40 protein-coding genes and 2 pseudogenes (1 of these 42 only partly in view) are annotated in these 52962 nt (G+C 71.7%); 19 read left to right on the top strand and 23 right to left on the bottom strand.

The window, feature by feature from the left end; translation table 11 throughout:
• The first annotated feature begins 485 nt into the window (after positions 1–485).
• Both ACIA8N_RS23250 and ACIA8N_RS23245 read left to right on the top strand, forming a co-directional pair.
• Entirely contained in the window at positions 486–1934 is a 1449-nt protein-coding gene (locus ACIA8N_RS23250; RefSeq protein ID WP_399416768.1) for an RICIN domain-containing protein, read from the top strand.
• 230 nt (positions 1935–2164) lie between these two features.
• Positions 2165–3688 carry an alkaline phosphatase family protein gene (locus ACIA8N_RS23245; RefSeq protein WP_365779194.1) on the top strand — a complete coding sequence of 508 codons (1524 nt, stop codon included), beginning with the start codon at positions 2165–2167 and terminating at the stop codon, positions 3686–3688.
• Positions 3689–4543: 855 nt separating this feature from the next.
• On the opposite strand, the gene ACIA8N_RS23240 is transcribed toward ACIA8N_RS23245, so the two are convergent.
• From ACIA8N_RS23240 to ACIA8N_RS23230, 3 genes and pseudogenes are all read right to left on the bottom strand, one after another.
• Positions 4544–4777 (bottom strand): hypothetical protein, encoded by a 234-nt coding sequence (locus tag ACIA8N_RS23240; RefSeq protein ID WP_365779192.1) that lies wholly within the window; start codon positions 4775–4777, stop codon positions 4544–4546.
• A pseudogene (locus tag ACIA8N_RS23235) lies at positions 4746–4955 on the bottom strand (IS5/IS1182 family transposase); the annotation flags it as partial. The gene ACIA8N_RS23240 and the pseudogene ACIA8N_RS23235, both read right to left, overlap by 32 nt.
• A gap of 12 nt (positions 4956–4967) precedes the next feature.
• On the bottom strand, positions 4968–6485 hold the full coding sequence (locus tag ACIA8N_RS23230) for an alkaline phosphatase family protein (RefSeq protein ID WP_365779189.1): 1518 nt from the start codon (positions 6483–6485) through the stop codon (positions 4968–4970).
• 843 nt (positions 6486–7328) lie between these two features.
• Between ACIA8N_RS23230 and ACIA8N_RS23225 the strand changes: the two genes are divergently transcribed.
• Both ACIA8N_RS23225 and ACIA8N_RS23220 read left to right on the top strand, forming a co-directional pair.
• Positions 7329–8303, top strand: a complete 975-nt coding sequence (locus tag ACIA8N_RS23225; RefSeq protein WP_365779187.1) for a LacI family DNA-binding transcriptional regulator — start codon at positions 7329–7331, stop codon at positions 8301–8303.
• A gap of 310 nt (positions 8304–8613) precedes the next feature.
• Positions 8614–9678, top strand: a complete 1065-nt coding sequence (locus ACIA8N_RS23220; protein ID WP_365779185.1) for a Gfo/Idh/MocA family oxidoreductase — start codon at positions 8614–8616, stop codon at positions 9676–9678.
• 584 nt (positions 9679–10262) lie between these two features.
• On the opposite strand, the gene ACIA8N_RS23215 is transcribed toward ACIA8N_RS23220, so the two are convergent.
• The gene (locus ACIA8N_RS23215) at positions 10263–10565 is read right to left on the bottom strand and encodes a hypothetical protein (RefSeq protein ID WP_365779183.1); all 303 of its coding nucleotides are present in this window, start codon (positions 10563–10565) and stop codon (positions 10263–10265) included.
• 137 nt (positions 10566–10702) lie between these two features.
• Between ACIA8N_RS23215 and ACIA8N_RS23210 the strand changes: the two genes are divergently transcribed.
• Positions 10703–10948, top strand: coding sequence for an ABC-2 family transporter protein (locus ACIA8N_RS23210; protein ID WP_365779181.1), 246 nt, complete (start codon positions 10703–10705; stop codon positions 10946–10948).
• A gap of 255 nt (positions 10949–11203) precedes the next feature.
• A pseudogene (locus ACIA8N_RS23205) lies at positions 11204–12289 on the top strand (hypothetical protein); the annotation flags it as partial.
• Between the two features lie 61 nt (positions 12290–12350).
• Here the strand turns inward: ACIA8N_RS23205 and ACIA8N_RS23200 are convergent.
• The 3 genes from ACIA8N_RS23200 to ACIA8N_RS23190 form a co-directional block, all read right to left on the bottom strand.
• Entirely contained in the window at positions 12351–13148 is a 798-nt protein-coding gene (locus ACIA8N_RS23200) for a VOC family protein (protein WP_365779179.1), read from the bottom strand.
• 112 nt (positions 13149–13260) lie between these two features.
• Positions 13261–14217, bottom strand: a complete 957-nt coding sequence (locus tag ACIA8N_RS23195) for a universal stress protein (protein ID WP_365779177.1) — start codon at positions 14215–14217, stop codon at positions 13261–13263.
• A gap of 90 nt (positions 14218–14307) precedes the next feature.
• Positions 14308–14706, bottom strand: a complete 399-nt coding sequence (locus tag ACIA8N_RS23190) for a DUF5997 family protein (RefSeq protein ID WP_365779175.1) — start codon at positions 14704–14706, stop codon at positions 14308–14310.
• Positions 14707–14821: 115 nt separating this feature from the next.
• On the opposite strand from ACIA8N_RS23190, the gene ACIA8N_RS23185 reads away from it, so the two are divergent.
• Both ACIA8N_RS23185 and ACIA8N_RS23180 read left to right on the top strand, forming a co-directional pair.
• Positions 14822–15610: a LysR family substrate-binding domain-containing protein gene (locus ACIA8N_RS23185; RefSeq protein WP_365779173.1), complete on the top strand. Its 789-nt coding sequence runs from the start codon at positions 14822–14824 to the stop codon at positions 15608–15610.
• Positions 15611–15716: 106 nt separating this feature from the next.
• Entirely contained in the window at positions 15717–16301 is a 585-nt protein-coding gene (locus ACIA8N_RS23180; RefSeq protein WP_365779171.1) for a Type-2Aa cytolytic delta-endotoxin, read from the top strand.
• Between the two features lie 60 nt (positions 16302–16361).
• Here the strand turns inward: ACIA8N_RS23180 and ACIA8N_RS23175 are convergent, their stop codons facing one another.
• The 3 genes from ACIA8N_RS23175 to ACIA8N_RS23165 all read right to left on the bottom strand — a co-directional run bounded on the left by ACIA8N_RS23175 (position 16362) and on the right by ACIA8N_RS23165 (position 20971).
• Positions 16362–18020 (bottom strand): FAD-dependent oxidoreductase, encoded by a 1659-nt coding sequence (locus tag ACIA8N_RS23175; protein WP_365779169.1) that lies wholly within the window; start codon positions 18018–18020, stop codon positions 16362–16364.
• A gap of 63 nt (positions 18021–18083) precedes the next feature.
• The gene (locus ACIA8N_RS23170; RefSeq protein WP_365779167.1) at positions 18084–18983 is read right to left on the bottom strand and encodes a diiron oxygenase; all 900 of its coding nucleotides are present in this window, start codon (positions 18981–18983) and stop codon (positions 18084–18086) included.
• Positions 18984–19192: 209 nt separating this feature from the next.
• On the bottom strand, positions 19193–20971 hold the full coding sequence (locus ACIA8N_RS23165; RefSeq protein WP_399416774.1) for a S8 family serine peptidase: 1779 nt from the start codon (positions 20969–20971) through the stop codon (positions 19193–19195).
• Positions 20972–21286: 315 nt separating this feature from the next.
• On the opposite strand from ACIA8N_RS23165, the gene ACIA8N_RS23160 reads away from it, so the two are divergent.
• Together ACIA8N_RS23160 and ACIA8N_RS23155 are read left to right on the top strand one after the other, a co-directional pair.
• Positions 21287–21649, top strand: coding sequence for a DUF1304 domain-containing protein (locus ACIA8N_RS23160; protein WP_365779231.1), 363 nt, complete (start codon positions 21287–21289; stop codon positions 21647–21649).
• Entirely contained in the window at positions 21646–22233 is a 588-nt protein-coding gene (locus ACIA8N_RS23155; protein WP_365779163.1) for a TetR/AcrR family transcriptional regulator, read from the top strand. Before ACIA8N_RS23160 ends, ACIA8N_RS23155 begins: the two co-directional genes overlap by 4 nt.
• A 58-nt stretch (positions 22234–22291) precedes the next feature.
• On the opposite strand, the gene ACIA8N_RS23150 is transcribed toward ACIA8N_RS23155, so the two are convergent.
• Complete coding sequence (locus tag ACIA8N_RS23150; protein WP_365779161.1) at positions 22292–25270, bottom strand: carbohydrate binding domain-containing protein; 2979 nt, start codon at positions 25268–25270, stop codon at positions 22292–22294.
• 203 nt (positions 25271–25473) lie between these two features.
• Between ACIA8N_RS23150 and ACIA8N_RS23145 the strand changes: the two genes are divergently transcribed.
• Positions 25474–25845, top strand: a complete 372-nt coding sequence (locus ACIA8N_RS23145) for a YrdB family protein (protein ID WP_365779159.1) — start codon at positions 25474–25476, stop codon at positions 25843–25845.
• A gap of 34 nt (positions 25846–25879) precedes the next feature.
• Here the strand turns inward: ACIA8N_RS23145 and ACIA8N_RS23140 are convergent, their stop codons facing one another.
• Positions 25880–26347, bottom strand: a complete 468-nt coding sequence (locus tag ACIA8N_RS23140) for a MarR family transcriptional regulator (protein ID WP_365779157.1) — start codon at positions 26345–26347, stop codon at positions 25880–25882.
• Positions 26348–26470: 123 nt separating this feature from the next.
• Here ACIA8N_RS23140 and ACIA8N_RS23135 point away from each other — a divergent pair, with 123 nt between their 5' ends.
• Positions 26471–27937, top strand: a complete 1467-nt coding sequence (locus tag ACIA8N_RS23135; RefSeq protein ID WP_365779155.1) for an MFS transporter — start codon at positions 26471–26473, stop codon at positions 27935–27937.
• An 83-nt stretch (positions 27938–28020) separates the two neighbouring features.
• Here the strand turns inward: ACIA8N_RS23135 and ACIA8N_RS23130 are convergent, their stop codons facing one another.
• The gene (locus ACIA8N_RS23130; RefSeq protein WP_365779153.1) at positions 28021–28878 is read right to left on the bottom strand and encodes a VOC family protein; all 858 of its coding nucleotides are present in this window, start codon (positions 28876–28878) and stop codon (positions 28021–28023) included.
• Between the two features lie 61 nt (positions 28879–28939).
• Positions 28940–29890, bottom strand: coding sequence for a MerR family transcriptional regulator (locus tag ACIA8N_RS23125; RefSeq protein WP_399416773.1), 951 nt, complete (start codon positions 29888–29890; stop codon positions 28940–28942).
• A 146-nt stretch (positions 29891–30036) separates the two neighbouring features.
• Between ACIA8N_RS23125 and ACIA8N_RS23120 the strand changes: the two genes are divergently transcribed.
• Positions 30037–31557 carry an alpha/beta fold hydrolase gene (locus ACIA8N_RS23120; RefSeq protein WP_365779148.1) on the top strand — a complete coding sequence of 507 codons (1521 nt, stop codon included), beginning with the start codon at positions 30037–30039 and terminating at the stop codon, positions 31555–31557.
• Positions 31558–31707: 150 nt separating this feature from the next.
• On the opposite strand, the gene ACIA8N_RS23115 is transcribed toward ACIA8N_RS23120, so the two are convergent.
• Positions 31708–32565 carry a glycoside hydrolase family 32 protein gene (locus tag ACIA8N_RS23115; protein ID WP_365779146.1) on the bottom strand — a complete coding sequence of 286 codons (858 nt, stop codon included), beginning with the start codon at positions 32563–32565 and terminating at the stop codon, positions 31708–31710.
• Between ACIA8N_RS23115 and ACIA8N_RS23110 the strand changes: the two genes are divergently transcribed.
• The gene (locus ACIA8N_RS23110) at positions 32543–32893 is read left to right on the top strand and encodes a hypothetical protein (protein WP_365779144.1); all 351 of its coding nucleotides are present in this window, start codon (positions 32543–32545) and stop codon (positions 32891–32893) included. The two genes, ACIA8N_RS23115 and ACIA8N_RS23110, sit on opposite strands and share 23 nt — an antisense overlap.
• Before the next feature lie 189 nt (positions 32894–33082).
• Here the strand turns inward: ACIA8N_RS23110 and ACIA8N_RS23105 are convergent, their stop codons facing one another.
• A complete protein-coding gene (locus ACIA8N_RS23105; protein WP_365779142.1) occupies positions 33083–33748 on the bottom strand; it encodes a GPP34 family phosphoprotein in 666 nt (221 codons plus the stop codon).
• Between the two features lie 213 nt (positions 33749–33961).
• Here ACIA8N_RS23105 and ACIA8N_RS23100 point away from each other — a divergent pair, with 213 nt between their 5' ends.
• Both ACIA8N_RS23100 and ACIA8N_RS23095 read left to right on the top strand, forming a co-directional pair.
• Positions 33962–34909 carry a LysR family transcriptional regulator gene (locus tag ACIA8N_RS23100; protein WP_365779140.1) on the top strand — a complete coding sequence of 316 codons (948 nt, stop codon included), beginning with the start codon at positions 33962–33964 and terminating at the stop codon, positions 34907–34909.
• Positions 34910–35026: 117 nt separating this feature from the next.
• Positions 35027–36397: a carbohydrate-binding protein gene (locus ACIA8N_RS23095; protein ID WP_365779138.1), complete on the top strand. Its 1371-nt coding sequence runs from the start codon at positions 35027–35029 to the stop codon at positions 36395–36397.
• Positions 36398–36505: 108 nt separating this feature from the next.
• On the opposite strand, the gene ACIA8N_RS23090 is transcribed toward ACIA8N_RS23095, so the two are convergent.
• Entirely contained in the window at positions 36506–37246 is a 741-nt protein-coding gene (locus ACIA8N_RS23090; protein WP_365779136.1) for a TioE family transcriptional regulator, read from the bottom strand.
• Positions 37247–37304: 58 nt separating this feature from the next.
• Between ACIA8N_RS23090 and ACIA8N_RS23085 the strand changes: the two genes are divergently transcribed.
• Positions 37305–38549 carry an erythromycin esterase family protein gene (locus ACIA8N_RS23085; protein WP_365779134.1) on the top strand — a complete coding sequence of 415 codons (1245 nt, stop codon included), beginning with the start codon at positions 37305–37307 and terminating at the stop codon, positions 38547–38549.
• On the opposite strand, the gene ACIA8N_RS23080 is transcribed toward ACIA8N_RS23085, so the two are convergent.
• From ACIA8N_RS23080 to ACIA8N_RS23065, 4 genes are all read right to left on the bottom strand, one after another.
• Positions 38546–39952: a GH1 family beta-glucosidase gene (locus tag ACIA8N_RS23080; protein ID WP_365779132.1), complete on the bottom strand. Its 1407-nt coding sequence runs from the start codon at positions 39950–39952 to the stop codon at positions 38546–38548. The genes ACIA8N_RS23085 and ACIA8N_RS23080 overlap by 4 nt on opposite strands.
• An 86-nt stretch (positions 39953–40038) precedes the next feature.
• Complete coding sequence (locus tag ACIA8N_RS23075; RefSeq protein ID WP_365779130.1) at positions 40039–40977, bottom strand: carbohydrate ABC transporter permease; 939 nt, start codon at positions 40975–40977, stop codon at positions 40039–40041.
• Positions 40974–41939, bottom strand: a complete 966-nt coding sequence (locus ACIA8N_RS23070) for a carbohydrate ABC transporter permease (protein ID WP_397792885.1) — start codon at positions 41937–41939, stop codon at positions 40974–40976. The genes ACIA8N_RS23075 and ACIA8N_RS23070 overlap by 4 nt, the downstream gene beginning before the upstream one ends.
• Before the next feature lie 179 nt (positions 41940–42118).
• Positions 42119–43435, bottom strand: a complete 1317-nt coding sequence (locus ACIA8N_RS23065; protein ID WP_365779128.1) for an extracellular solute-binding protein — start codon at positions 43433–43435, stop codon at positions 42119–42121.
• 225 nt (positions 43436–43660) lie between these two features.
• Between ACIA8N_RS23065 and ACIA8N_RS23060 the strand changes: the two genes are divergently transcribed.
• On the top strand, positions 43661–46438 hold the full coding sequence (locus ACIA8N_RS23060) for a glycosyl hydrolase (RefSeq protein WP_365779126.1): 2778 nt from the start codon (positions 43661–43663) through the stop codon (positions 46436–46438).
• Between the two features lie 87 nt (positions 46439–46525).
• Here ACIA8N_RS23060 and ACIA8N_RS23055 read toward each other — a convergent pair whose 3' ends face one another.
• Positions 46526–47551 (bottom strand): LacI family DNA-binding transcriptional regulator, encoded by a 1026-nt coding sequence (locus tag ACIA8N_RS23055; protein ID WP_365779124.1) that lies wholly within the window; start codon positions 47549–47551, stop codon positions 46526–46528.
• Positions 47552–47796: 245 nt separating this feature from the next.
• Here ACIA8N_RS23055 and ACIA8N_RS23050 point away from each other — a divergent pair, with 245 nt between their 5' ends.
• On the top strand, positions 47797–52716 hold the full coding sequence (locus ACIA8N_RS23050; RefSeq protein WP_365779122.1) for a hypothetical protein: 4920 nt from the start codon (positions 47797–47799) through the stop codon (positions 52714–52716).
• Positions 52717–52809: 93 nt separating this feature from the next.
• Here the strand turns inward: ACIA8N_RS23050 and ACIA8N_RS23045 are convergent, their stop codons facing one another.
• Positions 52810–52962, bottom strand: the 3' end of a protein-coding gene (locus ACIA8N_RS23045) for an iron chelate uptake ABC transporter family permease subunit (protein WP_365779120.1). Its footprint extends 960 nt past the window's final position; only the last 153 of its 1113 coding nucleotides appear in the window; its start codon lies beyond the right edge, outside the window; it ends in the stop codon at positions 52810–52812.

The following is a 52962-nucleotide window of genomic DNA, read 5'->3' as shown; positions in this document are numbered from 1 at the left end:
AGGCCATCGACGGGTGAACGGCGGCAGAACCGGACCGGATTCGTCGAGGTCGCGCGGGGAAGCGGGAACATCGGCCGAGGCGGGAAAGTGGGCTTTGACCATGGATTGCCATGCAGGTCAGGGGGCCGACCAACGGTAACGGCGCCAGGGGCGGAGAGGGCGGGAAGTCTCCTTCGTCCGTCGGCGCGGATGTTACCAGCGGGTCTCTTGACAGGCCACCGTTGTGCTCACAGACTCTCTCAACACCCCGCATTAACGCAAACATTAAAGGCGACACGCAGCCGTAACACGGCAGCCACCTCCCTCCGCACACGGGCTGCGTTGCCCCGACCGCCACTTCCGCACACGCCGGGCCGGTCGGCCGTCGCCTTTCGCGTACGCCTCCTCTGTACGCATCCACACCCCCACCCCGCACGGGCCCGTCTGGGTCGCCGCGACAGTGCGACCCAGACGCGCCGGTTCCGCACAGCACGAGGTAAGTGATCATGGCGCGTAGAAGAAATGGCGCAACGGCGGTCATCGCCGGTCTGTCCGCCCTCCTCCTGTCCCTCGGGGCCACGGGCACTGCCCACGCGGCCTCGGTGAGCGTCAACAACGCCACCCAGTTCACCGACCCGGCGGGCAACCCCGTCCACGCCCACGGCGGCGGGGTCGTCAAGGTCGGCGCGTACTACTACTGGTTCGGCGAGGACCGCAACGCCGACAACAGCTTCCGGTACGTCTCCGTATACCGTTCGACGGACCTGAAGACGTGGGAGTTCCGCAACCACGTCCTCAAGCAGGAGACCGACCCGGAGCTCCAGGGCGCCAACATCGAGCGGCCCAAGGTCATGTACAACGCCTCGACCGGCCAGTTCGTGATGTGGATGCACAAGGAGGGCAGCGCCACCGACTACAGCGAGGCCCGCGCCGCCGTCGCCGTGTCGGACACCGTGGACGGCGACTACACCTGGAAGGGCAGCTTCCGTCCGCTCGGCCACATGTCCCGTGACATCACGACCTTCGTGGACACCGACGGCACCGGCTACATGATCTCGGCGGCCAACGAGAACGCCGACCTGCACGTCTACCGCCTCACCGCCGACTACACCGGCATCGACACCCAGGTGAAGAAGCTGTGGGCCGGCTCGATGCGAGAAGCCCCCGCGATGTTCAAGCGCAACGGCATCTACTTCCTGCTCACCTCCGGCGCCACGGGCTGGGCCCCCAACCAGCAGAAGTACGCCACCGCCACCAGCATCGCCGGCGCGTGGAGCGGTCTGAAGGACATCGGCAACTGGAACACTTACCGCACCCAGACGGCCTACGTCCTCCCGGTGCAGGGCACCAACGCGACGAGCTACATGTACATGGGTGACCGGTGGGGCAACTCCATGGGCGGCATGGTCCAGGACTCCCAGTACGTCTGGCTTCCGCTGAAGTTCCCCACCAAGACCACCATGACCATGGACTACTCGCCCAACGTCACGATCGACGCCGCGGCCGGCAAGGTCACCGGCATGAACGTGATGTGGGAGACGCTGTCGGTCCGCAGCAGCGGCAAGTGTGCCGACGTCTCCAACTTCGACTCCGCCAGCGGGGCTCCGATCGTCCAGTGGGGCTGCAGTGGAGACATCAACCAGCAGTACTACTTCAAGAAGCTGGGAACCAGCGGCTATGTCCAGATCATGGCCCGCAACAGCGGCAAGTGCCTTGAGGTAAGCGGAGCTTCTACCGAGGACGGTGCCAAGATCGTCCAGAACGCCTGCGGCACCGCGAAGTCGCAGCAGTGGAAGATCGAGCCGACGGGCGATGCCGGCTACAACCAGCTGGTCGCCCGGCACAGCGGCAGGTGCCTCGACGTCGCCGACTACTCGTACTCCGACGGTGCCGTGCTCGACCAGTGGACCTGCAACAGCGGCCAGAACCAGCAGTGGGAGCAGGCCATCGCCTGATGGCGATGCCTCCCTCCGGGTGCCCCTCCATCCTCGTGGTGGAGGGGCACCGCCGCGTTCGGGCCGCCTCGTCGCATCACGAGCGCATAACGGGTCTGAACCAGCCGTCGCCCTCTGTTCACCGGCGGGGACTTCTGTGTAAATCTGTTGCTCCTTGGTCGGGTTCAGGCTCATCGACATCCGGCCATGACGGCCGTGCGCCAACCCACCGGTCCTCCCAAGGAGCTGCCGTGCACCTGTCCCGTTCCCTTCGCGCCGCCATCGCGGTACCCGTGGCGGCAGCCGTGCTCCCGCTCGCCGCGGCGGCCCACGCCGACGCCGCGGGCAAGAAGGAGGAGTCGTCCTCCGCCACCGCCGCCGCCGCCGTCAAGCGACCCAAGTCGCTGGTGATCGGCATCGACGGCGCGACCTTCGCCAAGTTCGAGAAGGCGAAGATGCCGAGGGTCAAGGGCCTCATGGCTGGTGGCATGACCGCCACCAGCAACCTCTACGCGAACCCGATGGCGCCCACCTCCTCGGGCCCGGGCTGGTCGACCATCGCCACCGGCACCTGGCCCGACAAGCACAAGGTCATCGACAACGGCTTCAGCGGCGCCCGGTACGACCTGTACCCCGACTACGTCACCCGCCTGGAGGGCGCCAACTCCGCGCTCAACACCGTGGTCGTAGGCACTTGGAGCCCGATCCGTGACACCGTCTTCGGCCCCGCCGCCGACACCCGCCTCGGAGGCGTCAACGACGTCGACACCACGACGACCGCCGTCTCCAAGCTCAAGACCACCGACGCAGACGCCTCCTTCGTCCACCTCGACGAGGTCGACGGTGCCGGCCACTACTACGGCACCGAGCACCGGGCCTACCTGACGGCCCTCGCCACCGCCGACTCCCAGATCGGCCAGATCCTGGACGCCGTCACCTCCCGCTCCACGTACGCCGACGAGGACTGGCAGATCGTCGTCACCGCCGACCACGGCCACCTGCCCGGCGGCGGCCACGGCGGCAACTCCGCGAGCGAGCGCCAGACGTTCGTCATCGCCAAGGGCACCGGCTTCAACCCGGGTTCGGTCCGCAACGACGTCGAGATCACCGACATCGCCCCGACTGTCCTCTCCCACTTCGGGGTCAGCGCCGACCCGGCGTGGCAGCTCGACGGCAAGTCGATCGGCACCATCACGCCCGACGCCTTCGACGTCCTCCGCCCCTCCCTGAACACCCGGGTCGACGAACTTGCCCTGCCCTCCACCCTCAAGGGCTGGACGACCACCGCGCCCACCGGCTGGACCATCGACAACTCGGCTATGCCCACCGGCGGTGTGACCGAGTGGCGCGGCTGGTCCTTCGCGACCGACGAGTTCTGGACCAACACCGACCTGGGCCAAGGCCGCGAGACCAGCGTCCGGGCGCGCAACGTCTTCGCCGTCGCCGACTCCGACGAGTGGGACGACAAGGCCCACGGCGCGGGGCAGTTCGACTCCACCCTCGTCAGCCCGGCCTTCGCCGTGACCGGCGGCGCGACGGCGACCGTCTCGTACGCGACGAACTACCGGGTGGACGGCCCGCAGACCGGCGACGTCTACATCTCCTTCGACGGCGGCGCCCCGCAGCTCCTGCAGTCCTACCGCGCGGACCGCAACGCCTTCGAGAAGCTCACCGTCGCGGTCCCGGCCGGCGCCACCACCGCCAAGTTGTCCTTCCGTTGCACGGGCACCAACAGCTCCTTCTGGACGATCGACCAGGTCGCCCTCACCTCCTGATACGGCGGAAGCCGGGAGTGAGCCACGGCCGCTCCCAGCCCCGTCCGAGTAGGGAGCTCCCCAGGGGGGGGAGGAGCATTCCCCGGCAGGGGTGAGGGGACGATCAGTGTCTCGGCCCCTCACCCCTGCCGCTCGTTCATGCGGCTAAGACTTGTCCCGTAACGATCTTCGAGTCAGTGGGGCCGTGATCGGCTGCTGTGCGCTCTGGTCGCCTTTCGGCCGAGGACGAGGTTGTGTAGGCGGGCGCGTTGCGGTTGCTGGGCAGCGGTCGCCGCATCGTCAAGTTGGTGCGCCAGCACGGGCACTCGCTCTTCGGCTCCACCCGCCGACCGCACGCTCAGGTAACCCACCATCAGCACCCGCACACAGAACAAGGCTCAGCTGGCTAGTGTCTCGAAGCCGGCGTCTGCGCAGTACTTGAAGGCGCGAATCTCCGCCTCGGTGCCCGTCCTTGATCACCAGACGCTCTGACAGCCAAGCGCTTCACTCCACCGCACCACGAAGAAAAGGACCGGCGGCTTCTCGCTCAGAAGCTGCCGGTGAATCTCCCTGAGTGGCCCGTGCGCCGAGCCCAGGCCACTCGACGGGCCGACGGCCGGTGAGGGCGGATCGTCGTCAGGCGGTCACGCTCCCTCCGGGGCTCCTCCGATCTCCTTGGGCTCTGGCCACCGTCGCGACGCAACAGGAAAGTAGCGGGCGGAACGTCATCGCAGACTGTTCAGTAATGCGGGATTCCGGGTAGATCTGGCTCAGGCTCAGGCTCCAAGGTCTGTCGAGGCATTACCGCGACGCTTCACGAGATCGACGACAGGGACTACTCATGACGGACACGCCTGCAAGGATCGGACTCGTCGGCTAGGGCTTCGGCGGCAGGTACTTCCACGCGCCGCTGCTCGCCTCGACCCCGGACCGTGACTTTCTCGGGGTGGTCACCACCTTCCCGAGCGTCGCAATCAGATCGCCGACGAGCTCGACCGGCCGGCCGACGTACGACTCCTTGGAGGAACTACCCCGGGCCGGAGCCGAGGCGGGCGCGATCTCCAGCCCCGGGCCCGGCTTTGCGCTGTGCGACGGTGTCTTCCTCTTCATCGGGCAGGAGGGCTTGTCCTGGGCGTTTGCGGTGTGGGACGACAAGCCCGGTGTTGATGTAGGCCCCGTCGGCCAGCACGGTCACGTTGCCGCACGTCTGGGTCAGGCCGGGGTCCCGCCACGCCTCCGCGTCCGCGGCGCTGCCGGGCACCGGGCGGGCCACGGCGATCACCAGTTGACGTGCATGGGGTCAGCGAGTGACCGCGAGCTGGTCGACGGTCCAGAAGGCGCTGTTGGTGCCTGTGTAGTGGAATCGCAGTCGGGCGGAGGTCGACCCCGCCGGGACGTCTACGGTGAGTCTCTCGACGGTGTTGAGGTCTTCACGGTAGGAGGTGAGCAGTTGGGGGGTGCCGTCATCGAAGGAGATGTAGACGTCTCCGGTCTGAGGGCCGTCGGTCTTGTAGTTCGTGGCGTAGGAGACGGTCGCCTGCGCGCCACCGATCACGGGGAAGGCGGGGCTGATGAGGGTGGAGTCGAACTGTCCGTCGCCATGTGCGTTGTCGTCCCACTCGTCGGAGTCGGCGACGGCGAAGACGTTACGGGCGCGTACGTTGGTCTCGCGGCTCTGGCCGAGGTCGGTGCTGGTCCAGAACTCGTCGGTGGCGAAGGACCAGCCGCGCCATTCGGTGACCCCTCCGGCGGGCATGGCGGAGTTGTCGATGCTCCAGCCGGCCGGTGTGGTGGTCCTCCATCCCTTGAGGGTCGACGGCAGACCGGTTTCGTCGATCGCGGTCTGCAGGGAGGGACGCAGTGCGTCGAAGGCGTCAGGGACGAGAGTCTTGATCGGCTTGCCGTCCAGTTGCCAGGTCGGGTCGTTGGCGATGCCGAAGTGGGAGAGGACGGTAGGAGCGATGTCGGTGATCTTGACGTCGTAGCGGACCGATCCCGGTGTGAAGCCGGTGCCCTTGGCGATGACGAACGTCTGGCGTTCGGCGGGGGTGTTTCCGCCGTGGCCTCCGCTGGGCGTGTGGCCGTGGTCGGCGGTAATGATGATCTGCCAGTCCTCGTTGGCGTAGCTTGTCCTGGATTTCACCGCCTGGATGATCTGTCCCACCCTGGCGTCGGCGGCCTTCAGGGCGTTGAGGTATTCCGTGCTGTCGGTGCCATGGGCGTGGCCGGCCTCGTCGACGTTGTCGAGGTGGACGAAGGTGGCGTCGGCATCGGTGCTGGAGAGCTTGGCGACGGCCGTCGTGGTGGTGTCCGTGTCGCTGACACCGCCGAGACGAAGGTCTGTGGCCGAGCCGAAGACCGTGGTGGGGATGGCGGACCAGGTGCCGACGACCAGCGTGTTCAGCGATGAGTCGGCAGTCTCCAGGCGGGTGACGTAGTCGGGATGGAGGTCGAAGCGGGCGCCGTTGAAGCTGTTGTCGACGACCTTGTGCTTGTCGGGCCAGGTGCCGGTGGCGATCGTGGACCATCCCGGTCCCGAGTAGGTCGGAGCCATCGGAGAAGCGTAGAGGTTGCTGGTGGCGGTCATACCACCGGTCATCAGACTTTTGACGTTGGGCATTCTCGCCTTGCTGAATTTGGCGAACGTCGCGCCGTCGATGCCGATCACCAAGGACTTGGGGCGCTTGGTGGCAGCGGCCGTCTGGGCGGTGGCGCTCTTGCTTGAGGCGTCGGCATGAGTGGCTGCGGCGAGCGGGAGCGCCGCGGCAGCGGCGAGCGTGACGGCGACAGCCGTCCGCAGGGAACGGGACAGATGCATGGAATCTCCTTGGAAGCCCTGGGCGCAGGCCACGAGCAGGGGGCAGTGCGAGTTGTGGTGCGCAGATGCCGCTGCGGCGGCCGGGACATGGCCGTGCGGATGACAATCCCTGCCCCGCCGACGGCCACCCTGCCAGGACGGCGCCCGGTCGCATCGGTCGCGGTCGGCAGGAAGAGGAATGCGCTCGGCTGTTCTCTCCACCCGGCCTGTGCGCAGACCTGGTGATCACCGAGGACTGGCGCCAGGCCCTCACCGTGGTTGCGTTAACAAGTGCGGTGAGGTGAGTCTGAGAGCAGCCTCCGAGCGTGTCAAGAGATCTCGCACGAGAATGTGTCGGCCATCAGCAGGGAGAGTTCGTCCGAGGCGATGGTCCACGTCCAGCGGGTGCAGCGGGAACGGAAATCGGATGGCGAGGACCTGAGCCGTCGGTTCGACGCCCTCTGCGCGCGGAGAGTCCCGCCGCCGCCCGGTGTTGTTCCCGACGAGATCCAGCTCGGCCGCAGACAGGGTCCGGGGTGGTCACGCGGGATGCCTCCGGCGCGTCGATCAGCTTCCTACGGCGCGCCGCCAGAGGCCAACGGTCATCCGTTCCTGGCGGCCCGAGCCATTGGCCCGCACCTGGGCGATCCTGGCTCCATCGCTCGTGGAGCCGTTCTGCACCACCGCGTACGTCTCGCCCGGGCCGCCCGCTTGCGCTGGGTGACGCGCCTGCCGTCGCCCGTCGTGGATGTGCAATCGTTTGCGGCATGCGTAGGCTGTAACGCCGCCGCGGCGTCCGGCGGGGGCCTGTGGTGTCCGGCCCACAGAGGGAGAAGGTCGAAGATGCAGCACCAGCCTGTGACGATGAGCGATGTCGCCCGTGCCGCAGGGGTGTCGGTGACCACCGTCTCCTACGTGCTGAGCGGCAAGCGCCCGGTGGCTCCCGAGAAGCGAGAAGCGGTGCAGGCGGCCATCGCCGAGCTGGGGTTCCGGCTGAACACCGTGGCGCAGAGCCTGCGCACGGGGCGGTCCCGCACCGTGGCGCTGGTCATCCCGGACATCGCCAACCCGTTCTACGCCCAGCTGGCCCGCGGGCTGCAGGACACCTTGCGCCCGGGGCAGTACCACGTCGTCGTCTGCAACACGAACGCGGAGCGCGCGGAAGAGCTGCACTACCTCGACGACGTGGTCAAGCGCTGCCTCGACGGAGTCGTGATCACCCCGTCGTGGCTGACCCCGGAGGACTTCGACGCCATCCGGACAGCGGGCATTCCGGTCGTCATCAGCTCCGACAGCGAGTGGAGCGGCCTGGACCATGTGCGCGCCGATTCCCGCGAGGCCGTCGACGAGGCGGTCGAGCGACTCGCCCGGCAGGGGCACGAGCGACTGGGCATGCTGGTCGGGCCGGCGGGCACACCGGGCGGCGACCCTCGCCTCGAGCTGTTCCGCGCCGCCGCCCGGCGTCACGGGCTGGATCTGCCGGCCGGTCTGGTCGTGCGCGGGAAGCACACCCGTGAAGCCGGCGCCGAGGGCATGCGCCGACTGATGAGCCGCAAGAAGCCGCCGACCGCGGTCGCCTGCGTCAACGACCGCACCGCCATCGGAGCCCTTGAAGCGGCGGAGCAGCTGGGCCTCGCGGTCCCGTCCGACGTGGCGCTGATCGGCCACGACGACATCGAGCTCGCCTCCCTCGTACGCCCCCGGCTCTCCACGATCCGCTACCCCGCCTACGAGGTGGGAGCGACCTGCGGGCGCCTGCTTCTGGAACGTCTGGAAGGCCGCGTCAGCCCGTCTCAGGTCGCTCTGCGCACGCGGTTCGTCCTGCGCGAGTCCGTCTGATCCTCTTCGGGACCGCGCCCCCCGGCACTCGGCCGTCGGGCTTGACAGCCTGCGGCGCTCCCGACGTATCGTTGCGCAATCGATTGCGCGAGATGATGTACCAGCTACCCCGGCTACCTCCCCAGACCGCCTCCCCCCCGACGACGAAGCAAGGCCGCCCCCACTGCTGCACGCCGTTTGCTCAGCGTTCCGCTGTGGCGGACGCCGGGTTTCCGCCCCAGGTAGCACGAGGACAGGCGCGCTGCGAGACCCGGGCAGCGTCGCCGTTCCCACGTGTACCGCATTCGTACCAGAGCCGAGAAGGAACCCCATGACGCAGGACCAGCCAGGCAACATCCACGAGGCGGCACGCATGGCGCTGCCCGCACCCCGGACGCCTTCTCCTCGTGACGCACCGGCTCTGAACTGGGGGGTGATAGCCCCGGGCTGGATCGCGGCCTACTTCGTCGAGGCGCTGCAGACGTACACCGAGCAGAAGGTGGTGGCGGTCGGCTCGCGTGACGCCGGGCGGGCCCGCGCGTTCGCCGACCGGTTCGGCATCCCGGCGGCTTACGGCAGTTACGCCGAACTCGTCGCGGACGACGCGGTGGACATCGTCTACGTCGCGTCGCCGCACTCGGGCCATTTCGAGCAGGCCCTGCAGGCGATCGAGGCCGGCCGACACGTCCTCGTGGAGAAGGCGTTCACCCGCAACGCCCGTGAGGCCGAGCAGCTGATCGAAGCGGCCCGGGAGCGGGAAGTGTTCCTCATGGAGGCGATGTGGATGCGCTTCCTGCCCCACATCGACGTGGTCCGCCAGGTGCTCGATGCCGGGCTGCTCGGCGAGGTGCACACCGTGATCGCCGATCACGGCCAGCCGATGACTCCCGAGGTGCAGCACCGTCACTTCGCACCCGAACTGGCGGGCGGAGCCCTCCTGGACCTCGGCATCTACCCGGTTTCCTTCGCCTCGATGGTGCTGGGGCCGTTCACCTCGGTCAAGGCGGTGGGCACGAAGACGTCCACCGGTGTCGACGGCCAGGCGTCGATCCTCGTCACCGCCGAGTCCGGAGCCCACGGCATCCTGAACACGACCCTCTTCGGCCGCACTCCGACCACGGCCTCGATCGCCGGAACCCAGGGACGCCTGGAGATCGACGGCTCCTTCTACGGACCCGCCGCGGTCCGGCTCATCGGCCGGGACAACGAGCTGCTCGACACCTTCGTCTCCCCGCAACTCGACGGTGGGCTGTGCTACGAGGCCGCCGAAGCGGCCCGCTGCATCAGCGCCGGGCGGCTGGAATCCGACCTGATGCCGCTCGCCGAGACACTGAGCATCATGCACGTCCTGGACGGCATCCGTCGCGACATCGACGTCGCTTTCCCCGGAGAGTGACCGACCCCCTGGGGTACCCGATCAGTGCCCCAGGGGCACTCCCAGTAGATCACGGAGGATGCCGACGGTTGCGGGCCGAACGGGGCCGACCTGCTCACGGCCGCCGAGGCCGTCCGTGCATGGGCGCAGGATGCGGCATAGTGCCAGACCACCCGACTGATCCCATTCGGCACGCGCGAGTCGAGGCCATGCCTCCGGTCCACACCGGAAGCGCAGCCGAAGCATGGATCAATGGGAAAGCGGCCACCGCGAAGCCGCCTCGACCCGCTGAACAAGACACGCCCGGCCGGCCCGGCTCCACGAATCGCGACCAGCCCTTCCTCGAGCTCTGAAGCCCTACGTCCCTGATGTGGCACTCACGCGGGACCCCATCGAATGGCACGGAAGACCAGCACCGGTATGCGAGTGAGCGGAGTCGGCGACTCGGTTGCTGATCCCCGCCCCTTCAGGACGCTCGCCTCCACGCGAATGAGCGCTCCGCGCGGCGTCGACTAGTGTCGTGCGGCGGCTGTCCGGCAACCAGCACCTGGTTCACCGCCGGAGTAGTCACGAGCCGTCGCACAATCGCCATGCACGGGGAAGGATCACTTCCGCCGAGGGTGGCCCGGATGGAACCTGGCAGGGCGCAGCCGGATCCCGTTCTTGAGGAGGGCAAGGCGCACGGTGGCGAGGCTGGTTCGTTCGCGATCGGCGATGTCCTGGAGCGACATATGGTCCTGTTCGTACCAGGGCCGCCACTGTTCCAGGCGGGTGGCGGTGTGCTGGGTACGCCGGAATCGGAGCGGGCTCCAGTCGACAGGGTGCTGAGACAGCAGGCAGATGACGTGGGCAGGGGTGGTGTTCAGGGTGCGGGCGAGCTGGGCGATGGAGAAGTCGCCGTCGGGCACGGCCTGATGGAGCCGGGCGACTGGTGGCCGCGTTGATCGGAGGGGCATTGATGGAGGCGGCTGTCTTCACGACGCTCTCCTGCCTGCACTTCAGGTTCCCGGCGGCGGTGCAGTGGAGCTAATGGACCGCGGAGTTGATGAGCACGTTCGGCAACTACCCCTTGAAGGTGCTGTCGACAGCGGTCGCCCAGGCGTTCACGTCCTTCCTGCCGCTGGCCTTCATCGCGTACTTCCCGACGGCCGTACTGACGGGCAACACCGAGGGTCTGGGCGTCCCGATCGCCCTCGCGGACGCCGCACCCGCGCTCGGCGGACCGGCCTACCTCTGCTCGCGGCTTCTGTGGAACAGGGCCGCGCGCGGATACACCGGCGTCAACGGATGAGGCTGACTGAACGCGGCTTGTCACCGCATCAGGAGGTCGTGCAGGGAGAGCGGACGTGTGGCTCCGCTCGGAAGCCAAGGTCACTGTCCGTGATCGACGACGGGGGCGGCAAGGGCGACCGGCGAGATGTCGAGTCGGGATAGGGATGGGGCGAAGCCGCAGCCGCAGGAGCTGTGTCGTCAGTCAATTCTCCCCAGCGCCCGCAGAGGCGGCAAAAGCCCTGTTCAGGGCCCTGCGGGAGAGGGCGAGGAGACCTTCAAGGACACCTCGGGCGGCGCCTACTTCTACCTCGACCACCGCGACCGGGTCGTCCTCGCCGACTCCCGGCAGCACATCCAGCGCATCGCCCACCACCAGAAGAGCGACGGCACCTGGGAGTTCACCGTCGAGAACGACTGGGACCTCACCCCCCTCGTCCCGCACGACTGCGTCACCTGGACCAACCTCTTCCCCAGCGGCGTCTGCGACCCCGTCACCTCGGTCATGCCCGACTGGGACGGCCGCATCTGGTGGGTGACCCGCCTCGGCCGCGTCGGCACCGTCGATCCCGCGACGGGCACGCTGCGCGCGATCCGCCTCGAAGGGGAGGAGATCCAGAACTCCTTCTCCGTCGCCGAGGACGGCGTCTCCCTCGTCACGGACCACGCCCTGTACAGCTTCCACGCCGACGCCGACGGCGTCCCCCGGGTACGGTGGCGCGAGGCGTACGACCGGGGCACCGGCACCAAGCCCGGCTCCGTGAACCAGGGTTCGGGCACCACCCCCGACCTCTTCGGCGCCCGGGACGAGTACGTCGCCATCACCGACAACGCCGACGACCGCATGAACGTCCTCGTCTACCGCAGGGGCGCCGACGTCCCCGCCGCCGAACGCCTCGTCTGCAAGGTGCCGGTCTTCGGGTCCGGGGCCTCCACCACCGACAACTCCCTGATCAACTGGGGCGACAGCCTCGTCGTCGAGAACAACTACGGCTACGAGAACCCCAGTACGCTCACCTTCGGCCGCAGCGTCGTCGGCGGTGCGACCCGGATCGACGTCCGCGCCGACGGCAGCGGCTGCGACACCGTCTGGGAGAGCGACGTCCGCTCGCCCTCGACCGTCCCGAAGCTGTCCACCGCCAACGGACTGCTCTACTTCTACGAGAAGCGCCCCCACGCCTGGGGCATCGATGCCTGGTACCTCACCGCCGTCGACTTCCGCACCGGCCAGCGGGCCTTCAGCCGCTTCACCGGCACCGGCCTCACGTACGACAACAACTGGGCGCCGATCACCCTCGGCCCCGACGGCACCGCGTACGTCGGCGTCTTCAACGGCATCGTCGCCGTCCGCGACAGCGCCTGACAGACGCCGAACCGCCCCGGGACAGGTTCCGGGGCGGTTCCGGGGCGGTCTTCCGTAACGGTCAGCTCATCTCGGGCATCTCGCCGACGGCGGTCCTGACGTCGATCACGGTGAAGGCGGCACCCTGCGGGTCCATGATCGCGGCGAAGCGCCCGAAGGGGCTGTCCATCGGCCCGAACACCTTCTGCCCGCGCAGCCGTTGGGCCGCCTCGACGGCCTTGTCGCAGTTGTCCACGGCGAAGTAGACCTGGATGTACGAGGGGATCTCCGGCGGGAACTGGTCCGCCGTCATCACCATCCGTCCGAGCAGGGGGTCCCCACCGAGGTCGAAGACCCGGTAGTCCATCTCCCCGTCCGGCATCGTCTTGGAGTTGTAGCCGAAGACGGCGGTGAAGAAGTCGTCGGACTTCGCGGGCTCCCGGGTGAACACCTCGGCCCACACGAACGAGCCGCTCTCGCCCTCCAGCTCGAAGCCCTCGTGGACGCCGGCCTGCCAGACGCCGAACGTCACACCCGAGGGGTCCTGCGCGAGGCACATCGAGCCGAAGTCACCGACCTGCATCGGCTCCATCAGGACCGTGCCGCCCGCACTGCGGATCCTCTCCGCCGTGGCGGCGACGTCCGGGGAGGCGAAGTACAGACACCAGGCCGACGGCTGATCCCCGTCCTGCCCCGGCATCGGCGGGACGACGGCCGCGACCGCCTTCCCGTTCTTGTACGCCTGCGTGTAGTTGCCGAATTCCGAGGAAGACTCTCCGAAGGTCCAGCCGAGCACATCGCCGTAGAACGTCTTGGCGCCCTCGACGTCGGTGAACATCGCGTCGGTCCAGACCGGCGTGCCTTCAGGTCGTACGGCCATGACGGTGACTCTCGCTTCCGATTCGATGACGTGTTCCTGTGAGCCACGCTAGTCACGCTCGCCCCGCCCCGCTCGGTGACGCGGCGTGACCGTCCCCCGCCGGACACGGGGGCTATCGGCCCGTCGGTGGAACCACCGCGACCGGGCAGTGCGCGTGGTGGAGGACCGCGTGGGCGACCGAGCCGACGAGCAGCGATCCGAGGCGATGACGGTGGTGGCGGCCCACCACCAGCAGACCCGCGTCCCGCGAACCCTCCACCAGCAGGCCCGCCGCGTCCCCCGGCATCACCACGGGAACGAGCTCGACCCCGGGCCTGCGCTCGGCGAAGGGCCGCAGCCGCTCCTCCTGCTCCCGCCTCCCCTCCCGTACGAGCTGCTCCTCCATGTCGTCCGCGAGCGGCAGCGGCGGCGGCACCTGGAGCGCCGGGGACGGCGCGACGACGAGCGCGCCGGGCTGGGGAGGCAGCCGGAACGCCGTCATGACCTCCAGCGGTACGCCCCGGTGCAGCGCCGCCTCGAACGCGAAGTCCAGCACCTCGTCCGGAGTCTCCTCCGGGTGCAGGCCGAGCAGCACCCGGCCCGCCCCGGCACCGCCCTCCAGGGCAGCCGTACGCGCCTCGTGCGGGACGACGACGAGCGGGCAGGGAGCCGTCGCGGCGAGCGTGCGGCTGGTCGATCCGAGGAGCAGGCTCGCGAAGCCGCCGTGCCCACGGGAGCCGGTCACCAGGAGCCGCGCGCCCCGCGCGGCGGCCGGGAGGGCGTCGGTCACGGACCCGTCGAGGGACGCGTACCGCACGGGAAGGGTGTGGCCGCGCGCCTCGACGACGTTCCGCACGGCCGTCATCACCGTGTCGGGCAGCTCGGGCGACGGGCCGAGGGAGGCGATGCGGGCGGCGCCGAGCTGGAGGGCGTCGGAACGCACATGTGCCACGACCAGCGGTGATCCCAGGTGCTCCGCGGCGCCCAGCGCCCATTCGAGGGCGCGGAGACTGTGCTCCGAGCCGTCCACGCCGACGACGACCGGCGGCTCGGACGCGATGCTGAGGTCACTGGTGGGGGAAGCGCTCATGGGGGAATGACTCCCGCGCACGGCGCCGCGCCACACCCGTCGGGGTGCGGCGCGGTGGAAGTGGAGACGATCAGGCGTGGCGGAGAACGATCAGGCCTCGTCGTCGCGGCGCGCACGCTCCGCGTCGCGCTCCTTGATGCGGACGGTCTCCTTGCGGACCTCCGCCTGGGTGGCCCGCTCCTTCTGGAGCCACTCGGGCAGCTCCTGCTTGATCGCCTCGATCTGCTCGGTGGTGAGCGGCTCGGTGATGCCGCCGCGCGCGAGACCGGCGATGGAGACGCCGAGCTTCTGGGCGACCACCGGGCGGGGGTGCGGGCCGTTCTTCCGGAGCTCCTGGAGCCAGGCGGGCGGGTTCGACTGGAGCTCGTTCAGTTCGGTGCGCGAGACGACACCCTCCTGGAACTCTGCGGGGGTGGCCTCGAGGTACACACCCAGCTTCTTCGCCGCGGTGGCGGGCTTCATCGTCTGGGTGCTCTGGTGCGACGTCATGGTGTCAAGAGTATCGAGCGTGCGGGCGAGTTCCGACCACGGCAGCTACCGGTAACCTGGCGGAGTGACAGGCTCGGACGCTTCCCCCTCGGACACCACGGCGGATTCCCCCGCGGTGTCCCCCTCTGACCTCCCCTCCGGCACCCCCGCCTTCCGGCTGGCGTACGTGCCCGGAGTGACGCCCTCGAAGTGGGTCGGGGTCTGGAAGGAGCGCCTGCCCGACGTTCCCCTGACCCTCCTCGCCGTGACGCCCGCCGAGGCCTTCGGCGCGCTCCGGGAGGGTACGGCCGACGCCGGTCTGGTCCGGCTGCCCGTCGACCGGGACGACCTGAGCGCCATCCCGCTCTACACGGAGACGACGGTCGTCGTCGTCCCCAAGGACCACCTGTTCGCGGCGGCCGAGGAGGTGTCGGCCGAGGACCTCGCCGAGGAGCTCGTCCTGCACCCGCTCGACGACACCCTCGGCTGGGAACGGCCGCCGGGCCGCGCGGCGGACGAGCGCCCGGAGACGACCGCCGACGCGATCGAGCTGGTCGCGGCGGGCGTCGGCGTGCTCGCCGTGCCGCAGTCCCTCGCCCGGCTGCACCACCGCAAGGACCTCACCTACCGGACCCTGACCGACGTCCCGCAGTCGCGCGTCGCCCTGTCGTGGCAGGCGGCCGACGAGGCCCCCGACCTGGTGGAGGAGTTCATCGGCATCGTGCGCGGGCGCACGGTGAACAGCACCCGGGGCCGGCGCGCGGAGGCCCAGAAGGGCCAGAAGCAGCCGAAGAAGGAGCAGAAGCTCTCCAGGTCCGCCAAGCCGGGCGGCGGCTCCCGTACGTCGGGGAAGCCGGCGGCCCGCAAGGGAGCCGGCGGCTCCGGCCGTGGCCGTACAAGCGGAAAGCCCCGCAAGAGGTCCTGAGCGGCTCCCCGTCCGTACGGCGGACTCGCCCGCCGCCCCGGGCGGACGCTCGACATACTGACGCCTCCTGATCATCGAGAGCACACGAGATCACACAGGAGGAGCTTTGGCCGCCAGTTTCAGGACCGTCGTCGAGGTGGGACCGGACCATCTCGAACGGGCCCGGTCGATCGACCGGGTGTTCCAGGAGGCGATCGCGCCCGCGACCGTCGACTTCGACTTCGAGGCGATACGGGCGGCGGCCGCGGCCGTCCCCGGCACCACCGTCGTGCGGATGGTCCGGGGCTGGGGGCTCCAGGAGCACGCCCCCGTCCTGGTGATGGTGCTCTCCCTGAAGGAGGCCGTCCGGCAGGCCCTTCCGCCCGAGTACACGGAGGCGGCGTTCTGGGGGACCGTCGAGCGGGAGCTCGTCGAGGCCTTCACCGGGCTCGCAGGGCAGGAGGGACGGCCCGGACTCTCCTTCTACGAGGAGTCCGAGCACCGCACCCGCTTCTACCGGGACCTGTTCTTCGCCCTCCAGGACGAGGAAACGGGGCAGGACATCTACGCCCTCGCCTTCTGCGCCGACGTGACCGTCGAGCTGCCGAAGGCGAAGGCCACCACCCTGGAACTGACGGACGTCGTCCCCTTCGCCGTCCGGCTCAACGCGATCGTGGTCCGCCAGACGGCCGCCGTGGACGCCGCTGTCTGAGTCGTACCGGCCCGCCGTCCCGGGCCGGACATCCCCTGACGATCACCCCTTCCGGCGCGATCACCCCTGTCGGCGCCACCGGCCGCCCTTGGCCGCCGCGACGAGCTCCGGCACCGTGGCCAGCTTGACCCGGGGACGCCCCGAGTCCCTGCCCCTGGCCCGCTCGGTCCGGTCGATGGCCGCGAGACCGCGCGCGTCGACGAGGTGCCGGCTGCGGCTCCTGGCCAGCCGGCGGAAGTCCTGGGCCGTGCCCGTCGGAGCCGGCAGCGAACCGGCGACCGCGTCCGCGAGCAGGGTCCCGACCGTCTCCTCGGCGCAGGCCCGGTTGGCGCCGATGCCCCCGGAGGGCCCGCGCTTGATCCAGCCGACGACGTACCCGCCGGGCAGCCCCGTCACCCGACCCGCCTCGTGCGGCACCGTGCCGGTGGCCTCGTCGAAGGGCAGCCCCGCCAGCGGAACGCCCCGGTAGCCGATCGCCCGGACGAGGAGCCCCGCCCCGATCTCCGTACCGGCGGGTGATCCCTCCTCCGTCACCCGGACCGCCCGTACGCCGTCGGTGCCGAGCGCCTCGACGGGGGCGGAGTGGAAGCGGAGCACGATCCGGCGCCGGTCCGACGGGGGAGGCGCCGTCCAGTCCACCGTCTCCCGGGGAACGTCCCGCAGCAGCGCGGCCTTCTCCCCGGCCGCCGCCGAGTCGACGGCCGCGCCGGTACGCGGATCCCGGTCGTCGACGACCAGGTCCACGCCCGGCAGGTGCTTCAGGGCGAGCAGTTCCGAGGCCGTGTACGCCGCGTCCTCGGGGCCCCGGCGGCCGAGCAGCACCACCTCGCGGACCCCGCTGTCGCGCAGGGCCGCGAGGGCGTGGTCGGCGATGTCCGTGCCGGCGAGTTCGGCCGGGTCCATGGCGAGGACGCGGGCGACGTCGAGGGCGACGTTGCCGTTGCCGACGACGACGACCCGTTCGGCGGAGAGCCGGACGGCGTCCGCGCCGGTCTCGGGATGCGCGTTGTACCAGGAGACGACCGAGGTCGCCGAGACGCTGCCGGGCAGTTCCTCGCCGGGGATGCCGAGCCGCCGGTCGGCGGGCGCGCCCACGGCGTAGATCACCGCGTCGTGGTGCGCGGCGAGTTCCCCGACGGTGACGTCCTCGCCGATCTCCACGCCGAGCCGCATGCGGACCCGGGGGTGGGAGTGGAAGCGCGCGAAGGTCTCGCCGGCGCCCTTGGTCGCGGGGTGGTCGGGTGCCACGCCGTACCGGAGGAGCCCGCCGGCCACCGGCAGCCGGTCGATCAGCGTCACCTCGGCGCCGGTGTGCAGGAGCAGGTCCTCGGCGGCGTACATCCCGGCGGGTCCTGTGCCGACGACCGCGATCCGCAGCGGCGCGAAGTCGGCGGGCAGCGAACGGGGGAACGAAGGCTCGCCCCACGGGTGGAAGTTGGGCGAGGCCAGGACCGGTGCCGGGGCGCGGTCGGCGTAGTACTCCGCGTTGATCGCCTCGTACTCCCGCAGCCGCCCGGTGAGGCGGTCGGCGGGGAAGATCGCGTCGACGGGGCAGGCGTCGGCGCAGGCGCCGCAGTCGATACAGGTCTTCGGGTCGATGTACAGCATCTCCGTGGTCCCGAAGTCCGGTTCACCGGGCGCCGGGTGGATGCAGTTGACCGGACAGACGGCGACGCAGGTGGCGTCGTTGCAGCAGGTCTGGGTGATCGCGTAGGTCATGTCGTCGGCTCTGCTCTGCTCTTCTCGGAGGGGCTCTTCTCGGAGGGGCTCGGCCCGGAGGGGTCAGACGAGGTGGGCGCGCTGGTAGAAGAAGAGCGCGGGCCGGGTCAGCATCCCGACGTCCGCCAGGAACTCCATGAGCCCGGAGCAACTCGCCCGCAGCTGTGCCTTGTAGTGCTCGTTGGCGGCGGCCTCGCGGCGGGCGCGCTCGGGGTCGAGCCCGGCCCGGACGTACACCTCGGGGTTCACCAGACTGGTGATGATGTAGTACGCGGCGATGGCGACCACGAGGGCCTGGAAGTGACGGCGGGGCCTGCTCGCGCGGGCGAGGTGGCGGCGCGTCTCGTCCCGGGCGAACTTCATGTGCCGCGATTCCTCGACGACATGGATGTTGTTGATGGTGCGCACGAAGGGGGCCACCCGCTCGTCGCGCATCCAGTCGCGCTGCATGACGTCGAGGACCTCCTCGGCGACGAGGATGCCGGCGTACGCGGCCTCGCCGAAGCCGACGGTCTTCATGAAGCGCCCGAGTTCGAGGACGGCCCGCTTGGGCCGGTACGCGGGCGCGCCGAGCTTCTGGGAGCCGCGGGCGAACATGATCGAGTGCCGGCACTCGTCGGCGATCTCGGTGAGGGCCCACTGGAACCGGGGATCGGTGTGGTCCATGAGGTAGATGTCGCGGAGCACCATCTGCTGGAGGATCATCTCGAACCAGATGCCGGTGCTGGCGACCGAAGCGGACTCCTGCCGGGTCAGCTCCTTGCGCTGCTCCTCGGTCATCTCGTTCCAGTACGCCGTGCCGTAGAGGGAGTTCCACTCGGGGCTCTGCCCGTGGAAGTCCTTGTCGAGGGGGGTGTCCCAGTCGACCTCGACGGCGGGGTCGTACGACAGCTTGGCGGCCGACCGGAGCAGCCGCTCGGCGACGTCTCCGTCTTCGTGGTCCCGGCGAACGGTGCGTGCCATGGTGCGGCTCCTTGGGTCGCGATCGGCTCGTGAGCTTGTGGACGCGGTGTCTAACAAGCTTGTTAGACGGAACGTATAGCAAGGGGGCGGGGTGGGCCTACCCCTTGGCAGGGACTTTCTTCCCCTGGAGTTACCGCGGGTACGCGAACGGGGCCGGAGCCATGTCGGCTCCGGCCCCGCCCTCGGGTCGGTCGGTGGGTCAGGTGGTGCTAGAAGGTCAGGCTCCAGGCGTCGATCCGGCCCGTGTCCTGGCTGGCGTTGTCGTTCACGCGAAGCTTCCAGACGCCGTTCGCGACCTCCGCCGAAGCGTTGACCGTGAACGTCTGCGCGATGTTGTCCGTGCCGCTGCCGGTCCGGTTGTGGACCGTGTACACGGTGCCGTCCGGGGCCACCAGGTCGACCTTCAGGTCACCGATGTAGGTGTGCTTGATGTCCACGCCCACCTTCAGCGTCGCCGGGGCGTTGCCCGTCACGCCGCTGACCGTGATCGGGCTCTCGACCGTGGCGTTGTCGGCGATCGCGACGTCCGCGACGTTCTCGAAGTACGCGCCGGGCGGCGGGGTGGTGCCCCCGACGGCCTTCAGGGCGTCGACCGCGCCCTCACCGAAGAAGCCGTTCTTGGTCGTGGTGCCCGTGCAGCGGGTGTCCGAGGGGCAGGCCCTGTCGGTGGCCTGGACGCCGAGCTGGTCGCGGATCTGCGCGGGGGTGAACGCCGGGTTGACGCTCGCGATCAGCGCCGCGACGCCCGCCACGTGCGGGGAGGCCATCGACGTGCCGTTCATGTTGCCGTACTTGCCGCCCGGGAGCGTCGAGTAGACACCGGAGGCGCCGTCGCCGCCGGGGGCCGCGATGTCGATGACGCCGTTGCCGAAGTTCGAGTACGAGGCCTTGGCGCCGCCGTTGCCCTGCGCGGCGACCGTCACGACGCCCGGAAGCTCCGTCGGGATGTCGATGCAGGCGTTGGTGATCGTCCGGGTGACCGGGGTCGAGTCGTTGGGGGACTCGGAGTCGGTCGTCTTGTTCGCCAGGTCGTAGTTGGAGTTGCCGGCGGCGGCCACCTGGAGCGAACCCTTGCCCTCGGCGTACGCCTGCGCCCTGCGGACACCCTCGATGATGGCGGCCTGGTCCACGTTGTCCGGGCAGTTGAACGCCCACGGGTCCGTGTAGTAGCTGTTGTTGGTGACCTTGAAGCCGTGGTCACCGGCCCACATGAAGCCGCAGATCGTGTTCTCCGCGAAGAACAGGCTGCTGGTCGGCTCCGCGATGCGGACGGAGGAGATCTTCACGCTCGGCGCGACGCCGATGACGCCCTTGCCGTTCTTGGCGGCCGCGATCGTGCCGGCGACGTGCGTGCCGTGCGTGCCGACGTCACGCCAGGCACCCGCGCGCGTGTCCGCCTTGCCGTAGGCGCAGGAGGCCGAGTCGGCGGCGTTGAAGTTGGGCGCGATGTCCTGGTGCTGGTCGTCCACGCCGGTGTCGAGGACGCCGACCTTCACCGTCGCGGAACCGGTGGTGACCGCCCAGGCCTGGTCGGCCTTGATCTGCGTCATGTCCCAGCGGTTCGACTCCGTCAGCGTCGTCGCCGACTGCGACGGGTTCGCCGGGAGCTTGGGGTTGTAGGCGTCGGCGGGGACGTCGGAGGTACGGGTCGCCCCGACCTGTTGGACACCGCTGACCGTACGCATCGACGAGGCGAACGACGCGGACGCCGAGTGCGCCACGATCACGCCGATCGCGTCGTAAGTGGCGAAGACCGAACCGCCGTTCGTCGCCACGGCACCGCTCACGGCCGAGGTGCCGCCGGGGGCCGTGATCACCAGGTACGCGCGGGTGCCCGCGGCCCAGGCCGCCGACGTCGCCGCGGCCGTGGCGGCCGTCGTCGCCCCCGCCGAACGGGCCGCGACGGGCGCGGTGTCCGACGGTGCTGCCTGGGCGAATCCGGCGGGAGCGGCGAGCGCCACGGTGGTACCGAGGGCCGCGACGGCGATGGCCGACGTTCTCAACCGGCTGGATATGAGGGAAAACAATGCGTCCTCCGATAACCCGGTGGCGCGGGTGGCGCCTGCCGGGCTTTGTGATGTGTGGGGTGGACGCAAGATCCCAGACTCGTGCGGCGGAGGGAAGTGTTCTGTCCGAGAAGTGTGTTCGCGTTACGCACTGTTGACCGAACGGCGCCGGGAAGGTGTCGGTATGGGCGTCTTCGAGCCCTTGGTTCTCCCTCTCGGGGTGGCAGGCAGTTCTTGGACAGGTGTCCAGGTATGCTGGACATCTATCCAAGAAGTGCGACGGTGGGAGAAGACCTGATGGAGACGACGGCGAACGTCCTGGTGGCCCTGGTGGCCGCCCTGCACGCGTACATCCTGGTGCTCGAGATGTTCCTGTGGGAGCGGAAGCCGGGCCGCTCGCTCTCCGGCTTCGACGCCGCCATGGCCCGCGCGACAGCGCCGCTCGCCGCGAACCAGGGCCTCTACAACGGCTTCCTGGCCGCCGGCCTCGTGTGGGGTCTGATCGCCGACGACCCGACGGGGTACCGGGTCACCCTCTTCTTCCTCGGCTGCGTGGTCGTCGCGGGCCTGTACGGCGGTGCCACCGCCAATCGCCGCATCCTCGTGGCCCAGGCGCTGCCCGGCGCGCTGGCCCTCGCCGCCGTGCTCCTGAGCCGTTGACCACGCCGCAGGGAGCGCCGCCCGCCGACCCCCGGGCGGCCAGGACACGGGCCAGGCTGCGCGCGGCCCTCCTCGACGAGTGCGCGCAGCGCCCGCTGGCGGAGGTCACCATCGCCGCCCTCGTCCGCAGGGCCGGGGTCGGGCGGGCCACCTTCTACGTGCACTACGCCGACCTGGAGGCGCTGGCCGTCGACGCCTGCGCCGACGTGGTCCGTGACGCGGTGGACGCGCTGCACGCCTGGCGGGGCGTCCCCGACCCGGCGTCCCCGCCGCCCGCGCTCGTCGACTTCTTCGACGGACTCGCCCCGCACGCCCCGCTCTACCGGACGCTGTTGAGCCCCGGGGGCGGCGGTCCGCTCGGCCACGTCCTCCACCGGGACCTGCGCGCCCGCAGCCTCGCCGAACGCAGCCTGGTCGGCGCCCCGGAGCCCGAGCTGATCGCCTCCGCCGTCGCGGCCACCTTCGCGGGAGTGCTGGCCGACTGGCTGCACGGCCTGGTGGAGGGGACGCCCGCCCACGTCTCGGCGCGGATCTGGCTCCTTCTCGTCACCCTGCACCGCACACCGCTGCGGGACGCCCCGTAAGACCTGTCGGCGGGACGCGTACGGGGCGGGGTGTGACCCCCGCCCCGTACGCCGGCCGCTACTTCAGGTACGGGCCGGAGGCGCCGATCTTGCCCGGGCCGTTCAGGACGTACACCCGCAGGTTTCCCTTGCCGGGTGCGGCGACCGACAGGGTGCCGTTGGTGACGGTCCGCACGTCGCCGGTGACGGCGTCGGTGTACGTGCCGTTCGGGATGCCCGAGTAGGTCGCGCCGCCCGAGACCGTGACGAGCGCGAAGCTGTCCGTACCGCCGCCGGTGTAGCGGCGCTTGAACGCCATGCCGCCCGAGATGCCCTCGGTGGAGTACTGCCCCATCTGCAGCGCGGGGATCGCGCGGCGGATCTGGTTGAGCCGCTGCACGTGCTGCACCAGGGGCTGCTGGAGCGTGGTGGCGACCGCCCCGGAGGCCGCGGAGACCCGGGAGAAGTCGGACGCCGTGACGGAGCCGGCGACGTGGTCGCCGAAGTAGGCGCGACCGGTCGTGGCGAGCGGGCAGGTCGGCCCGCAGTCGATCTTCTGCCCCTTCTGGAACTCGATCTCGGATCCGTAGTACAGCGTCGGGATGCCGCGGAACGTCCACATCAGGGACATGTTCTCCGCCCAGGCGTCGGTGCCGCCCGTGTACCGCTCGCTCGACTTGTTCGGACCGTAGTCGTGGCTGTCGACGTAGACGACGTTGTACGTGGCGTCGTTGTAACTGTCGTCCGAGTCCTTGCCGTTGGAGAAGGCGTTGTACGCGTCACCGAAGTTCATGTGCATGCGCATGTCGATGACGTTCATGCCGGAGAAGCGGCTGTGGTCGGGCGTGTGGTAGCTGTTGCCGTTCAGGAAGGCGTTGGTGGAGGTGGGCTGGCTGCCCGTGCCCTGCTGCTGCTCGTAGTCGTACATCTCCAGGGCGGCCTTGGCGTCGTCGGCGTCGTACTCCTTGCGCTCCTTCCAGGTGAAGAACTGCGCCGAGTGGTTCACCGAGCCGCGGTTCCACTTGTCGTTGACGAAGGCGGCCACCTCACCGAAGACGAAGAAGTTCTTCGCCGCCTCGGCCCCGTGGCTCTGTGTCACCCGCTCCTGGATGGCGGGCAGGAAGCGGCGGTTCCAGGTGGTGCGCGGAATGTGTACGGCCGTGTCGACGCGGAAGCCGTCGACGCCCATGTCGATGTACTTGTTGTAGGCGCCGATCAGGTAGTTCTGCACGGCCGGGTTCTCGGTGTCGAAGTCGGCCAGGTCCTCGTGCAGCCAGCAGGAACGCGAGTCCTCACCCTCCCAGTTGCCGATCCAGCACTGGTGGAACAGCGCCTTCGGGAACATGCCGGACGTCGGGCTCGGCCACTGGCAGTTGTAGACGGTGTAGCCCTCGGCGCTCTTGCCTCCCGTCGGCTTCCCCCAGTTGAGGCAGGTGTTGCCGGTCGGCTCCGCCGTCGACCACTGGTCGCCGTTGTAGTACGACTTCCCGGTCTTCGGGTCGATCGTCAGGCCGTCGTACTCGAAGCCCGGCTGCTTCTCGTCGTAGTACCAGCTCCACTGGCTGTCCCGCACGCCGTACACGGTGGGCGTGAACAGGCCCTTGGCGCCCCAGCGGGAGGAGTGGTTGTAGACGACGTCCTGGTAGATCTTCATGCCCTTGGCGTGGGCCGCGTCGATCAGGTCCTGGTAGGAGGCGCCGGCCGACTCCAGGCGCGGGTCGACCTTGTAGAAGTCCCAGCCGTGGTAGCCGTGGTGGTCGTAGTCGGATCGGTTGAGGACCACCGGCGTGACCCATATCGCCGAGAATCCGAGGCCCTTGACGTAGTCCAGCTTCTGGATGAGGCCCTTGAAGTCGCCCCGGAACATGGGGTCGTCGTTGGCCGCGTTGCCGGACTTGACGTGCTGGCTGCCGCCCCGGTTGTTCGACGGGTCGCCGTCGTTGAAGCGGGCGGTGAGGACGAAGTAGATCGGGTCCTTGCGCGGGTCGGTGCCGAGCGGCTTCCCGGTGGCCGGGTTCGCCGGCCTGTCGCCGGTGGTGGCGGTCGCGGCGGCCGAGGCGGCGGAGACGTTGCCCGCGGCGTCGACGGCCTTCACCGTGTAGGTGTAGGCGGTCCGTTCGGCGAGCCCGGTGTCGGAGAAGACCGTGGAGCCGACGTCGGTCACGACCGTGCCGCCGCTGCCGCCGGTCCGTGTGACCTGGTACTTCGTCACGCCCCTGTCGTCCGTGGCGGGGTCCCAGGTGAGCAGCACCGAGACTCCGTCGGCGGCGGCGGTGACCCGGCCGGGGGCCGTCGGCGTCTGGGTGTCGGGGGTCGCGGCGGCGCACGGATCGGTCGCGTTCGCCGTCACCACGTTGTTCCGTACGGTGCTGACGCCGGTCCCGAGCGTGTAGTCGGAGCCCCGGTTGTTGTCCCAGGTGCCGTTGCCGTTGTTGAAGGCCGCCTTGAGGGAGGAGGCCGTCCCGAGGTCGACCTCCCGCTTCCACCAGCCGGCGCAGGCGGCCTGCATGCCGACACCGGGAGCGGCGGTCCAGGCGCCACCGGCCGGCTGGTAGTGCAGGTTGACGGTGGACCAGCCGAGCGCCTCGGTCGAGTAGTAGACGGTGGCCTTGGCGCCCGGGGTCGGGGTGGTGCCCGCGCAGGGGTCGGAGTGGGCGACGACCCCGTCCTTGACGGTGATGGCACCGGTGCCGAGGGCGTAGTTCTTGCCGCCGTTGTTGTCCCAGGTGCCGCTGCCGTTGTTGAAGGTGGCCTGGAGCCCGGTGGCCGCGCCGAGGGGGACGGTCTTCTTGACCCAGTCGGTACAGGCGGCCTCCATGGCCACCCCCGGAACGGTGGTCCAGGAACCGCCGTCGGGCGCGTAATGCAGGTTGTAGGAAGCCCAGTTCTTCGTCTTGGTCCAGTAGAAGACCGTCGCCGTGCTGTCCGCGACGGCCGCGACCGGGGTGGTACGGGGCGAGGGGCCCTCGGGCGGGGCGGTGAGCAGGCCGAGCAGGCCGGCGGCGACGGCCAGGACGGCCACCGCTCGTCCTGGCGGCCGCAGGGGGGTGCGGGTCATCTCAACTCCAGGCGGGGAGCGCGGTTCCGTACGGGCTGGCTGGAGCGGGGATCGGCACCGTTGGAAACGCTGTCGGAAACTTTCTGAAACATCTTGCGTCGGCGGGAAGTTACCGCCGCCGGGACCGGAGGTAAAGACTTCTGTCAGAAGTGGCGTCTAGGCTCGGGCGGCCCGCACGCGTGATCGCCGTTCGAGAGGCTCCGATGAAACTGCCCACGCCACTGCACGTGTTCAACGAAGGCCTGGCGTTCCTGCTGGAGCTCGCGGCCCTGGCCGTGCTGGCCTGGTGGGGATGGGAGAGTGCGGAGAACCTGGCTCTCCGGTGGGTCCTCGCGGTCGCCGCGCCCGCCGTCGCGGCCGTCGTGTGGGGCCTGTTCGCCGCGCCCAAGGCCCGGATACGGCTGCCGATCGCGGGCGTCCTGGTCGTGAAGGCCCTGGTGTTCGGGGCGGCGGCGGTCGCGCTGCACGACCTCGGCCGGCCGGTGTGGGCCGTCGTCTTCGCTTCCGTGACGCTCGTCAACACCGCCCTGGCGACGGCGGACCGGCGGGCCGCGATGCGACGGGCCGACGTCTGAGCGGGGGCGGTGCGGAGCCGTGCGGAGTCGCGCCTCAGGGGCGCGGCCAGGGGCGGCCCTCCAGACGCTCGATGTCCCGGTTGAAGCGTTCGAGGTAGGCCGCGAAGCGGGCCACGTCCTCGGGTGACCAGTGCTCCATCACGCGCTCGAGGCCGTCGATGTTCGAGGCCCGGTCGGCCTCCAGGCGCCGCTCGCCCTCCTCCGTGATGCGGAACTTGCGGGCGATCCCGCCGTCCGGGTCGGGGATGCGTTCCACCACGCCGGCGCGCAGCATCGCGGCGGTCTGCCGGTTGAGGGTGGAGGCGTCGAGGCCGAAGGCCTCGCTGAGCTGGCCGATGGACATGGGTCCGTGCATCCGGATGCGGCTCAGGACGACGTAAGCGCTGCGGTCGAGCTGTCCGCCGGAGGCCCGGGAGCGCGGCGCGTACAGCAGGGAGTGCCGGCCGAGCAGCATGGTCTCGAACTCGACCAGGTGAGTGGGCTTGTCCACGGGCTTGTCCATGGGCTCATTCTCTCCTGAGCGAATCGGATATGCATCCTACATAATTTGTGTATCAAGCAAGTGATGTGCATGATGCACACTCGACCCTCGGACCGGCTGGGGGAGACCGAGGGAGAACATCACGTGGACGGCTCCACGCCCGACACCCGGCCCGGACGCGTCGTCGGCGTACTCGCGCTCGCCGGAATCGTCGCCGCACTCATGCAGACCCTGGTGGTGCCGCTCATCGGCGACCTCCCGGAACTCCTCGACACCAGCGCGTCCAACGCCTCCTGGGTGATCACCGCCACCCTGCTCGCCGGCGCCGTCGCCACCCCCGTCGCGGGCCGGCTCGGCGACACCCTCGGCAAGCGGCGGGTCCTGCTCGTCTCCGTGATCCCCCTGATCGTCGGCTCGGTCGTCTGCGCGCTCGCCTCCTCCGTCGTCCCGATGATCGTCGGACGCGGCCTCCAGGGCCTCGGCATGGGTGTCGTCCCGCTCGGCATCAGCCTGCTCCGCGACATCCTCCCGGCCGAGAAGCTCGGCGGCTCCATCGCCCTGATGAGCGCCTCCATGGGCGTCGGCGGCGCCCTCGGCCTGCCGTTCTCCGCCGCCGTCGCCGAGAACGCCAGCTGGCGCGTGCTCTTCTGGGTCGCCGCCGCCCTGAGCGTCGTCGTGGGCGTCCTGATCTGGCGCGTCGCCCCCGCCGGCCGCCGCGCCACCGGCCCCGGACGCTTCGACGTGCCCGGCGCGCTGGGACTCGGCGTCGGCCTCGTCGCCCTGCTGCTCGCCGTCTCCAAGGGCGCCACCTGGGGCTGGGGCAGCGGCACCACCCTCGGCCTCTTCGCCGTCGCGGCCGTCGTCCTGCTCGCCTGGGGCCGGTGGGAGCTGCGTACCCCCGACCCCCTCGTCGACCTGCGGGTCACCGCCCGCCCCGTCGTCCTGCTGACCAACGCGGCGTCGATCCTCGTCGGCTTCGCCATGTACGCGCAGTCCCTCGTCGTCCCGCAGCTGTTCCAGCTCCCCGAGGCCACCGGCTACGGACTCGGCCAGTCGATGATGGCGATGGGCCTGTGGATGGCCCCGGCGGGCCTGATGATGATGATCCTGGCGCCCCTCGGCGCCAAGCTGTCGGCCGCCCGCGGCCCCAAGGTCACGCTCTCCGTCGGCGCCCTGGTCATCGCCGCCGGATACGGCTCCTCGCTCGCCCTGATGGGCTCCACCTGGGGCCTGCTCGTCGTGACGCTCATCTGCAACACCGGCGTCGGACTCGCCTACGGGGCCATGCCCGCCCTCATCATGGGCGCCGTCCCGCAGGAGGAGACCGCCTCGGCCAACAGCTTCAACACCCTGATGCGCTCCATCGGCACCTCCGTCTCGGCCGCCGTGATCGGCGTCGTCCTGGCCCAGATGACCACCACCCTGGGCGGCCACGCGCTGCCGTCCGAGGAGGGCTTCCGCGTCGCGATGCTCATCGGCTGCGGCGTCGGCCTGGTGGCCGCTGTCGTCGCCGCCTTCATCCCCGCCCGGGCCGCGGCAGCCCCCTCCGGGGACCCGGCGGGCACCGAGCCGGACGCCGTACCGCGCGCCCCCTCCGGGGTCACCGCCTAGGTCGACCCAGGCCGAGAGCCCGCGTCGCCCGGGTGTCGGCCGGTGCGGGCACGGGGACGACCCGCGCCCGCGCCGGCCGACGCTCAGCTCTTGCCCTCCTCGGCGCCCTCAAGCGTGAAGAGCGCCCCGTCAGGGTCCCGTACCACCACCGCCCTGCGCCCCTCGGCCTCCTCGGGGCCGCGTACCCCGCCCCAGTCCCCGCCCGGCACCACCGAGCCGCCGTGCGCCAGGACCGCCGCCGTCGCCGCCTCCGGATCGGGCACCCGGAAGCGCACCAGCCAGCGCGGACGCAGCTGCGGCCGGGCTGAACCGGACTCGACGGGGCCGCTGTTCAGCCGGGCCACCGCCTCGCCCTCGCGCCGCAGCACCACCTTGTCCTGCTCGTACGACACCTCGTAGCGGCCCGTGCCCTCGTCCGCCCAGCGGAGTACCTCGCCGTAGAACACCGCCGCCTCGAACGCGTCCCGCGTGTGCAGTTCGAGCCAGGCGGGCGCCGAGTGCTCGCCGATGTGCCACTGCGACTCCGTCCGCCCCTGCCACACGCCGAACGCCGCACCCTCCAGATCGGTCGCGAGCGCCGCACGACCCTCGGGCGGGTAGGCGACCGGCCCCACCCCCACGGTGCCGCCCCGCTCCCTGATCCGGGCCACCGCCGCGTCGGCGTCGTCCACGGCGAAGAACGCCGTCCAGGACACCGGTACGGACAGCTCGGCCGCGACCGCCGCGATCCCGGCCACGGGCACCTCGCCCAGCTCACCCACCGCGTACTTGCGCTCCTCGCCGCCCCGCCGGAACGTCCAGCCCAGCACGGCCCCGTAGAAGCGCTCCGCCGCGTCCAGATCGCGCGCGTTCAGACTCAGCCAGCACGGTGCTCCCACCTCCTCTCCGGTTGTCGGCCCCGACACCGGCACCACCTCCTCGTCGTCCTGCGTGCAGCGCACGTCGTGCGCCCCTTCCCCGCTCCGCCGCACCACATGCGCGCGTTCACCCACGTGCCGCCGATCACCACCCGCCCGGGTGCGTCGGCGGCGGAACGACGGCCTCCTCCCCGACCTGCCGGCCGAGCGCGACCGAGAGGTGGTGGTGGAGGGCGCCCGGGACCGGCTCCCCGGGCGCGAACAGGCCGGCGGCGAGCTTCCAGTAGCGGATGATCACCGGGCCCGCGCTCCCGGCGAGCAGCGGGACGAGCCCGCGCCGGAACTCCGGCGAGTCCACCGCCCCGCGCGCGCGTGCGTAGGCGCCGACGAAGCAGTCCAGGGCGCCGCCGTCCTGCGGGGCGCGCCCGGCCCGCACCTCTGCCGCGGCCAGCGCGTACGCCTCCGCGAGACCTTCGTACAGCACCGCGGGACGGTACTCCCCGGCGGGCAGCGGCGGCGCCGGCCGGGACCCCGGACGGTCGAGGCGCGGATCGGACACGAGCGCGTGCAGTCTGGCGAAGTCGAGGACCTGAGCGGGCGTCGGCTCCTCGGGGAGCGCCGGCACCACCGAGTCGAGGACCGTCGCCACCACCCGGCCCGGCAGCCGGACCGGCAGGATCCGCCGCCAGAACCGGGCGAGGGCGTCCGTGTCCGGCGGTACGGACACCGCGCCGAGCAGCCGCAGCCGGTCGGCACGCTCCCCGGCCGGGCAGTCCTTGAGCAGGAGCAGCGAGGCCTCGCGCCAGCGCAGTGCGGCCAGTCGGGTACCCAGCTCGCGCAACTGGCCCGCCACGACCTCCTCCAGGGCCTCGTCCCGTGCGAGCACCCGCTCCACCTCGGGGACGGGCAGGTCGAGGGCGCGCAGCGAGCGGATCAGCCGGAGCCGGCCGAGCGCCTCCTGCCCGTACCGCCGATGCCCTCCCGCGCTGCGACCGGCCTCGGGCAGCAGCCCGCGGTCGGTGTAGTAGCGCACCGTCTTCACGGTGGCACCCGCCCGCGCGGCGAGCTCCCCGATGCTCCACAGTCCCTCGGACACCACGGTGTGAGCCTCCCTCCGGCCGACTCCAGTGTGGTGTACGGCCCGTGCGCGATGGCTTTCGGCCCGTCGCCGTCCTTGAACCTCCCGCAGGGGGAGTTCCTAGCGTGGCGGCGGGAGTTCACCCGACGGGCGAGGAGACGATCATGACGGCGTTCGTACTGGTTCCGGGCGCGTTCACCGGCGGCTGGGTGTGGGAGGAGGTGGCCGCACGACTGCGGGACGCGGGAGCGGAGGCGTATCCGGCGACCCTGACCGGCATGGGGGAGCGGCGGGACGAGGCGGGACCCGGCACCGGCCTGGAGACCCATGTCGAGGACCTGCTGCGGCTGATCGACGGCATCCGTACGCCCCGGGTGGTGCTCGTCGGACACGGGTACGGGCTCCACCCCGTCCTCGCCGCCGCCGACCGGCGACCGGGACGCGTCACCCGGATCGTCTCCCTGGACACGGCCCTGCCCCAGGACGGCGAGACCGCGCTGGGGTCCGTACCCGATCCCGGGGTACGGGCGCGGGCGACGGACGGCGACCCGCACGCCGAGGACGACGGGTGGATCCCGCCGCCGCGGCCGGGCACCTGGTCCCGCTGGGGCAGCACCGACGGGGTGCCCGCCGAGGCTCTGGAGCGCCTCGAACGTCTGGCCGCGCCGCAGCCGGCGGGCACCTTCACCGAGCCGCTCCGGCTCTCCGGCGCGGCCGCCGCACCGCCGACCACGGGCGTGCTCTGCACCGCCAACGGCTCCAGCGTCGACCTGGTGCGGATGCTGGTGGAATCGGGTCCACCGCAGTTCCGCGCGCTCGCCGACGACCGGTTCCGCTTCCTCGACCTCGGCACAGGACACTGGCCGATGCTCTCCGCGCCCGGTGAACTGGCCGAGGTGCTGCTCAAGGCGGCGGCCGGTGAAGGTCACCGCGTCACCGCGCCCGAGCGCGACCCGGAGCACGAACGGCCGCCGCATCTCCAGCCCTTCCTCCTCGACGTACCCGAGGTGCCGCGCGAGCGGCGCGGGCGCGTCGACCTCCACCTGCCGGAGACCGGTCGGCCGAGGCCCGCGATCGTGTTCGTCCACGGCGGCCCTGTCTCCGCGGACCAGCGCCCCACCCCGAGGGACACGCCGTTCCTCCTCGGGTACGGCAGGTACGCGGCGGGCCTCGGCGCCGTCGGCGTCACCCTGGACCACCGGCTGCACGGCATCGCCGACTACCCGCGCGCCGCGGACGACCTCGCCGAGGCCGTCGCGCTCGTCCGCGCCGACCCCCGCGTCGACGAGGACCGGATCGCACTCTGGTTCTTCTCCACCGGCGGACTCCTGACGGCTGACTGGCTCGCCGCACCCCCGCCCTGGCTGCGGTGCGTGGCAGCCAACTACCCGGCCCTGGCACCGCTGCCCGGCTGGCGGTCCGTGGACTCCCGCTTCCGCCCCGTCGCCGCTGTCGGGACGGCGGACGGGCCGCCGATCGTGCTCACCCGGGCGGGGCGCGAGCATCCGGCCTTCGCGGCGACGGTCGAGGAGTTCCTGACCGCCGCGGAAAGGAGGGGCGCCGACGTCGAGGTCGTCGACGTTCCGGACGGCCGCCACAGCTTCGAACTGGTCGACCCCACCGACGAGTCGCGCGCGGCGGTGGAACGGGCCATGCGTTCCGTCCTCACACATCTGAGGAGCTGAGGCCGTCCCCGGGAGAGGGGCCGCTCAGCGTTAGCGGAACGTGAGTGAGACGTGAGTGGCGGGAGGGACAGTGGTGACCGCCGCACAGACCGGACTCGGGGCGGGCCGTGGGGGCCCGCCCCGAATCCTTTCAGCCGTCGGCCGGCCGGATCAGCCGTCGACGTCGCTCATCCTCCAGACGGTCATGGACTTGACGACACTGCCGTCTCCGAAGAGGCGCAGGCCGAGGCTGTCCTGCCGGAAGGGGTAGGCGCGGGTGGTGATCGACTTGTGCGCGTTCGCGTACGCCTCGATCATCGAGCGGTCGAGGAACACGTCGAGTGTCAGGTCGCCGCCGGAGAGCGCCAGCGGTCCCTTGTGGATGCCGAAGTTCGGCTCGGCGCTGGAGTTGTTCCCGGACCGTGTCCTGTCGACGCCCAGCTGTCCCGCGGGAGCGTCGTAGAACAGGCGGGTCCGCTCCTCGTCGCCGGGGCTGCGCAGCACGTCGAGTCCGAACGTGCCGGCGCTGCCTCGCTCCATCGTCAGCTTGATGTGGAGCATGTCTCCCTTGATGCCGGCCAGTCGGTCGTTGGCGTCGGCGAGGGAGGTGGGGGCGGTGATGTCCAGGAGCGGTGCGCCGGTGTGGAGGCGGGAGACCTCCTCCACGGGACGGAATCCGAGGTCTCCGTCGGGCCGCATGGACAGTTCGACGGGGAGCCCGGCGTTGTGGGCCCAGCCCGCGTCGTAGTGGGCGCGCTCGGTGCGCCGGTCCTGCGCGATGGTGAAGACGAGGGAGCGTCCCTTGTCGTCCACCGTGCCGCTGGGGCCGGTGAAGTGGTCGCCGTAGTCCATGAGCCGGGGTTCGGTGGTGTCGGGGGTCCAGCGGCGGGCCTGGGAGTCCCAGGTGCCGACCCAGTAGTAGACGAACTTGCTGCTGTACTCGCCGGGGCCGGCCGGGAAGGCCGGGTTGATGAGCAGCGCCCGGCGCGCCTCCTGGCAGTGGGCGATGAGCTCCACCTGCTCGGACAAGGCCGGCGCACAGGAGTGGCTCAAGTTCTCCCGCCAGACCAAGTACTTCGTCGACTACGCCAAGGCCACCAGCACGATCCCCGCCACCGACGCAGCCGCCGTGCAGATCGCGGACTACCACCCGGGCGGCAAGTTCGAGGTGCTCGTGGGCTTCGCCCGCACGTACGCGACGGTGCGTCCGGTCACCCCGGCCTACCCCTACATCTCCACCGAGTTCCAGAAGACGGCCCAGGACATGCTGGCCGGTGCCGACCCCAAGGGCGCACTCGGGCAGGCCGCGAAGAACATCGACAACAACCTGAAGACGAACAACGACTACTCAGGCTGACCTGACCGCCCCGGTCCGGTTCGGGCCCCGCCCGCGCCGCCCGAACCGGACCGGCTCCCTGGAGATACCGTGACCACCAAGATCGCAGCCCCCGAAGGGCTGCGCCCGCGGCGGCGGCCTCTTCGCCGTGGCCGCGACGGGCCGGCCGGCGACGGCCTCGACGGGCCGGCCGGTAACGGCCCCGACGGGTCAGCCGGCGACGGTCGCGATGGTGGCGGCCGTGACCACGACCATCGCGGCCTGCATGTCCCGGATCGCCCGGCGCACGCCCTCCGCCGCCCACTCACCGGCCGTGATCTCCTCCAGACGCGCCGCGATCTCCTTGCGCGGCGTGTCGGGGAAGGCGAGGCGGTGCAGCTTGGCGCCGTGGATCAGGGCGAGGAGGCCCGTGGTGCGGGCATGGTGGGTGGCGCCCTCGACGACCACCGCGCCCAGCCTGGCCCGCAGCTCCCGCTCGACCGAACCGTCCGCCTCCGGATAGCGGGAGACGGGGAAGAGCCCCAGCACCCGGTGCTTCTCCTCGTGCACCAGGCCCCGCTCGCACAGGCTGGCGACCGTGGCCTTCACGGCCTTGGCCTGGTCCTTCGTCAGCCACTCGGTGACCTTCGGGGCCCTGCTCTTCTTCCCGCACCAGGCGGCGAGCTGCCCGAGGCGCTCGTCGAGAAGCGGCACCTCGGTGGGCGTCGTGTCCAGCACCCTCAGCCGCCCGTCGTCGACCGACATGCGTCCGGCCAGGACGAGATCGAGCAGGATTCCTCCCGCGACGGCCCACGCGGCGGACTGCCGTTCCTTCGCCGCCCCGGACTCGTCGTCCAGCGACAGCAGCATGATCTCCTCCGCGAGCGTGACCGCCACCCGACATCCCTTGCCTTCCGCACGAACGCGTCCCCGGGGCCGGACGGCTTCCGGCGCCCCTCGCCCCTGAGGACGACCGGAGCGCGCCGTCGGTTCCCTCGCCGGCGACGTCGCCCCTCGTGACCTGGGGCGTTCCGTCCGGCCGGGGAACGCCGAAGGAGGCGTGACGGCTTTGGTCTGGACCGCTGGGGGCAGGGGCGTCAAGCTCTCGGTATGGACTTGGAGTTGAGGCACCTGAAGACGATCCGGGCCATCGCGGACGCGGGGAGCCTCACGCGTGCCGCGACCGCGCTCGGCCTCGCGCAGCCCGCGCTCAGTGCACAGCTCAAACGGATCGAACGAGCCCTGGGCGGCGCCCTGTTCGAGCGCGGACGGGAGGGCGTGCGGGCCACGGCCCTCGGCGACCTGGTCCTCGACCGGGCCCGGGTGGTGCTTCCCGCCGTCTGCGAGCTGCAGGAGGAGGCGGTGCGCTTCGCGCGCGACGGAGCGGAGGGCTACCGGCTCGGAGGGACGCACGGACCGCTGCTCGGCGGCCTGGTCGACCGGATCGCGCGCACCGACCCCGGGGCGCCGGTGACCACGTACACCTCGTGGTCGGAGCGGGACGTCGCCGGCGGGGTCGCCGACGGGCGGCTCGACTTCGCCCTGGTCGGCGTCTGCGGGGAGAGCGGTCCGCCCGAGGCGGGACGGCTCGCGTGGACGGAGGTCGCCCGCGACCCGGTGTACGTGATGCTGGCCGCCGACCATCCGCTGGCGCCCCGTACCGAGATCGACCTCGCCGAACTGGCGGCGGAGGCCTGGACCGACGTGCCGGGCGACGGCTGCTTCGGCGACTGCTTCGCCGCCGCCTGCGTGCGCGCGGGGTTCACCCCGGCCTGCGTGTACGAGACGGACACCGCGTCCTGTGTGCACCTGGTGCGGGTGGGGCGGGCCGTCGGCCTCTGCCGGGCCACCTTCCCCGCCACCCCCGGGCTCGTCACCCGCCCCCTCGCCGGCGCCCCGCTCGTGTGGCGGCACCTCCTCGGCTGGCATCCCGAGGGGCGGGCGGCCGGGCGGGCCGCCGCCGTGCTCGGTCACACCAGAGCCGCCCACGCGGAGGCGCTCACGACCAGCGCCGGCCGGACACCGGCTCAGGGGCCGCGGGAGGGGAGCCCGCGGTGACGCGACATCAGCCCCCCGGCATAACGCGATGACAGGGGCCGGCTGACAGCTGCCGCCCGCATCCCGTCCTCCCTACGGTTCCAGCAGATCCCCACCCATGAACCGAGGAGACACCCCATGCTCCGACGACACGCCCGTACGGCGTGTACCGCCCTCGTCGCCGCCGGACTGGCGCTGGCCGGGCTCCAGGCAGGTTCCGCCGCCGCGGCCCCGCACGCCCCCGACCCGCACCGCGCGCCGACCGCCAGGACCGCCGCCCAGGCCCTGGGCGCCGACTCCGCCGCCCCCGAGCTGCTCGACGCCATGCGGCGCGACCTGGGGCTCACCCGCTCCCAGGCGCTGACCCGGCTCGCCAACGAGGCCGAGGCGGGCGCCACCGCCGCCCGCCTCCGCCAGGGTCTGGGCGGTGCCTTCGCCGGCGCGTGGCTGGACGGCGCCGAGGCCGGGACCCTGACCGTCGCCACCACCCGGGCCGCCGACACGGCCGCGATACGGGCCTCGGGAGCGTCCGCCCGGCTCGTGACGCGCAGTCTGACCAGCCTGGAGCGGGCCAAGGAGACCCTGGACCGGTCCGCCTCCGTCGACGTACCCGTCCGTTACGTCGACGTACGCGCCAACGTCCTGGTCGTCGAGGAGACCAGGGCCGGTGCGGGGGAGCGGCTCGTGGCGGCCGCCGGAGTCCCGCGCGAGCTGGTACGCGTGGTCCGCACCGCGCAGGCACCCCGCCCGCTCTACGACATCCGGGGCGGCGACGCCTACTACATGGGCGGCGGCGGCCGCTGCTCGGTCGGCTTCGCGGTCACCCGGGGCACCACGCAGGGCTTCGCGACCGCGGGCCACTGCGGGCGTGCGGGCACCACCACCAGCGGGTTCAACCAGGTCGCCCAGGGCACCTTCCAGGGCTCCGTCTTCCCCGGCAACGACATGGCCTGGGTCGCCGCCAACACCAACTGGACCTCGACCCCGTACGTCAAGGGCGCCGGCGGTGCGAACGTCCAGGTCACCGGCTCCGTCCTGCAGCCCGTCGGCTCCTCCGTATGCCGCTCGGGATCGACGACCGGCTGGCACTGCGGCACCGTGCAGCAGCACAACACGAGCGTCACCTACCCCGAGGGCACCATCTCCGGGGTGACCCGTACGACCGTCTGCGCCGAGCCCGGCGACTCGGGCGGCTCGTACATCTCCGGCAGCCAGGCCCAGGGCGTGACCTCCGGCGGTTCCGGCAACTGCTCCACCGGCGGCACGACGTTCTTCCAGCCGCTGAACCCGTTGCTGCAGACCTACGGCCTGACCCTGAGGACCACCGGCGTCGACCCGGGCCCCGGCCCCGGCGAGCCGCAGCCGGGCGGCACCTGGGCCGCGGGCAAGGTCTACGCGGCCGGTGACGTCGTCACCTACGGCGGCGCGAGCTACCGCTGTCTCCAGGGCCACCAGGCCCAGACCGGCTGGGAGCCGCCGAACGTCCCGGCCCTGTGGCAGCGCCTGTGACGACCGTGCCCCGGCGGCGCTGAAACGGAAGGCGCTGAACGGGGGGCGCCGGACCGGACGGGGGCGCCGCGACCGCGCGAGGGGGCGTCGCGGCGCCCCTTCGCGCGGTCAGGCGTTCTCGGGGAGTTCGCGGAGGTACGCCTCCAGCTCCGCCGCCCCGGCCAGCATCGCCCGTCCTCGGGCGGACAGGCGCCCGTGCCAGTCGGACAGCGCGGCCGCCAGCGGCTCGAGGCCGCCGGCCGCCCGCACATGGGCGATCAGCTGCGCGATCTGCTCCAACGGATAGCCGCCCCTGCGGAGTTGACGGGCCAGGCGGGCGTCCCGTACGTCCGCCTCGTCGTAGACGCGGTATCCGGTCCGGGGGTCGCGGCGCGGGCTCACAAGGCCGGCCTGCTCCCACTTGCGCAGCGTCGCGGGCCGGATGCCGAGCCGCCGCGCCAGCGGCCCGATGAACGTATCGCCCGGCCCGGAGGCGACGGCGGTTCGGGACTCCCCGCCCGGATCGAGGTCCCGGAGGGCGCTCTCCACGGCCTGAAGGGTCCGCCGGTCTTCGAGGAGCCCGGCATGGCTCTCGTCGATGAGGCGGAACGCCTCCTCCACCGCCCCCTCGTTCACGGCTCGCATGACCGACGTCGCGGTCCGGTGACCGTGACCCGGCACCAGGGCGAGAAACGCGCGCAGAGCCGCCGCGTGCAGCGAGGTGTAAGTGCGGTAGCCGTGGGGTGTGCGGCCGGCGGCCGGAAGGATCCCGGCCTCCTCGTAGTTCCTGACCGCCTGCGTGGACAGACCGTGCCCGCGCGCCAGATCGACCGGCCTGAGCCTGACAGCGCTTTGAAGGTTTTGCCCCATGGCCCCGACGGTATCGCGTAAAAGTCTCAACCGAGGGTTCAAAGATACCGTTGATGGCATGGCGACTGACATCAAGACCACTGACATCCAGACCGTCGACATCCAGACCGCCGACATCGAGAGCGCCGCCCACGCCGTCGACGCTTCCGCCGTCATGGGCGTGCTCCCGGCCCGGCCCCGGATGCTCGCCCTCGGCGAGCCCACCCACGGCGAGGAGACCCTGCTCGAACTGCGCAACGACCTGTTCCGGCAACTGGTCGAGCAGGAGGGCTACCGGACGATCGCGATCGAGAGCGACTGCGTCAGGGGACTGCTCGTCGACGACCACGTCACCTCGGGCAAGGGCACCCTCGACGAGGTCATGGAGCACGGCTTCAGCCACGGCTGGGGCACCTCTCCGGCCAACCGCGCACTCGTGCGCTGGATGCGCGCCCACAACGAGACCCGGCCCGCGACCGACCGGCTCCGCTTCGCCGGATTCGACGGCCCGCTGGAGATCACCGCAGCCGAGAGCCCCCGGCAAGCCCTCACCGCACTCCACGGCTACCTCGCGGCCCGGCTGGAAGCGGACCTGCTCCCCTGCACCGCCGAGAGGCTCGACCACCTGCTCGGCACCGACGACCGGTGGACCGAACCCGCCGCGATGAGGGACCCTTCCCGGTCCGTGGGCAGGTCGGCCGATGCGGGTGAACTGCGGCTGCTCGCCGACGAACTGGCGGCGCTGCTCGACGCGTGGACACCGCAGCTGATCGCGGCGACCTCGCGCGACGCCTGGGACCGGGCGCGACTGCACGGGCGCACCGCCCTCGGACTGCTGCGCTACCACCACTGGATGGCCGACACCTCACCGGCCCGCCTGATCCGGCTCGTCGGCGTACGGGACCAGATGATGGCCCACAACCTCCTCGCCGCCGCCGCACGGGGTCCGGTCCTCGTGTACGCCCACAACTCCCATCTCCAGCGGGAGAAGAGCACGATGCGGATGGGCGGGGCGCCCCTGGAGTGGTGGAGCGCCGGCTCCCTGGTGAGTGCCGAACTGGGCGCGGAATACGCCTTCATCAGCACGGCCCTGGGCACGATCAGGCACCAGGGGGTCGGCGTGCCGGAGCCGGGCACGATCGAAGGGCTCCTGTACGCCCTCCCGGAGGAGCGCAGCCTCGTCGACGCCCGGCGCCTGGCCGCCGTCCTCGGCGACGACCACCCCGCACCCCGTGTGTCCCCCTGGTTCGGCTACGCCCCGTTCGACCCGGAGCACCTGGGGGACAGCGACGGCATCGTGTTCGTCAAGGACGCCAAGAACTAAGGGGTCTCCGTGAGGCCCCCTCGGGCGATGACCTCCGCGTACCAGCGGGCGCTGTCCTTGAGGGTCCGGCGCTGCGTCGCGAAGTCCACGTGCACGATGCCGAACCGCTTGCTGTAGCCGTACGCCCACTCGAAGTTGTCCAGGAGCGACCACAGGAAGTACCCGCGCACGTCGGCGCCGTCGGCGAGGGCCCGGTGCACCGCCGCCAGGTGCCCGTGGAGATAGGCCACCCGCTCCGGGTCCTTCACGTTCCCGGAGGGGTCGGCGTAGTCGTCGTACGCCGCGCCGTTCTCGGTGATCACCAGGGGGACGCCCGGCAGTTCGTCCCGGAGCCTGACGAGGAGTTCGTGCAGCCCGTCCGCGTCCACCGGCCAGTCCATCGCGGTGCGCGGACCGGCCGCGGGCTCGAACCTGACGTGCTGCTCCGCGCCCGCCCACGCCGACGGCGACCCGGAGGCGCCCGCCCCGACGACGGAGGGCGAGTAGTAGTTGATGCCGAGGAAGTCGAGCGGCGCGGCCGCCGTCGCCAGGTCGCCGTCCCGCACGAAGGACCAGTCCGTGACCTGCGCCGTGTCGCGGACCAGATCCTCCGGCAGCCGGCCGTGGAAGACGGGGTCGAGGAAGATCCGGTTGGCGACCGCGTCGATGCGGCGGGCCGCGTCCACGTCCTCGGGGGCCTGCGAAAGGGCCCGTACCGCATGGAGGTTGAGGGTGAGGGACACCTCCGCCGCAGCGGGCAGCGCGCCCCGGAGCGTACGGGCCGCGAGCCCGTGCGCGAGATTGAGGTGGTGGGCGGCGCGCAGCGACCCGAGGGCGCTGGTGTGCCCCGGCGCGTGCTCGCCGCTGCCGTAGCCGAGGAAGGCCGCGCACCAGGGCTCGTTGAGCGTGGTCCAGGTCGCCACCCGGTCGCCGAGCGCGTCCGCCATGATGGCCGCGTACTCGGCGAAACGGTACGCGGTCTCCCGGTGCGGCCAGCCGCCCGCGTCCTCCAGTTCCTGAGGCAGGTCCCAGTGGTAGAGCGTCGCCACCGGGCGGATGCCGGCCTCCAGAAGCCGGTCGGCGAGGCGCCGGTAGAAGTCCAGGCCCTTGCGGACGGCGGGTCCGCGTCCGGTGGGCTGGACCCGGGGCCAGGCGATCGAGAAGCGGTAGTCGGTGACCCCGAGGCGCCGCATCAGGGCGACGTCCTCGTCGACCCGGTGGTAGTGGTCGGCGGCGATGTCACCGGTGTCGCCGTTGCGGACCTTGCCGGGCGTGCGGCTGAAGGTGTCCCAGATGGAGGGCGTGCGGCCGTCCTCCGCCGCGGCCCCCTCGATCTGGTAGGCGGCCGTGGCGGTGCCCCAGCGGAAGCCCTCGGGGAAGCGGAGGACTGTCGTGGTGTCGGTGCGGGCGTCGAGCGCGGTCATGGCGTGGGAACTCCCTGGAGTGAGAGACGTCTGAGGATGGGGCGGGCGGAGTGCCGGTCGAACCGGAGTGGCGGTTGTCCCGTCGGTCAGCCCTTGACCGCGCCCTGCATGATGCCGCCGACGATCTGCCGGCCGAGGAGGCCGAAGACCAGCAGCACCGGCAGGGTGCCGAGCAGCGTGCCCGCCATGATCACGGACTGGTCGTGGACGTAGCCGCCGCCGAGCTGGCGCAGGGCGACCTGGACGGTGGGCTCGGACGAGGTGAGGGCGACGACCGGCCAGAAGAAGTCGTTCCACGCGGCCATGAAGGTCAGCAGGCCGAGGACGGCCATGCCGGGCCGCGCGATCGGCACCACGATCGACCAGAAGATCCGGGCCGTGGAGGCGCCGTCGACGCGGGCGGCCTCGATCAGCTCGTCCGGCAGCGCCTGCGTCAGGTACTGGCGCATGAAGAACACCCCGAACGCCGACACCAGGCCCGGCAGGATCACCGCCTGGAGCTGGTTCACCCAGCCGAGCTCGGCGATCAGCATGAACAGCGGGATCACGCCCAGCTGCGGCGGAATCATCATGGTGCCGACGGTGATCGCGAGCAGCGCGCCGCGGCCCCGGAACCTCAGCTTGGCGAAGGCGAAACCGGCGAGCGTGCAGCACAGCACGGTGCCGAGGGTGATCGACCCGGAGACGATGAACGAGTTGAGGAGGGCCTTGCCGATGTCCGCCTCTTCGAGGACGGCCTCGAAGTTCTTGATCAGGTTCGGACCGGGCAGCAGGGCCGGCGGGACCTTCGCCAGGTCGGCGTTGGAGCGGCTCGCGGCGACGATCGTCCAGTAGAAGGGGAAGGCGGAGAAGAGCACGGCGACGATCAGGATCGCGTAGGCGAGCGGACCGGCGTGCAGGGTGCGGCCGGCCCTGCGGGCCCCGCGGCGGGGCACGCGCGCGCGTACGGGGGCCGGGGGAGTGGTCGCCGGGTCGGCGGGCCCGGTCGGGGCCGGGGTGGCCGCCGGGGCGGTCGGCGCGGTCATCGGCCGGCCTCCTTGCGGGAACGGCGGCGCGCGATCAGGGCGTTGGCCCCGACGAGCACCACGATGAGCAGGAACATCACCCAGGCGATGGCGGCGGCCCTGCCCAGGTGGAAGAAGCCCCAGCCCTGCTCGTACATGTACAGGCCGAGCGTCTGGTACTGGTGCGAGATGCCGCCGGAGATCGACCCTTCGAGGAGCAGCGGCTCGCCGAACAGCTGGGTCGCGCCGATCGTCGAGACGATGACGGTGAACACGATCGTGGGCCGCAGGCCCGGCAGCGTGACGTGGAAGAACTGGCGCCACCGCGAGGCCCCGTCCATCGCGGCCGCCTCGTACAGCTCGTGGGGGATCGACTGCATGCCTGCCAGGTAGATCAGCGCGTTGTAGCCGGTCCAGCGCCAGATGACGACCGTGGACACGGCGATCTGCGAGGCGACCGTGCCGTTCTGCCAGTCGACGGGGTCGATGCCGACCAGGCCGAGGGCGTAGTTGATCAGCCCGAAGTCGCGCCCGAAGAGCTGGGCGAAGACGAGGGTGGCCGCGGCCACCGAGGTCGCGTACGGCAGGAGGACCGCGGTCCGCAGGAACGTGCGGCCGCGCATGCGGTAGTTCAGCAGATGCGCGAGGCCCAGGGCCATGACGAGCTGCGGCACGGTGGACAGCACACCGATGGTGAAGGTGTTGCGCAGGGAGGTCCAGAAGTACTCGTCGCCGAAGAGGGCGGTGTAGTTGCCGAGACCGCGCCACTCCATCTCGCCGGGCGTCTGGAGTTCCACCCGGTAGAGCGAGACGAAGGCCGTGTAGATCAGCGGGAAGAGGCCGAAGGCCGCGAACAGGGTGAAGAACGGGGCGAGGTAGGCGTACGGCGAGAACGTCTGCCAGGCCCGCCGGGCGGATCCCCGCCGCGCGGGCGGCGGAACCGGCCTCGGCGGCGCCGGGCTCTCGGATGCGATGAGGGTCACGGGGCGGGCCCTTCGGAGGGGAGCGGGGAGAAGGCCTGCGGGAGGAGGCGTGGAGGCGTTCCGGAGCAGGCTTGCCTGAGGAGGCGTGGGGGGGCAGGCGTACGGGAGGAGGCCTGCCTGAGGAGGCGTCGAGGAGGGGCAGGTAGGCCGGCGCGCGTCCGCCGGCCCGTCGCCGCCGGTCAGCCGATCGTGTTCGCGACGCCCTTCTTGGCGTTCGACCAGGCCTTCTCGGGCGAGGTCCCCTTCCGCTCCACCTCGCTCAGCGCGTTCGTGATCTGCTGCGCGATGTTCTGGTCGTGCACGCCGAGCACCTGGACGGGGGCCGCCTTCGCCGCCTCGCCGAAGATCCGGCCGATCGGGGCGTCGGAGAAGAACGGGTCCTTCGCGTCGGCGACCTTCGCGATGGCGCCCGTGGCGGAGGGGAAGTTGCCCTGCTTCTCGAAGAGCCGGGCCTGCTGCTCGGGGGCGGTCAGCCACTTCACCAGCTCGTACGCCTCCTTCTTGTGCTTGGCGGCCCTGGGCACCGCCAGGTAGGAGCCGCCCCAGTTGCCCGCACCGCCGGGCAGCGCGGCGACGTCCCACTTGCCCTTGCCGGCATCACCGGCCTGGCCCTTGATGTAGCCGAGCATCCACGCGGGGCACGGGATCGTGGCGAAGGAGCCGGCCGCGAAGGCCTGGTTCCACTGCGGGGACCACTGGTCGAGCTTGGCGCTCAGACCGTCCTGGGCCGCTTGGACGGAGTGGTCCCAGGCGGTGCGCAGGGCGGGGTTGTCCTCCCAGATCAGCTTCCCCGAGGCGTCGTAGTACCGCTCCTTCTCCTGCCCGATCATGATCGAGTAGAGGCTGCCGACGCTGTCGAGCCAGGCGCTCTTTCCGGGGGCCTTCGCCTTGTACTGCTTCCCGAGCGCCAGGTAGCCGTCCCAGGTGGCCCACTTCCGGGCGAGTTCCTCGCGGTCGGTCGGCAGTCCGGCGGTCTTGAAGAGGTCGGTGCGGTAGCACATGGCCTCGGGGCCGACGTCCGTGCCGAGTCCGAGGATCTCGCCGCCCTTCCCGGTGGCGGCGGCCCACTTGGCGGGGGCGAACTGGTCCTTGAGCCCGTCCGCGCCGTACTTGCGCAGGTCCTCGAACCGTTCGGCCTGCTGTTGGGCGACGGACGCGATCCGGCCGACCTCGATGCCCTGGACGTCGGCGAGGCCGGCGCCGCCGGCAAGGCGGGTCTGGAGGGACTTCCAGTAGTCGGCCTCGTCCTCCGTGTCCGTCTGCTTGATGGTGACGCCGGGGTGGAGCTTCTCGTACTCGGCGTACAGCCCGGCCTCCTTGTATCCGAAGGAGCCGAACAGATCCACGGTGAGGGTCACCTTGCCGCCCGCACCGTCGGCGGAGGTGTCGTCCGAGGCGCCTCCGCAGGCGGCGAGCAGGGCTCCGGTGAGCGCGACCGCTCCCAGGCGGACGGCGGCTCTTCTCGTGGTGGTGATCGCGGCTCGGGCGATGGGCATGGGAAGCCTCCCTTGGCTCCGGAACGAGCGAGAGGCTCTGAGAGCGCTCTCAAGCGTGCGGGGGGAGCGTGCCCGTGAAGGAGTCCATCCGTCAAGGCTCGAAGGCGTAACGGACGGGACGCACCTACAACTCCCCGCTGTGTTCAACCTCTTGACACAGTTGTTTCGGCGGTTTTACGTTTCCGGCGATCTGAGAGCGCTCTCTGACGACATGAGGTGCCGTTCATGCCAGCCCCCCGCACAAGGCCGGCCGCCGCGCTGGTCCTGGTCTCCGCCCTCGCCGCCCTGGGACTCGGCCCCGCCGCGGCCCCGGCCGCCGCCGCCACCGTCCCCACAGGTGCCGGAAGCTACTCCGACACCCGTCCGGCCGGAACCTCCGGCCCCACCACCAATACCGGTGCACCCGTCACCCCGAAGGTCACCCCCGCCGCCCAGGGCAAACCGGTCCCCACGAACGACTGGTGGTCCTCCCTCGCCTACCAGCGGTACGGGGACAACCCCTACTCCACCCCCATGTACGGGCATCCGCTCACCTATCAGGCCGTTTCCGGAGGCCTGGAGATCGGCTATCCGACCATCCCCGCCGTGGTCGGCGAGGGGCGGCAGTACGAGTTCGCCCACAAACGCGACCTCACCCTCGGCCTCACCGGCCTGAACTCGCCCGACACCAAGGCCGACGCCTGGTCCGACTGGACCGTCACCCCCTACTGGTCCGACGGCGCCCGCACCCTGCGGACCACCATCGGCCACGGCATGCCCTTCGTGTACGCCAAGGGCACCGGCGGCGACGCCCGGATCACCACCGCCACCGCGCCCGCCGTCTTCGCCGACCAGGGCAACGTCCTCGGCATCACCGTCGCCGGACACCACTACGCCCTCTTCGCGCCCGGCGGCACCGACTGGAACGTCTCCGGCTCCACCATCACCGCGGGCCTCGGTGGCAAGGACTACTTCTCCGTCGCCGTCCTTCCCTCCACCGACGCCCTCGCGACCTACCGGAAGTACGCCTACAGCTTCGTCACCGGCTCCACCGTGAACTGGAGCTACGAAGCGGGCACCGTCCGCGCCGCCTACACCCTCACCACCGAGGCCAAGGAGGGCACCGAGCGCGGCGCCCTCCAGGCGCTCTACCGCCACCAGTGGCTGCACACCACCGACCCGCTCACGCCGTACACGTACGTCTCGCCCCGCGGCACCATGAAGGTCCGGGAGGCGGCCACCTTCACCACCACCCAGAAGGCCGCCGCCACCCTGCCCGGACTGCCGGGCGGCACCGGAGCCGACCCCGCCCGGCTGCGCGGCTACCTCAACGAGGTCGCCAACTCCGCCGACCCGTTCTCCGGAGCCGTCGACACCTACTGGACCGGCAAGGCGCTCGGAAAGCTCGCCCAACTGGTGCCGCTCGCCGAGCAGATCGGTGAGACCGCGCTCCGCGACAAGCTCCTCGGCCAGATCAAGGGCCGGCTCCAGGACTGGTTCACGGCCGGCGGGGCGAGCGAGTTCTCGTACGACGCGACCTGGAAGACCCTCACCGGCTACCCGGCCTCCTACGGCAGCGACACCGAACTCAACGACCACCACTTCCACTACGGCTACTACGTGTACGCCGCCGCGATCGTCGCCCAGTACGACGCGGCCTGGGCGGCCGACTCCGCCTGGGGCGCCATGGTCAAGACCCTGGTCAGGGACACTGCCAACCCCAGCCGCACCGACGGCGCCTACCCCTTCCTCCGTGGCTTCGACGTCTACGCGGGACACAGCTGGGCCAGCGGACACCAGGGCTTCGCCGCCGGGAACAACCAGGAGTCGTCCTCCGAGTCGACCAACCTCAGCGCCGCCCTCGTCCTGTGGGGCTCGGCCACCGGAAACACCCAGCTCCGCGACCTGGGCACGTACCTGCTGACCACCGAGGGCGAAGCCATCGCCCAGTACTGGTTCGACGCCGACCAGCAGGTCTTCCCCGGCGCCTTCCAGCACGACACCGCCGGCATGGTGTGGGGCAGCGGCGCCGCCTACTCCACCTGGTGGACCGCCAACCCCGAGGAGATCCACGGCATCAACGTCCTTCCCGTGACCGGCGGTTCGCTCCACCTCGGCGGACACAAGGACGCCGTCCGGCGCAACATCGCCGAGCTGGAACGCGAGAACGGCGGACCCGCCGTCGAATGGCGCGACATCCTCTGGGAGTTCCAGTCCTTCGCCGACCCGGGGGCCGCCAAGGCCAAGTGGGACGCGGGCCACGCCGGCTACACCCCGGAGGCGGGCGAGTCCAAGGCCCACACCTACCACTGGCTCACGGCGCTCGACACCCTCGGCGCCCCCGACGCGACGGTCACCGGATCCATCCCCACCTCCGCCGTCTTCGCCAAGGGGACCGCCCGGACGTACGTGGCCCACAACCACGGCTCCACCGCCCGGACGGTCACCTTCTCCGACGGCAAGTCCCTGTCCGTACCGGCGCGTTCCACCGCGACCGGCACCGGCACGGGCGGCCCGGGACCCGACCCCGAGCCGGAGCCGTCCACCGGAAACACCTTCCAGCTCCGTACCGGCGGCGCGCTCACCACGGCCACCGGGGCCACGGCCGGAAGCGACACCATCGCCTCGGCGCAGGGCGGCAACCACGACGGGACGCCGAACCGGCCGCTCGTCTACGAGGCCAGGGGAGTCAACGGCACCCTCAAGGCGGGCGGCTCCACCGCCTTCCGCCTCCAGGTCGACGCCGGAACGGCCGTCGGACTCGGCCAGCAGGCCCGGATCAGCTACGACCTCACCGGTGACGGCACCTTCGAACGGACGGAGACCTACCACTACTTCGCGACCGACCCGGTGACGGGCTGGGAGGAGTACGCCCAGTCCCGCGGACTGAAGTCCGCCACCGGCACGCTCGGCAACCTCAGCGGCGGGACGGTCCGCCTGGAGGTCTGGAGCGCCATCGGCAACGGTGACGCACGGCTGCAGACGGGCACGGACCGCTCCGTGGTCGTCATCCCCTACGGCTGACGGGAGACCCCCACGGGAACGACGGCGGGTCCGGGTGACACACCCGGACCCGCCGTCGTTCCCGTACCCGGTCAGGCGGAGGTGCGGTCAGGCGGATGCGCGGCGGACCAGGGAGGTCGGGGTGATCACGGAGTCCGGGATCTCGGCCCCGGTGCCGTCGAGCCGCCGCATGAGCAGCTTCACCATGAGCCGGCCCATCCCCTCGATGTCCTGGTGCACGGTGGTCAGGGCGGGCGAGGTCCTGCCGACCACCGACGCCATGTCGTCGAAGCCGACGACCGCCACGTCCTCCGGCACCCGTACGCCGCGCGCCCGCAGGGTCAGCAGCGCACCCGACGCCATCAAATCGTTGGCGACGAAGACCCCGTCCACGTCCGGCCGGTGGTCGAGCAGCTCGGCCATGGCGCGGGCGCCGCTCTCCTCCGTGAAGTCGCCCACGCGCAGCAGCGCGGGATCGGCGTCGATGAGGACGTCCCGGTAGCCGTGCAGCCGGTCGACGGCCGATGTCTGGTCGGCGGGCCCCGAGATGTGGGCGATGTTCCGGCACCCGCGCTCCACCAGGTGCCGCACCGCCTCGCGGGCACCCCCGCGGTTGTCGCAGTCGACGAAGGGCACGGCCGGGTCGATGCCGGGCGCGGGCCGTCCGCCGAGGACCACCGGGATCCGCGCGCCCTCGATCACGGCCGGCAGCGCGTCGTCACTGTGCAGCGAGAAGGCGAGCGCCCCGTCGACGTGGCCGCCGCCGAGATAGCGGGCGATCCGCTCGTGGTCCCCCGGGCCCTCCACCCACAGCAGTACCAGCTGGGCGTCGTGCGCCGTGAGTTCCCGGCTGATGCCGCGTACCTGCTGTTCGAAGAACGGGTCGGAGAAGATCCGGAACTCGGGCTCCGCGATGATCACCGCCACCGCGCCGTTGCGCCGGGTGACCAGCGTGCGAGCGGCGTGATTGGGCACGTAACCCAGCTCGTCGACGGCCCTGCGCACCTTCTCGACCAGCGGAGGGCGTACGCCCGCGCCCCCGTTGACGACCCGGGAGGCCGTGGCGCGGGACACGCCGGCGCGAGCGGCGACGGCTTCCAGCGTGGGGCGGGGCCCCGTGGTCTGCTCGGGCAAGGCGGGCGCTCCTCGACTGCGGGGTACGGGCTGGGTGGAACGGGCTGCGGGGTACGGACTGCGATCTGTGCGGGTCTTGTCGGTTCTGTGGGTCCGCGTGGATCAGGATATCCGGAGCGGCCACCGTTCTGAGAGCGCTCCCAGAATGCAGCGGGCCGGGCGCCCCGACCACCGCCGCTCCCGCGACCGGGACCGGACCACCACCGCGGACTGCGGTGTCGGTGACGCGTGCGACGATCCGGAGCATGATCGCCTCGCTCGCATCCCTCCTGCCCGCCGACGGCAAGACGCACGTCTCGACCACGTACGCCGAATGGGTCGCCGCCCACGACCCGGACGCGACCGCGGCGGCGCGCGACCTGATCCAGTACATGGGTACGGAGCTCAGCCGGACCTGGACCAAGCCCGGCGCGTTCGTCGACACGATGGCGTGGCGGGCGCGGCAGTTGCCGCCCGCCCACCTGCCGTGGTTCTGGGACACCGTGGGGCACCGGCTCATCGGCTACGGGAGCCGGCCCGGCGGCCGGGCGTACGTGGCGGCGCGGGCCGCGGAGGCCGAGCACGGACTCCCGGTGGACCCCGCCTACCGCCGGGCCAACGGCCTGCTGTTCGCCAAGGGCGGGGCCATGCCCGCCAAGGAGTTCGGGGCCCATCAGCGGTTCCTCGCCGAGACCCTGGAGCCCGCCGGGGCGTACGCGGCCCTGGGCGCGTTCCTGACGGCGTGGTCGGCATCGAAGGCGGACCTGCCTGCGGATCTCGTGCGCCGGGTCCGGGCCGCCGCCAGGACGGCGGGCCACGGGGACGACGAGGTCGCGCGGGTGGTGGGCGCGATCGTGTCGGTGGCCCGGAAGAAGTCCGTACCGGACGCGCTGCTCACCGCCGCCGAACCGGTCCTGGCGGCCCATCCGCCGACCGACGAGGTGGCGGCCGGACTCGTCGAGGTCTTCCCGGAAGGCGTCACCGACGGCGGTGCGTGGCTGCGGACGCTGATCGGCTGCGGTGCCACGGAGGCGATGGAGGCCGGACGGGTGGTGCCGGAGGGCGGACTGCACCGCTGGGTCGGGCACTTCGTCCACATGTACCAGTACGCGAAGCAGTCCGGCGGCGGAGTCGGACGGCAGCAACTGCCCCCGGAGTTCCTCGACCTCGTCGTGCGCCTCGGACCGCGCCTGCGGGCGGCGGGCGAGGCCGTGACGGTGCACACGACCCGCCACTACTACCAGGGCTTCGACGCGGACGTGCTCGACGCCTGCCTGGCGGCCGGGGTCGCCGTCGTCGACCCGGGGCCGGAGATCCGGATGCGCTTCTGGGGCGAGCGGTCCCGGCGGGACCTCGCCGCGCTCGCCGCCGACCCGGTGTTCGGGCCCCGCCTGGAAGGGACCGTGCACGCCGGCCTCACGCCGCGCGGGTTCAGGCAGCGCTCCCGCAGGGCCGGGTCGGCGGTCACGCTGCTCCCGGGCAACGAGGGCATCGCGCAGGAGGTGGCGGCCCGGGTCGGCAGACTCGTCGACACCGTCGGGGGCGGCGGCATGGCGGGGGCAGAGGAGGCCGTCGCCGAGCTGGAGACCCTGCTCGACCGGCCGACGGTGACGGCCCTCGGGGGAGTCGGAGACGCCCTCGCGGAGGTGTCCGCGGCGGGCGCGCTGCGCCGCTCGCTCACAGCCGGGCTGCCGGAGGAACTGGCGTGGCCCGCCCTGGAGTCCGTGTACGAGGAGTTCGCGGCGGCCTTCCTCCGGGAGGCGACGGAGGGTGCGCTCGCCGGCGGCCCGGTGACCGACGACGCGCCGGCCGAGGATCCGGGCGCCGCCGAAGCCCCTGGCGGCGGCTCCGAGCCCGGCAGTGCCGCCGGTGCCGCGGGCGTGGCCGGTGCCGCCGGTCCCTCCGGTGTCTCCGAGGCCGCCGGTGTCGCCGGGCTGATCGGTGTGGCCGGTCTGCCGGGAGTGATCGGTGTGACCTCCACCTGGCCGGTCCTGACGGTGTTCGGACGCGACCGGGCCGTCGCCGTCGCGCCCGACGGGGTCCGTGGCTCCTGCCGGTTCACCGTGCCGGAGGACGCGACCATGGTCGCCGTCCACTACGTGGGCGGCTCCTTCCTGGTGAGCTGGAGCCTCAAGCCGAGCCCGTACTACTGCGACACCGCGATCTGGGCCGACCGCCCCGGGGCCCCGTTCACCCCCGACGACTGGGGTGGTCTGGTGCCGTTCGGCGGCAGCCTGGACGGGGCCTACGGCTTCCAGTTCGAGACCGCCGACGGAAGCGGCCGGCACGGGGGCTTCCGGGTGACGCGCCCGGGCGGCACGGAAGGAATCGACCGGGACGAGCTGCAACTCGGCGACGGCACCCGTATCTGGACCAACGCCGTCTACCGCAGAAAGCCATGGGAGGTCGTCGACCCCGTCACGGGCGAGCGGCTCGGCGCGACGCCGCTGCCGGACTTCCCCGGCCGCGCCCCGAGCGCCGATCCGGCCGTCGAACCGTCCGAGGAGGGCATGTCCCTGGCCCGCGAGGCCCTCCAGCTCGCGCCGCTGCCCGCCGGACTGACCGGCTCCCCGCTGGGCAGCCGCGACGGACTCGTCGGAACGCGTGTGCTGTTCCGCACCCGGCACCGCGACCCCGCACCCGACCACTACCTCCTTGAGAGCATCGACGGACGCAAGGCCCGCTTCGGCATCGACCGGCAGGGCCAGGAGCCCTGGGGACTGTGGGCGCCGCCGGAGGGCGCGGTGGAGGACGTGGTCCTCGCCGAGGCGCAGACCCGGACGGGCGTGCGCGCGTACGCCGCCGACGGCAGCCTGCTGTGGGAGCTGGACGGGCACCACTCGCCCCGTAACGGCCGGACGAAGCGGAACCGCCGGGTCACCGTGTCCCGTGGTGTGGCCCTGCCCCCGGCCTTCTGGTACCTGCTGCGGACGCGGGACACGGAGGGCTCCCGGGCCCTGCGGAGCGTGGCGGAGCCGACGGCCGACATGCTCCTGGCCGCGGCCCTCGAAGGCACCGCAGCGCTGCGCGCCGCCGTGGCACGCCACCTTCCGCAGGTCACCGAGCCGGAACTCGTCGAGGCCGTCGTGGCGGTGGCGGGGCGCGCCGCCCGGGTGGAGGAGCGGCGGCGCGCCCTGCACCGGCGGGTCACCCTGCTGGCCGAGGCGCCGCCCGCCACGCCGCGCCGGACCGCGCCGGACACCGAGCTGATGCCCGCGCTGTCCGGGCTCGTCGTCGACGGGCAGCCGGAGGCCTGGCGCAGGAGCCCGGACGCGGCCCTGCCGGCGACGCTGAGCGCGCTGGCCGCCGACGGCGCCTGCCTGGCCGGGACGATCGGGGAGGAGGTGCGGCGGCTGTCGCCGCCGGCGGCGCCGCACGACTGGTCGCAGCTGCTCGGCGCGATCGAGGCCGTCGCCTGGCGGGCGGTGGCCGCGCCGACCCCGGAACCGGCACGGGCCGCACTGCTCGCGCTCCTGGACACCTGGGCCGAGCAGCCGTTCGCCCGTGCGGGCAGCCGGTGGTGGGTGGGCCGCACGTCCGGGGCCGCGCCCCTCGACGGCCTGCGGGAGGCCGGGACGGCCGTGGCGTCCGCCGCGGTGTGGGACGCAGGGCCGGACTGCTGGTTCGTCGCGCCCGCCGCCGAGGACACCGAAGGCGACCCCGTGCCGGCGGCCGTCCCGGAGGCCCGCCTCGTGCGGGTGGAGCGGGACGACGCCGTCCGGCTGCGGGCCCTGCTCGCCGGGATCGAGGCGCACGGACCCGTTCCGGTTCCGGAGTCGGCGGCGGCCCGGTTCGCCGAACTGACAGGTGTGCGCAGGTCGGTGGCCCGGCTCGTGGTCGCGGGTCTGGTCGGCGGCTCCGACCGGGACACGGACCGCGCCCTGGCCCGCAAGGCCCCGTACAAGGCGAGCCCGAAGACGGTCGAGGCCTACGAGGAGCTGTGGGAACGGCTCGGAGTCGACGGCCGCAGCGCCGTCCTGTCCGCCGCCGTCCCCGAGGACCCGGCGGACCTGTGGCGGCCCGGCGGGGTCGAGGCGGCCGTGGAGCGGATGGCCGGGGTGTGGCGCGGTCTTGTCGGAGAGCTGCCCGCCGTCCACGACGAGGCCGCCGACGCCCTGGAGGCGGACCTGGGACTCTCCGAGGTGTGGGCACGACGTCTCGCCGGGGGCTACGAGGCCGCGGAGGACACGACCGTGCCCGCGGCCGGCTGGGACCTCGCGGCGCCCTCGTACGGCCTGGGCGTGGAGGTACGCGCCCTGCCGCCGGCGGGCAGCGAACCGCGCTACGGCACCCCGGTGGGCCTCCCGGTCCGCCGGATCGCGAGCGCGCTCGTGTGGGCGTGGACCGAACGGCCCGTCGGAGACCCCGCGACGGCCGGTGCCACGGCCCTGTACGAGCGGCTGCGGTCCGAACTGGCGCGGCCGGAAATGCTCCTGGAGCTGCTCGGTGCCAAGGTCGAGGACACCCCGGAGGCGATCGCCGAGCGGTTCGGCCCCGCACGGCTGCCCGTCTCGCTGGACCGCAGGAAGGAGGAGGGAGAGCTGCCCGCCATCACCGCGTACGACTCCGGACCACTGGTCGTGTGCGTACCCGGCGGTCACGCCTTCCTGCGGCCCGCCGAGGTGGCGGACCCCGAGGCGTGGCGGCGGGTCCGCGAGGTGACCGGCCTCGCCGACGAGCTGGACCGGGCGGCGCCGCTCCTCGCCGGCGGCGGCCTCGAACGGATCATGCGCCGGGCGGTCTCCGGGGCGGTCCCGGTCGGCGCGTACGAGGCGGATCCCCGCCGGTCCTGCCCGGACCTGGTGGCACGCGCGGCGGAGGAACTCGGCGTCGGCACGGCGGCGGCCGCGCTGTACCTCCAGCTGGCGACGCTCGCCGCGCCCACCGACCGGAACGTGCGCCGGTGGAACGGCTGGACGACAAAGGCGCACGCGGAGGCCAGGGCGGAACTCCTCGCGACCGGTGCGGTCCTGGAGGCCAAGCGGGCCCGGGCCGGGCGGACGCTGTTCCTGCCCGGCGAGTGGACCGAACTGAAGGCCCCGCACCTGCCGCTGGAGACCGTGAAGCTGGCCGCCTACCGGGTGCGGCCGCTGTGGGGCAACCAGACCCGCGCGCCGTTCGAACGGCTGCTGCCGACGGCCCCCCTCCACGAGATGTTCGCCGAGGCGTGGGAGCGCGACCGGTGAGACACGAGACGCCCGGCGGTGCCGGACGGCACCGCCGGGCGTCTCGTCGGCCGCCTCGCCGCGATCGCACGGCGGACGAGGAGGCATCGGGGGTCAGACGGGGCGCTTCCACTCGCGGAGCAGCAGATAGCCCAGGTAGGCGCCGCCGACGGCCATCGTGTACAGGCCGACCGGCAGGTCGTCGAAGAGCGGCAGCTGCTGCGCCGTCAGATCGGCCAGGACCAGGAGCAGAGCACCGAGGAGGGT

Source organism: Streptomyces sp. NPDC051822 (assembly GCF_044452745.1).
In the GTDB taxonomy this organism is placed as follows: Bacteria; Actinomycetota; Actinomycetes; order Streptomycetales; family Streptomycetaceae; genus Streptomyces.
The sequence above is the reverse complement of the archived record's forward strand: the minus strand, read 5'-3'. Positions and strand labels throughout refer to the sequence as shown.

Coding starts and splice junctions, on each gene's coding strand:
- ACIA8N_RS23160 (WP_365779231.1), top strand. CDS start 21,287: ATGGAGACGACGGCGAACGTCCTGGTGGCCCTGGTGGCCGCCCTGCAC.
- ACIA8N_RS23090 (WP_365779136.1), bottom strand. CDS start 37,246: ATGGGGCAAAACCTTCAAAGCGCTGTCAGGCTCAGGCCGGTCGATCTG.
- ACIA8N_RS23065 (WP_365779128.1), bottom strand. CDS start 43,435: ATGCCCATCGCCCGAGCCGCGATCACCACCACGAGAAGAGCCGCCGTC.
- ACIA8N_RS23120 (WP_365779148.1), top strand. CDS start 30,037: ATGACGGCGTTCGTACTGGTTCCGGGCGCGTTCACCGGCGGCTGGGTG.
- ACIA8N_RS23230 (WP_365779189.1), bottom strand. CDS start 6,485: ATGCATCTGTCCCGTTCCCTGCGGACGGCTGTCGCCGTCACGCTCGCC.
- ACIA8N_RS23150 (WP_365779161.1), bottom strand. CDS start 25,270: ATGACCCGCACCCCCCTGCGGCCGCCAGGACGAGCGGTGGCCGTCCTG.
- ACIA8N_RS23100 (WP_365779140.1), top strand. CDS start 33,962: ATGGACTTGGAGTTGAGGCACCTGAAGACGATCCGGGCCATCGCGGAC.
- ACIA8N_RS23050 (WP_365779122.1), top strand. CDS start 47,797: ATGATCGCCTCGCTCGCATCCCTCCTGCCCGCCGACGGCAAGACGCAC.
- ACIA8N_RS23240 (WP_365779192.1), bottom strand. CDS start 4,777: ATGAAGAGGAAGACACCGTCGCACAGCGCAAAGCCGGGCCCGGGGCTG.
- ACIA8N_RS23210 (WP_365779181.1), top strand. CDS start 10,703: ATGAGCACGTTCGGCAACTACCCCTTGAAGGTGCTGTCGACAGCGGTC.
- ACIA8N_RS23075 (WP_365779130.1), bottom strand. CDS start 40,977: ATGACCGCGCCGACCGCCCCGGCGGCCACCCCGGCCCCGACCGGGCCC.
- ACIA8N_RS23095 (WP_365779138.1), top strand. CDS start 35,027: ATGCTCCGACGACACGCCCGTACGGCGTGTACCGCCCTCGTCGCCGCC.
- ACIA8N_RS23145 (WP_365779159.1), top strand. CDS start 25,474: ATGAAACTGCCCACGCCACTGCACGTGTTCAACGAAGGCCTGGCGTTC.
- ACIA8N_RS23225 (WP_365779187.1), top strand. CDS start 7,329: ATGAGCGATGTCGCCCGTGCCGCAGGGGTGTCGGTGACCACCGTCTCC.
- ACIA8N_RS23220 (WP_365779185.1), top strand. CDS start 8,614: ATGACGCAGGACCAGCCAGGCAACATCCACGAGGCGGCACGCATGGCG.
- ACIA8N_RS23250 (WP_399416768.1), top strand. CDS start 486: ATGGCGCGTAGAAGAAATGGCGCAACGGCGGTCATCGCCGGTCTGTCC.
- ACIA8N_RS23195 (WP_365779177.1), bottom strand. CDS start 14,217: ATGAGCGCTTCCCCCACCAGTGACCTCAGCATCGCGTCCGAGCCGCCG.
- ACIA8N_RS23085 (WP_365779134.1), top strand. CDS start 37,305: ATGGCGACTGACATCAAGACCACTGACATCCAGACCGTCGACATCCAG.
- ACIA8N_RS23170 (WP_365779167.1), bottom strand. CDS start 18,983: ATGGCACGCACCGTTCGCCGGGACCACGAAGACGGAGACGTCGCCGAG.
- ACIA8N_RS23175 (WP_365779169.1), bottom strand. CDS start 18,020: ATGACCTACGCGATCACCCAGACCTGCTGCAACGACGCCACCTGCGTC.
- ACIA8N_RS23080 (WP_365779132.1), bottom strand. CDS start 39,952: ATGACCGCGCTCGACGCCCGCACCGACACCACGACAGTCCTCCGCTTC.
- ACIA8N_RS23110 (WP_365779144.1), top strand. CDS start 32,543: ATGAGCTCCACCTGCTCGGACAAGGCCGGCGCACAGGAGTGGCTCAAG.
- ACIA8N_RS23190 (WP_365779175.1), bottom strand. CDS start 14,706: ATGACGTCGCACCAGAGCACCCAGACGATGAAGCCCGCCACCGCGGCG.
- ACIA8N_RS23200 (WP_365779179.1), bottom strand. CDS start 13,148: ATGGCCGTACGACCTGAAGGCACGCCGGTCTGGACCGACGCGATGTTC.
- ACIA8N_RS23140 (WP_365779157.1), bottom strand. CDS start 26,347: ATGGACAAGCCCGTGGACAAGCCCACTCACCTGGTCGAGTTCGAGACC.
- ACIA8N_RS23060 (WP_365779126.1), top strand. CDS start 43,661: ATGCCAGCCCCCCGCACAAGGCCGGCCGCCGCGCTGGTCCTGGTCTCC.